At 61.1% G+C, this 56,936-nt stretch carries 54 protein-coding genes and 2 tRNA genes (1 of these 56 running past the window's edge); 30 read left to right on the top strand and 26 right to left on the bottom strand.

What is annotated here, in order from left to right; genetic code table 11:
* The 4 genes from MF4836_RS28750 to MF4836_RS28735 form a co-directional block, all read right to left on the bottom strand.
* Nucleotides 1-301 carry the beginning of a low temperature requirement protein A gene (locus MF4836_RS28750; RefSeq protein WP_078473204.1) on the bottom strand. It extends 890 nt beyond the left edge of the window, so 301 of the gene's 1,191 nt are visible here — the first part of the coding sequence; it begins with the start codon at nt 299-301; its stop codon lies beyond the left edge, outside the window.
* An 81-nt stretch (nt 302-382) separates the two neighbouring features.
* Nucleotides 383-1,303, bottom strand: coding sequence for a LysR substrate-binding domain-containing protein (locus MF4836_RS28745; protein ID WP_078473203.1), 921 nt, complete (start codon nt 1,301-1,303; stop codon nt 383-385).
* Between the two features lie 81 nt (nt 1,304-1,384).
* On the bottom strand, nt 1,385-3,031 hold the full coding sequence (locus tag MF4836_RS28740) for an ankyrin repeat domain-containing protein (protein ID WP_078473202.1): 1,647 nt from the start codon (nt 3,029-3,031) through the stop codon (nt 1,385-1,387).
* Nucleotides 3,032-3,285: 254 nt separating this feature from the next.
* A complete protein-coding gene (locus MF4836_RS28735) occupies nt 3,286-4,089 on the bottom strand; it encodes a phytanoyl-CoA dioxygenase family protein (protein WP_078473201.1) in 804 nt (267 codons plus the stop codon).
* A 247-nt stretch (nt 4,090-4,336) separates the two neighbouring features.
* On the opposite strand from MF4836_RS28735, the gene MF4836_RS28730 reads away from it, so the two are divergent.
* Nucleotides 4,337-5,752: an amino acid permease gene (locus MF4836_RS28730; RefSeq protein ID WP_078473200.1), complete on the top strand. Its 1,416-nt coding sequence runs from the start codon at nt 4,337-4,339 to the stop codon at nt 5,750-5,752.
* Here MF4836_RS28730 and MF4836_RS28725 read toward each other — a convergent pair.
* A complete protein-coding gene (locus tag MF4836_RS28725) occupies nt 5,749-6,645 on the bottom strand; it encodes a LysR family transcriptional regulator (RefSeq protein ID WP_078473199.1) in 897 nt (298 codons plus the stop codon). The genes MF4836_RS28730 and MF4836_RS28725 overlap by 4 nt on opposite strands.
* 404 nt (nt 6,646-7,049) lie before the next feature.
* Here MF4836_RS28725 and MF4836_RS28720 point away from each other — a divergent pair, with 404 nt between their 5' ends.
* From MF4836_RS28720 to MF4836_RS28705, 4 genes are all read left to right on the top strand, one after another.
* Complete coding sequence (locus tag MF4836_RS28720) at nt 7,050-7,655, top strand: fimbrial protein (RefSeq protein ID WP_078473198.1); 606 nt, start codon at nt 7,050-7,052, stop codon at nt 7,653-7,655.
* Between the two features lie 46 nt (nt 7,656-7,701).
* Complete coding sequence (locus MF4836_RS28715) at nt 7,702-8,418, top strand: fimbrial biogenesis chaperone (RefSeq protein ID WP_078473197.1); 717 nt, start codon at nt 7,702-7,704, stop codon at nt 8,416-8,418.
* A gap of 105 nt (nt 8,419-8,523) precedes the next feature.
* Nucleotides 8,524-11,019: a fimbria/pilus outer membrane usher protein gene (locus MF4836_RS28710; RefSeq protein ID WP_078473196.1), complete on the top strand. Its 2,496-nt coding sequence runs from the start codon at nt 8,524-8,526 to the stop codon at nt 11,017-11,019.
* A gap of 97 nt (nt 11,020-11,116) precedes the next feature.
* Entirely contained in the window at nt 11,117-12,127 is a 1,011-nt protein-coding gene (locus MF4836_RS28705) for a fimbrial protein (protein WP_078473195.1), read from the top strand.
* A gap of 152 nt (nt 12,128-12,279) precedes the next feature.
* On the opposite strand, the gene MF4836_RS35230 is transcribed toward MF4836_RS28705, so the two are convergent.
* The 6 genes from MF4836_RS35230 to dapA form a co-directional block, all read right to left on the bottom strand.
* Nucleotides 12,280-13,164 (bottom strand): MrpH family fimbial adhesin, encoded by an 885-nt coding sequence (locus MF4836_RS35230; RefSeq protein WP_153050283.1) that lies wholly within the window; start codon nt 13,162-13,164, stop codon nt 12,280-12,282.
* Nucleotides 13,165-13,698: 534 nt separating this feature from the next.
* Nucleotides 13,699-13,788, bottom strand: a tRNA-Ser gene (locus tag MF4836_RS28700).
* Between the two features lie 83 nt (nt 13,789-13,871).
* Nucleotides 13,872-14,585, bottom strand: coding sequence for a phosphoribosylaminoimidazolesuccinocarboxamide synthase (purC, locus tag MF4836_RS28695; RefSeq protein WP_078473194.1), 714 nt, complete (start codon nt 14,583-14,585; stop codon nt 13,872-13,874).
* 28 nt (nt 14,586-14,613) lie between these two features.
* Nucleotides 14,614-15,372: an MBL fold metallo-hydrolase gene (locus tag MF4836_RS28690; protein ID WP_020300482.1), complete on the bottom strand. Its 759-nt coding sequence runs from the start codon at nt 15,370-15,372 to the stop codon at nt 14,614-14,616.
* 4 nt (nt 15,373-15,376) lie between these two features.
* Nucleotides 15,377-16,492, bottom strand: coding sequence for an outer membrane protein assembly factor BamC (gene bamC / locus MF4836_RS28685; RefSeq protein WP_078473193.1), 1,116 nt, complete (start codon nt 16,490-16,492; stop codon nt 15,377-15,379).
* Nucleotides 16,493-16,509: 17 nt separating this feature from the next.
* Nucleotides 16,510-17,388 carry a 4-hydroxy-tetrahydrodipicolinate synthase gene (gene dapA / locus MF4836_RS28680; RefSeq protein WP_078473192.1) on the bottom strand — a complete coding sequence of 293 codons (879 nt, stop codon included), beginning with the start codon at nt 17,386-17,388 and terminating at the stop codon, nt 16,510-16,512.
* 327 nt (nt 17,389-17,715) lie between these two features.
* On the opposite strand from dapA, the gene MF4836_RS28670 reads away from it, so the two are divergent.
* On the top strand, nt 17,716-18,276 hold the full coding sequence (locus MF4836_RS28670) for a glycine cleavage system protein R (RefSeq protein WP_020300479.1): 561 nt from the start codon (nt 17,716-17,718) through the stop codon (nt 18,274-18,276).
* A 10-nt stretch (nt 18,277-18,286) separates the two neighbouring features.
* A complete protein-coding gene (locus MF4836_RS28665; protein WP_078473191.1) occupies nt 18,287-18,760 on the top strand; it encodes a peroxiredoxin in 474 nt (157 codons plus the stop codon).
* 54 nt (nt 18,761-18,814) lie between these two features.
* Here MF4836_RS28665 and MF4836_RS28660 read toward each other — a convergent pair whose 3' ends face one another.
* Together MF4836_RS28660 and MF4836_RS28655 are read right to left on the bottom strand one after the other, a co-directional pair.
* Entirely contained in the window at nt 18,815-19,885 is a 1,071-nt protein-coding gene (locus MF4836_RS28660; protein ID WP_078473190.1) for an AI-2E family transporter, read from the bottom strand.
* Between the two features lie 41 nt (nt 19,886-19,926).
* Complete coding sequence (locus MF4836_RS28655) at nt 19,927-20,166, bottom strand: sulfurtransferase TusA family protein (RefSeq protein WP_078473189.1); 240 nt, start codon at nt 20,164-20,166, stop codon at nt 19,927-19,929.
* A gap of 97 nt (nt 20,167-20,263) precedes the next feature.
* Here MF4836_RS28655 and MF4836_RS28650 point away from each other — a divergent pair, with 97 nt between their 5' ends.
* Nucleotides 20,264-21,697, top strand: coding sequence for a M48 family metalloprotease (locus MF4836_RS28650; protein ID WP_078473188.1), 1,434 nt, complete (start codon nt 20,264-20,266; stop codon nt 21,695-21,697).
* 76 nt (nt 21,698-21,773) lie between these two features.
* Here the strand turns inward: MF4836_RS28650 and MF4836_RS28645 are convergent, their stop codons facing one another.
* From MF4836_RS28645 to rpoE, 4 genes are all read right to left on the bottom strand, one after another.
* The gene (locus MF4836_RS28645; protein WP_078473187.1) at nt 21,774-23,201 is read right to left on the bottom strand and encodes a DegQ family serine endoprotease; all 1,428 of its coding nucleotides are present in this window, start codon (nt 23,199-23,201) and stop codon (nt 21,774-21,776) included.
* A 247-nt stretch (nt 23,202-23,448) separates the two neighbouring features.
* Nucleotides 23,449-24,408, bottom strand: a complete 960-nt coding sequence (locus tag MF4836_RS28635; RefSeq protein WP_078473185.1) for a MucB/RseB C-terminal domain-containing protein — start codon at nt 24,406-24,408, stop codon at nt 23,449-23,451.
* A gap of 8 nt (nt 24,409-24,416) precedes the next feature.
* Nucleotides 24,417-25,004 carry an anti sigma-E factor RseA C-terminal domain-containing protein gene (locus MF4836_RS28630; RefSeq protein WP_078473184.1) on the bottom strand — a complete coding sequence of 196 codons (588 nt, stop codon included), beginning with the start codon at nt 25,002-25,004 and terminating at the stop codon, nt 24,417-24,419.
* A gap of 31 nt (nt 25,005-25,035) precedes the next feature.
* The gene (gene rpoE, locus MF4836_RS28625) at nt 25,036-25,617 is read right to left on the bottom strand and encodes an RNA polymerase sigma factor RpoE (RefSeq protein ID WP_019692537.1); all 582 of its coding nucleotides are present in this window, start codon (nt 25,615-25,617) and stop codon (nt 25,036-25,038) included.
* Between the two features lie 570 nt (nt 25,618-26,187).
* Here rpoE and nadB point away from each other — a divergent pair.
* Nucleotides 26,188-27,804: an L-aspartate oxidase gene (gene nadB / locus MF4836_RS28620; protein ID WP_078473183.1), complete on the top strand. Its 1,617-nt coding sequence runs from the start codon at nt 26,188-26,190 to the stop codon at nt 27,802-27,804.
* Here the strand turns inward: nadB and MF4836_RS28615 are convergent.
* Nucleotides 27,773-28,225, bottom strand: a complete 453-nt coding sequence (locus MF4836_RS28615) for a protein YgfX (RefSeq protein WP_078473182.1) — start codon at nt 28,223-28,225, stop codon at nt 27,773-27,775. The two genes, nadB and MF4836_RS28615, sit on opposite strands and share 32 nt — an antisense overlap.
* Nucleotides 28,209-28,463 carry an FAD assembly factor SdhE gene (locus MF4836_RS28610; protein WP_017127583.1) on the bottom strand — a complete coding sequence of 85 codons (255 nt, stop codon included), beginning with the start codon at nt 28,461-28,463 and terminating at the stop codon, nt 28,209-28,211. Before MF4836_RS28610 ends, MF4836_RS28615 begins: the two co-directional genes overlap by 17 nt.
* 150 nt (nt 28,464-28,613) lie before the next feature.
* Between MF4836_RS28610 and ygfZ the strand changes: the two genes are divergently transcribed.
* Nucleotides 28,614-29,555 (top strand): CAF17-like 4Fe-4S cluster assembly/insertion protein YgfZ, encoded by a 942-nt coding sequence (gene ygfZ / locus MF4836_RS28605; RefSeq protein WP_078473181.1) that lies wholly within the window; start codon nt 28,614-28,616, stop codon nt 29,553-29,555.
* Nucleotides 29,556-29,592: 37 nt separating this feature from the next.
* Complete coding sequence (locus MF4836_RS28600) at nt 29,593-30,414, top strand: HDOD domain-containing protein (RefSeq protein WP_078473180.1); 822 nt, start codon at nt 29,593-29,595, stop codon at nt 30,412-30,414.
* A gap of 28 nt (nt 30,415-30,442) precedes the next feature.
* Here MF4836_RS28600 and MF4836_RS28595 read toward each other — a convergent pair whose 3' ends face one another.
* Entirely contained in the window at nt 30,443-31,828 is a 1,386-nt protein-coding gene (locus MF4836_RS28595) for a sensor histidine kinase (protein ID WP_078473179.1), read from the bottom strand.
* Nucleotides 31,821-32,492 carry a response regulator gene (locus MF4836_RS28590; RefSeq protein ID WP_020300464.1) on the bottom strand — a complete coding sequence of 224 codons (672 nt, stop codon included), beginning with the start codon at nt 32,490-32,492 and terminating at the stop codon, nt 31,821-31,823. The genes MF4836_RS28595 and MF4836_RS28590 overlap by 8 nt, the downstream gene beginning before the upstream one ends.
* 233 nt (nt 32,493-32,725) lie before the next feature.
* Here MF4836_RS28590 and MF4836_RS28585 point away from each other — a divergent pair, with 233 nt between their 5' ends.
* From MF4836_RS28585 to MF4836_RS28565, 5 genes are all read left to right on the top strand, one after another.
* The gene (locus tag MF4836_RS28585; protein WP_078473178.1) at nt 32,726-34,018 is read left to right on the top strand and encodes an OprD family porin; all 1,293 of its coding nucleotides are present in this window, start codon (nt 32,726-32,728) and stop codon (nt 34,016-34,018) included.
* A 72-nt stretch (nt 34,019-34,090) separates the two neighbouring features.
* Nucleotides 34,091-35,077 (top strand): Bug family tripartite tricarboxylate transporter substrate binding protein, encoded by a 987-nt coding sequence (locus tag MF4836_RS28580; RefSeq protein WP_078473177.1) that lies wholly within the window; start codon nt 34,091-34,093, stop codon nt 35,075-35,077.
* Nucleotides 35,078-35,135: 58 nt separating this feature from the next.
* Nucleotides 35,136-35,594, top strand: coding sequence for a tripartite tricarboxylate transporter TctB family protein (locus tag MF4836_RS28575; protein ID WP_078473176.1), 459 nt, complete (start codon nt 35,136-35,138; stop codon nt 35,592-35,594).
* A 1-nt stretch (nt 35,595) separates the two neighbouring features.
* Nucleotides 35,596-37,110, top strand: a complete 1,515-nt coding sequence (locus tag MF4836_RS28570) for a tripartite tricarboxylate transporter permease (RefSeq protein WP_078473175.1) — start codon at nt 35,596-35,598, stop codon at nt 37,108-37,110.
* A complete protein-coding gene (locus MF4836_RS28565) occupies nt 37,103-38,140 on the top strand; it encodes an AbrB family transcriptional regulator (protein ID WP_078473174.1) in 1,038 nt (345 codons plus the stop codon). The genes MF4836_RS28570 and MF4836_RS28565 overlap by 8 nt, the downstream gene beginning before the upstream one ends.
* Nucleotides 38,141-38,154: 14 nt before the next feature.
* On the opposite strand, the gene ung is transcribed toward MF4836_RS28565, so the two are convergent.
* On the bottom strand, nt 38,155-38,847 hold the full coding sequence (gene ung, locus MF4836_RS28560; RefSeq protein WP_078473173.1) for a uracil-DNA glycosylase: 693 nt from the start codon (nt 38,845-38,847) through the stop codon (nt 38,155-38,157).
* 133 nt (nt 38,848-38,980) lie between these two features.
* Here ung and MF4836_RS28555 point away from each other — a divergent pair, with 133 nt between their 5' ends.
* Nucleotides 38,981-40,093, top strand: coding sequence for an enoyl-CoA hydratase/isomerase family protein (locus tag MF4836_RS28555; protein WP_078473172.1), 1,113 nt, complete (start codon nt 38,981-38,983; stop codon nt 40,091-40,093).
* 62 nt (nt 40,094-40,155) lie between these two features.
* On the opposite strand, the gene MF4836_RS28550 is transcribed toward MF4836_RS28555, so the two are convergent.
* Nucleotides 40,156-40,575, bottom strand: coding sequence for a hypothetical protein (locus tag MF4836_RS28550; protein ID WP_078473171.1), 420 nt, complete (start codon nt 40,573-40,575; stop codon nt 40,156-40,158).
* 260 nt (nt 40,576-40,835) lie between these two features.
* Nucleotides 40,836-41,069 (bottom strand): hypothetical protein, encoded by a 234-nt coding sequence (locus tag MF4836_RS28545; RefSeq protein WP_078473170.1) that lies wholly within the window; start codon nt 41,067-41,069, stop codon nt 40,836-40,838.
* A 236-nt stretch (nt 41,070-41,305) separates the two neighbouring features.
* Here MF4836_RS28545 and MF4836_RS28540 point away from each other — a divergent pair, with 236 nt between their 5' ends.
* The 9 genes from MF4836_RS28540 to MF4836_RS28500 all read left to right on the top strand — a co-directional run bounded on the left by MF4836_RS28540 (nt 41,306) and on the right by MF4836_RS28500 (nt 48,228).
* Entirely contained in the window at nt 41,306-42,793 is a 1,488-nt protein-coding gene (locus MF4836_RS28540; protein WP_078473252.1) for a sensor domain-containing diguanylate cyclase, read from the top strand.
* The gene (locus MF4836_RS28535; RefSeq protein WP_020300453.1) at nt 42,786-43,004 is read left to right on the top strand and encodes a cysteine-rich CWC family protein; all 219 of its coding nucleotides are present in this window, start codon (nt 42,786-42,788) and stop codon (nt 43,002-43,004) included. The genes MF4836_RS28540 and MF4836_RS28535 overlap by 8 nt, the downstream gene beginning before the upstream one ends.
* A gap of 32 nt (nt 43,005-43,036) precedes the next feature.
* A complete protein-coding gene (locus MF4836_RS28530; RefSeq protein WP_078473169.1) occupies nt 43,037-43,729 on the top strand; it encodes a pseudouridine synthase in 693 nt (230 codons plus the stop codon).
* 330 nt (nt 43,730-44,059) lie between these two features.
* Entirely contained in the window at nt 44,060-44,944 is an 885-nt protein-coding gene (locus MF4836_RS28525) for an alpha/beta fold hydrolase (protein ID WP_078473168.1), read from the top strand.
* Nucleotides 44,945-45,109: 165 nt separating this feature from the next.
* A tRNA-Gly gene (locus tag MF4836_RS28520) sits at nt 45,110-45,183 on the top strand.
* Nucleotides 45,184-45,679: 496 nt separating this feature from the next.
* Nucleotides 45,680-46,222, top strand: a complete 543-nt coding sequence (locus MF4836_RS28515) for a hypothetical protein (protein WP_078473167.1) — start codon at nt 45,680-45,682, stop codon at nt 46,220-46,222.
* Between the two features lie 315 nt (nt 46,223-46,537).
* Nucleotides 46,538-46,720 (top strand): type II toxin-antitoxin system HicA family toxin, encoded by a 183-nt coding sequence (locus tag MF4836_RS28510; RefSeq protein ID WP_078473166.1) that lies wholly within the window; start codon nt 46,538-46,540, stop codon nt 46,718-46,720.
* Between the two features lie 34 nt (nt 46,721-46,754).
* Nucleotides 46,755-47,162 carry a type II toxin-antitoxin system HicB family antitoxin gene (locus MF4836_RS28505; protein WP_020300448.1) on the top strand — a complete coding sequence of 136 codons (408 nt, stop codon included), beginning with the start codon at nt 46,755-46,757 and terminating at the stop codon, nt 47,160-47,162.
* 148 nt (nt 47,163-47,310) lie between these two features.
* Nucleotides 47,311-48,228, top strand: coding sequence for an SGNH/GDSL hydrolase family protein (locus tag MF4836_RS28500; protein WP_078473165.1), 918 nt, complete (start codon nt 47,311-47,313; stop codon nt 48,226-48,228).
* A gap of 18 nt (nt 48,229-48,246) precedes the next feature.
* Here MF4836_RS28500 and MF4836_RS28495 read toward each other — a convergent pair whose 3' ends face one another.
* A complete protein-coding gene (locus MF4836_RS28495) occupies nt 48,247-50,025 on the bottom strand; it encodes a sensor domain-containing phosphodiesterase (RefSeq protein ID WP_078473164.1) in 1,779 nt (592 codons plus the stop codon).
* A 491-nt stretch (nt 50,026-50,516) separates the two neighbouring features.
* On the opposite strand from MF4836_RS28495, the gene MF4836_RS28490 reads away from it, so the two are divergent.
* The gene (locus tag MF4836_RS28490) at nt 50,517-52,055 is read left to right on the top strand and encodes a DUF1800 domain-containing protein (protein ID WP_078473163.1); all 1,539 of its coding nucleotides are present in this window, start codon (nt 50,517-50,519) and stop codon (nt 52,053-52,055) included.
* A gap of 33 nt (nt 52,056-52,088) precedes the next feature.
* Complete coding sequence (locus MF4836_RS28485) at nt 52,089-53,285, top strand: DUF1501 domain-containing protein (RefSeq protein WP_078473162.1); 1,197 nt, start codon at nt 52,089-52,091, stop codon at nt 53,283-53,285.
* 78 nt (nt 53,286-53,363) lie between these two features.
* On the opposite strand, the gene MF4836_RS28480 is transcribed toward MF4836_RS28485, so the two are convergent.
* Complete coding sequence (locus tag MF4836_RS28480; protein WP_078473161.1) at nt 53,364-53,705, bottom strand: YXWGXW repeat-containing protein; 342 nt, start codon at nt 53,703-53,705, stop codon at nt 53,364-53,366.
* Between the two features lie 457 nt (nt 53,706-54,162).
* On the opposite strand from MF4836_RS28480, the gene MF4836_RS28475 reads away from it, so the two are divergent.
* On the top strand, nt 54,163-54,543 hold the full coding sequence (locus MF4836_RS28475) for a hypothetical protein (RefSeq protein ID WP_078473160.1): 381 nt from the start codon (nt 54,163-54,165) through the stop codon (nt 54,541-54,543).
* Between the two features lie 176 nt (nt 54,544-54,719).
* Nucleotides 54,720-56,888, top strand: coding sequence for a TonB-dependent receptor (locus MF4836_RS28470; protein WP_078473159.1), 2,169 nt, complete (start codon nt 54,720-54,722; stop codon nt 56,886-56,888).
* Nucleotides 56,889-56,936 lie beyond the last annotated feature (48 nt).

The following is a 56,936-nucleotide window of genomic DNA, read 5'->3' as shown; positions in this document are numbered from 1 at the left end:
GGGGGATCGAAGACGACAGCAGCAGGCCGGCGACCATCAGGCCGAACAGGCCCAGGCGGATCGGCAGTTGCTCCGGGTCGAGCCAGTTGGTGACCCAGGAGGTGAAAATCCACACCCACCATACCGCCACCATCAACAACGCCACCTGCACCGCACCGCCAACGCTCAGGTGCGCCAGCAGCGAATGGGAGAGTTGGGTCACGGCAAAGACGAACACCAGGTCAAAGAACAACTCGACCATGCCGACCTTGCCGCTGTCGAGACTGCCACGGCCACGCAACAGCGAACGGGGTTTGCTCATGGGGATCTCCGCCAGAAATGTGCACCGGTCTTGCATCACAGCAAAGCAGCCGCGCCACGGGCCAGCAAGCCCGCGGCTGAATCAGTGCGCCAGCAGGCCGCGCTCACTCATGAAGGCTTCCAGGCGCGAACGCAGCCAGCGCTCGGCCGGGTCGGTGTCGACATGGCTGAGCCAGACCATGGACAGGTCCAGGGTCGGGGTCTTGAACGGGAACGGCTCATTGAACAGGTGCCCGGAGGCGGCCATGGCGGCGGCGGTGTAGTCCGGCAGGCTGGCCAGCAGGTCGGTCCCGGCCAGCAGTGCCGGCAGCGAACTGTATTGCGGCACCGACAGCACCACATGCCGCTTGCGGCCAATCTCCGCCAGCCACTCATCGGCGTAGCCGCTGACATTGGCCGTGTGCGACACCAGCACATGGGGCCGCGCGCAATATTCATCGAGGGTCAGCGGGGTGCTGCTGGCATCGGCGCGCAACACGCTGGGCTGGATATGCCGCAACAGCTTGCGCTTGGCATTGGCCGGCAAGCCGCGGGTCTGGCTGATGCCTACGGTGATATCGCCGGAAGCCAGGAGGTCGGGGATGCGCCAGTAATCCACGTGCTGCACCACAAACACCACCAGCGGCGCTTCCTGGCGCAAGGCCCGCAGCAGCGGCGGCAACAAGCCGAACTCGACGTCATCGGACAGGCCGATGCGAAAGGTCATGGTGCTGCTGGCAGGGTCGAAATCACGGGTCAGGCTCAGGGCCGACGACAAGGCGTCCAGCGCTGGCGACAAATGGGCAATCAGCTCTTCGGCGCGGGCCGTGGGCTCCATGCGATGACCAACGCGGATAAACAACGGGTCATTGAACATGGCCCGCAGGCGGTTGAGCGCCGAACTGATGGTCGGCTGGCCAAGAAACAGCTTTTCCGCCACCCGCGTGACATTGCGCTCCAGCATCAGGGTCTCGAACACCACCATCAGGTTGATGTCCGCCTTACGCAGCTCATTGCGATTCATCAGCGCTCCCCCAGCCCCAAAAAACACAGGGGCCAGTGTAGGGAGGTCGCGGGATCGGCGTCTACGCACAGTTGCGCGTGGCTATTGCCCCTCGGGGGGATGGGGCTTGAGGCCTTTTTTCTTGAAAAACTCGATCAACCCCGGGTTGCCGATTTCAAGTGCCATGTCCAGCAGGTTGCTGCGCTGCTCCGGGGTGCAGGAGTAGCGACGGGTGGTGGAGGTGTCGCAGTAAGTCTCATCCAGGCGCATGCCGCGTTCGATAAAGATGGGCAAGATATCCCCGGCCGCATCGGGGCGTTCCGGCCGGTACTGGACGCCAACGAACAGCCGGTCCAGCACGTACTCCATCAACTCGCTGCCATGCTCGGGCAGCGGCAGGTGCCGGGCAATGGCCTGCCGGGCGGCGGGATGATCGGTATCCAGCGCCGCGCGAAATGCATCCAGGTCGGGATGGTCGGTGTTGTTGTAGTAGGAAACATCAGCACCGGCGGCCACCAGCAGATCGATGGTCTGCGTATCTGCCCCTTCCGTTATCGCGTAGATCAGCGGGCGCATGGAGCCGTCGTTTCGATATTCGTCGGCCGGTGCGCCCTCATCCAGCAGCCACTTGATGGTCGCCGGCGGGTTATGGGCCTTGATCGCCTCATTCAGCAGCGACGTGCGGAACCCCTCAAGCCCCGGCATATGGGCCAGATGCTTGCGCAAGGCTTGCATGGCCGGCAGCGCGGCCTTGCCCTGGAGCGCCACATGAAAGGCCGTGGTGTCGTCATCGGTGTCGTACACCAGCGGCAAGGCCTCGCCGAACCTGGCCAGCACCTGCTCCACATCCGCCGGGGTCGCGTGCTCCCAGAACCGCTCATTGAGCAGAATCAGCGGGTTATTGAAATCCGAGCTGCTGGTGTAGATGCAGGGGTTGAGGGTCATGTCGGTCGCACCGGGAATATAGGTGCGCTTAGTCTCGGGCCCGGCATCCGGGCTCAGGCTGCGACTGATCGCGGCAATCACCCCGCGCGTGTCGTAGGACGCGTCCAGCTCCCAGCCCTGCCCTTCCTGGGATCGGTCCAGGCGCAGCTTCACCGGCAAGACCTTGCTGGCCGGCCCCTGCCAGGCACTGGAGAGCGCGGCAAAATACGGCTGCGCCAGCCCCACCGGATCCTGCTGGCCACCGCCAGTCGCAGACCAGGCCGGGATCTGCGGCACCTGGCAGGCGAGGTGCACCTCGACCTTGGGCGAATCGCCCGCCGAGCACGCCGCCATGACCTGACTGTCAGTGACCTTGCATTGAACCTGTCGAATCGCCCGGACCTGTGCTTGCGCCAGGGCCTGCAACTGCTTTTCCTGATCGGCAGAAAGCGTGGGGCTGCGGCTGATGGCGCTGCGGGTAAAGTCCCCGAGGTTTTCCAGCGCGGCCCGCAACGCGGCACGTTCGGCCAGGGCCTGCATATTGGCCCGCACCTTTGCCGCATCGGCGTAATGCTGGACCGAACTCAAGCGGGCGAAGCTCGCCGGGTCGTCATTGATAAAGGCCTCGACATACAGCTGCGCCAACACGTCGGGCGATGGCCCGTCGCTGCTCGCTTCAGCGGCCTGGGCCGCAAACGCCTGGGCCAGCAGCACGGCGCAGAGCAGCCTTGTGCGACCCGGGTTCGGCCGGGACAACGGAGCAACAGACGGGCTGATGGAGTTGATGGCGAAGCGGAAACGGGAGCGAAAAGCGAGGCGGAACATCCATTTTTCCTTTGAACGTAAGGCGCGGGCGAACGCTGTGGCGAGGGAGCGACAAGGCACACAATCGTCGAACCGTCGCTGGAGCCAGTGCATACGCGTGCGCAGACAGGCACGCAGTGTGACGGCCTGCTGGCGGAAGAAAAAGCCTTTTTGCCTGCGGGCAGACCCCCTCCCGTTCCAGAGCTGGGCCTAGTGCAAAGTCACCCTGAGAAAAACTCCGGGACCGGCATCAGCTCGGTCCCGGTGCAGGCCTGTCAGCGTTGTTCCCAGACCACCGGAAACCAGTCCTCGCGCATGCGATCGCCATCTTTCAGGTCAATGCCGGGGAACGGTGGCGAGGTGCGCCCGGGGCGCTGGATGTAGCGCACATCGTCGCCCATGAAACGAGTCGAGAACGCTCGGCGGCGACCGTTGCCGATGTTGCCGGCGGCGCCGTGCACGGTGCGAAAATCGAAGACCACGGCGTCGCCAGGCATCAGTTCAGGGGACAGGATCTGGTAGTCGCCGTTGTCCACGTCCGGCATGTCCATGAACCGGCTTTCGCCGGATACCTCATCGGTGGCGCCGTAAAAGTCCTGGTTGCTGGCCCAGCTTTTCGGGCGCACCGGCTTGGGCCAGCGATGGGAGCCCAAGACCACGCTCAAGGTGTTGTGGCGGGTCACCGGGTCCAGGGGGATCCAGTAGCTGGCGGTTTGCAGGCCATCCACGCAGTAATAGGGCAGGTCCTGATGCCAGGGCGTGGCTTTGGAGGTGCCGGGTTCCTTGACCAGGATATGGTCGTGAAACACCTGCACCTGCCGCGACTGCATCAGTTGGCCGGCAATCGCGGCGGCTGGCGAGTTCAGGACAAAGTCCTTGAACGGGGCGATGCGCTGCCAGTTGCAGTAGTCCTCGAAAAAGCGTCCGCGCTCACCATTGCCCACGTTCTCGATGGCGAAGGCACTGGGCTGGGCGAGGTTCTGCTCGAAACCGTCGCGCAGGCGTTCCACCCAGTCGCTGAATACGCCGCGCAATACGATGGCGCCGTCACGTTGAAACTGTTCGATATCCGAGTTCATCCGCCTGCCCTCTCTTGTTGTAATAAATCCCAGTATTGGAGGGCTTAACTTTTGCCGTAAACGATAAATTACTTATTTGTCACTATAGGTACTTTGTATGGCCGGCTTGTTGTCAGGCCCGGCAATTAACCGGTTAATAGCCATGACCTGCCGATTGCCTTGAGATCAATAAAGTGCAGGTCACTTCCTACGCTTCATCACCCGCAGTTAATCGCCAAATAATAAAAACAATCAGGAGTTACTTGGGATGAACGACAAAAGACCTGCAATGCGGCGGGGTTTGAATGCCCGTCACATTCGCTTCATGGCACTGGGCTCGGCCATCGGCACCGGGCTGTTCTACGGCTCCGCATCGGCCATTCAACTGGCCGGGCCTTCGGTATTGCTGGCCTACCTGATCGGCGGCGCCGCCATCTACATGATGATGCGCGCCCTGGGTGAAATGGCGGTGCGCAACCCGGTCTCCGGCTCCTTCGGCCAGTACACCAGCCAGTACCTGGGACGCTTCCCGGGTTTTCTGACCGGCTGGAGTTATGCGTTTTCAATGCTGGTGGTGTGCCTGGCGGACGTTACTGCGTTCGGCGTCTACATGGGGTTCTGGTTTCCCGACACCCCCGCCTGGATCTGGGTGCTGGGCATTGTGTTTTTTATCGGTGCCCTGAACCTGTGCAGCGTCAAGGTGTTTGGCGAGTTGGAGTTCTGGCTGTCGCTGCTGAAGGTCACCGCGATTATCTCGATGATCGTCGCCGGTGCCACAGTGCTGATTTTTGGCATCAAGCTGGGGAATGCCGCTGAACACACCGCGTCCATCAGTAACCTGTGGAGCTATGGCGGCCTGTTCCCCAATGGCCTGAGCGGCATGATCGCGTCGTTCTCGGTGGTCATGTTCGCCTTTGGCGGAGTGGAAATGATCGGCATCACCGCCGGCGAAGCCAAGGACCCGCAGCGGGCGATTCCCCGGGCGATCAACTCGGTGCCGCTGCGTATCCTGCTGTTTTACGTGCTGACCCTGCTGGTCCTGATGTCGCTGTACCCGTGGCCGAAAATCGGCGGCGAGGGCAGCCCCTTCGTGCAGATCTTCAGCGGCCTGGGGATCAGCTCAGCCGCGACCCTGCTGAATATCGTGGTGATCTCGGCGGCGGTATCGGCCATCAACAGCGATATTTTCAGCGCCGGGCGCATGATGTACGGCATGGCCAACAATGGCCAGGCGCCGGCCAGCTTCGCCCGGTTGTCGCGTTTCGGGGTGCCATGGATGACGGTACTGGTGATGTCTGCCGCGTTGCTGCTGGGCGTGCTGCTCAACTACCTGGCGCCGAAAAACCTGTTCCTGATGCTGGCCGCCGTGGTGACGTTTTCGATTGTCTGGGTCTGGCTGATGATCCTGCTGTCCCAGGTCGTGATGCGCCGCCGCATGAGCCCCCAGGACATCGCCGAACTGCAATTCCCGGTGCCGTTCTGGCCCCTGGGCCCGGCCTGCGCGATCGTCTTCATGCTGTTTATCTTCGGCGTGCTGGCCTGGTTCCCGGACACGCGGATGGCGCTCTATGTCGGCATCGCCTGGCTGGCGTTGTTGTCGGTCGGCTACTGGCTGTGCCTGGCGCGCCACGACAAGCTGCTCGGCATACAGCCCAAGGCCAGCGCCTCACGTCTGCAACCCTAGGCGGGAAACTGCTCGGTCGCCCAATCCAGGAACGCCTGCGCCACCCGCGACGCCGGCATCGCACTGGACTGGGCGAGAACCACCGACTGCGGACTGACCGCCTCCACCAGGGGGCGGCAGGCCAAGGGCCGACCGTCATAGCTGCAATCCCCCACCGGGCGGGTACAGGACAGCGCCACCCCATAACCGTGGGCCACCAGCCCGCGCTGCATCTCGAAGGTCTGGGTCAGTTGCTGTGACCTGGGCTGCAGATCGCAGGCCCAGAACAACGACAGGAAATACTCACGGGTCCGGGCGATGTCTTCCAGAATCAGGCACTCGTCGGCCAGGTCCACCAACGACACCTGCTCCTGCTGCGCCAACGGGTGGTCGGCCGGGAGCAGCGCATAAGGCGCCAGCCGCGCCAGCACTCGGGTCTCGATATGCGGGTCGAGCCCGACCTCATAGGTCAGCGCCAGCTCGGCCTTGCCGTCGCTCAGGCGGCGGTTGACCCCGGCCAGATCGGTTTCAAACAGGGTGATGCTGACCTCCGGGTGCAACTGGCGAAACCCCGCCAGCAAGCGCGGGGCAAAGTACGGTCCCAGGTCCTGGAAGCAGATCAGGCTCAACGTCCCGCGCAAGCCGGCCTGCTCATCCTCAACGCCACCCATGGCCCCCGCCTTGCTCAAAATCTCCCGCGCCTGCTCCAGCAGTTTGCGTCCGGCCGGGCTCAAATCAAGGCCGCGGCTGGCCTGACGATGAAACAGCTTTTCACCCAATATCGCTTCCAGCTGCGAAATGGCCAGGGACACCGAGGGTTGGGAAATATGCATGGCCCGAGCGGCGGCGCTGATGCTGCCCTGCTCCGCGGCGGCCACAAAGTATTCGAGCTGGCGGAAGGTAAAACCAATCATCGGCCGGGTATCCCTATTATCGTTTTGCCCGATGATACCCCAGGCCATGTCCGCCCAAAGCAGACTGCTCAAGGCCGACAATCTACCCGGCGCAGCAGTACCTCAAGTCCCAGATCGACAGCCTATTGCTGGCTGCAATTCGCTGTTCCATGACGATAGGCAACACCCATTCAAACAGCATTCGTGGTCTATCCAACTTTCCATAAAAACCCGCTAATTGAACGACCCTTTTAATTAGCGCTTTGCTTTATTCACTTCCTTCAAAACGCCTGCAGCCTGTTGCCGAAAATCAGCTTAGGAAATTTCCTAGAAGAACATACGAAGCGTCCGATGCTCCGCCACAGGAGCGACAGTCAGACTCGCGGCTCTTTCTGCAGACTTTCGAGTTTCGAGGATATAAACCGATGAAGATTACGCACATAAAGTTCCTTTCGTTGATCACGGCCAGCCTGTTGGCAAGTTCCGTCATGGCCAGTGACGGCACCCTCAAGTTCACCGGCGATATTGTCGCTGCTTCATGCGCTATTACCGGCGGCTCCGGTACTTCGGCCGGTACGGAAAATGGCAAGCAGATCATCAACGTACCGATGGGCAAAGTGTCAATGGACTCGCTTGGCTCCGCCAGTGGCGCCAACTCGTCCATTGCAGCGGGCAAGAACATCAACCTCAGCCTCGACTGCGGCAACACCGGTACTGGTTTGACAGGCGTCAAAGTGGCCTTCGACCCAGCCAGTGGCAGCGGTTTTGATAGCAACAATAACGCTCTGCTGGCGCTTGAGCCTGGTGGCGCCAAGGGTGTTGGCATCGGTATCTATGACACCAGCAATAAATTGCTCAACCTGCGGGCTGGCGAGTACTTCACTGCGGCACTGGTAGAAGCTGACGACGGTACCGGCAAGAAGAAATACACCGCGGACCTGAACATTCGTGCCGCTTACGTCAAGAACGGTGGGGAACTGGGAACAGGTGCGGCATCTGCAAACATGCCGTTCACCATCACCTACCAGTAAGCAAGACCTGAGGAGGGCCTGAGCCCTCCTCGCCACAAGGAGTCCTATGACCTTCTTATTTCCTCTTATCCGCCTGGCCCTGCCAGTTGCACTGTTACTGGCCCCGGTGATGTCCCATGGGGCCATCACCCTGGGGGGTACCCGCCTGATCTTTACCGCCCCCAGCAAGGAATCATCCATCCTGGTCAAGAACCAGGGCGCCCAGGACATCATGATCCAATCCTGGATTGATCCGGATGATGTCAGTGAAACGGCGCAAGACCGTGAAATGCCCTTCGCCATCACACCTGCACTCAGCCGCCTGGGTAGCAACAGGCAACAATTGCTGCGGGTGTTTTATTACGGTAAGGGCGCCAATCAGCAGCAGGAGTCGGTGTATTGGCTGAGCGTCCAGGAAATCCCGCCAAAATCGGCGGATGAAAATATTCTGCAAATTGCATTGCGACAAAAGATCAAGGTGTTCTATCGCCCCGTAGGCCTACCAGGCAGTGCCGCTGAAGCGCCTAAACAGTTGCAATGGAAGATCAATGCCAAAGGGCTTGAAGTGACTAACCCCTCCGCGTTTCACGTATCCCTGTCATCCCTGAAGTTGGGCGTTGGCTCCTTAACCTATCGGGTTAAAGAACGCATGATCAAACCGGGGTCGACCGTTACGTTGCCCATCAGCGGATGGCAAGGGACTTTATCTTCTACCGGTACTGTCGAGTTTGAATGTGTCAATGACTATGGTGGGCTGGATAAATTCACGGCTGTTACGCGCTAAAAGTTTTTTCAAAATTACAAACTTCCGAAACTAGCCTTCGACACTCTCACGTCAGTTGATATTAGTAACCCCGGCGAAAGCACTTAAACTCCAGACGGTACACGCATGCTTTTTTTTCAAAAAAAAATAGAACTCTTAGTTCATCCGAGGCGAAAACTATCGCTCTTGGCTGCTATGAGCATGCTCTACTCGGCGGCCGGGTTTTCAATGGAGTTCAACCAGTCCTTTCTTAAAAAGAGAGGCGCGTCCGCAGTCGATTTAAAGTACTTCGAGACCGGCAGCGGGATCATGCCCGGCACTTACAGCGTTGACATCTTGGTCAACCAGGCACTCTGGAAACGCCAGGACATCGTGTTCATTGCAACAGAGGATGCTGAAGTCGCCCCCCAGCTGAGTCTGGGCTTGCTGCGTGACATGGGTGTAGACATACAGCGCCTGGAAAGGGACGCCATTGTGCTCAGCGATTCCCCCGATGACATGACGCTGAACATTACCGCCATTCCCGGCGCATCGACCCACTTCGACCTCAACAATCTGGAACTGCGGCTGAGCATTCCCCAGCTCTACATCTCACGCCGCTCGCAAAGTTACGTCGACGCGTCCCTGTGGGATCAAGGCATCACCGCGTTCTATAGCAACTACCAGAGCAACTTCAGCCGCAATACCACAGCAGGCACTCGCAATGACTACGGCTATGTCGGCTTGCGCAACGGCTTGAATATCGGGGCCTGGCGCCTGCGCAACGACTCCTCCGTCAGCGGCAGCTCCGGAGTGGCGGCACGTTTCAAGAGCAACCGGACCTACATCGAGCGCGACCTGACGCGCCTGCAAGGCAAACTGTCGCTGGGCGAGTTGTACACCGCGGGTGATATTTTCGACAGCGTGCGCTTTCGTGGGGTCCAGGTCGGCTCCGACATCGGCATGTTGCCCGATAACGAAATTGGCTATTCACCTGTCGTGCGCGGCATCGCCGAAACCAATGCCACGGTGGAAGTACGCCAGAATGGCTACCTGATACATTCCTCCTCGGTGTCTCCAGGCGCTTTCGAAATCACCGATATCTACCCCGGCGGTTCCAACGGCGACCTGGAAGTCACCATCATCGAAGCCGATGGCCGCGAGCGCAAATACTCGCAGGCCTATTCCTTCCTGCCGGTGATGATCAGACGCGGCAGCCTGCGCTACAACCTGGCCGCCGGCGAATACCGCAACAACACCCAAGCCTCGCCCAACTTCAGCCAGGGCACGCTGATCTATGGCTTGAGCGAAAACTTCACCGGCTATGGCGGCGTGCTTTCAGCCAACCAGTATCAAGCCGTCAACCTCGGCGTCGGGCTCAACACCGCAATCGGCGGCATGTCGCTGGATGCCACCAACAGCCGCTCGGAAACGCCCTCGGGCAAGAAGGCCGGGCAGAGTGCGCGGTTCCTCTACTCCAAGACCTTCAACCGCACCGACACCACCTTCACCATGGTCGGTTACCGCTACTCCACCGAGGGTTACCGAACCTTCGGCCAGCACGTGGATGCCCTGGAATACATAGACGGCTCACTGCGCGGCCAGCAAAAGAGCCGGCTCGACCTCAACATCAACCAGACCTTGGGCAGGTCCGGCTCGGTATTTGTCAGCGTCGGTGAAACCAGCTACTGGAATGACACAGGGCGCACCCGCCGCTACCAGATGGGCTACAGCTCCAGCCTGTACAAAGCCAACTACAGCCTGGCCGTCTCGCGCACCGAAAATGCCGGCATCGCCGGGCGGCAGAACAGTCAGTTCACCGCATCCATCAGCCTGCCCCTGGGCAGTTCGGCCCGCTCGGCACGACTCTATACCTCTGCGGTGGCATCGCAGCAAGGCGATTCCAGTGTGCAAAGCGGAGTCTCCGGCTACCTCGATGAGCAGAACACGCTCAACTACAACGTCCAGGCCGGCTACAGCCGAGAAAGCGATGCATCCGGATCCTTCGGTGTGGGTTGGGATAACCGCTACAGCAGCTTGAGCGGGACCTATTCACAGTCCAGGGACACCACCCACTACGACCTCGGGGCCAGCGGGGCCGTGGTTGTGCACGGCGGTGGGGTGACGCTGGGCCAGTCTGTTGGTGAAACCTTTGCCCTGGTGGAGGTGCCAGGCGTGGAAGGCGTCGGACTGGACTCTTCATCTTCGGTGGTCACCGACCGTTCGGGCTACGCCATCGCCAACTATGTACAGCCGTATCGGCGCAATTGGCTCAGCGTGGAAACCTCCACCCTGGGCTCGGAAGTGGAATTGGAAAACACTTCACAGCAGGTCGTGCCCCGCCGTGGCGCCATTGTTCACGCGCGTTTTTCCGCCGAGTCCGGACGCCGGGTGCAGTTCGAACTGACGCGGGAGAATGCCGCAAGTATTCCATTTGGCGCCATGGCCCGTGACCAGGACGGTAAAAGCCTTGGGGTGGTGGACAACCTCTCGCGCTTGCTGGCATTCGGTATCAAAGACAGCGGCCAATTGAAAGTTGAATGGAAAGACGGCGCTTGCCTGGCAGATTACACACTGCCGCAAAGAAATAAGGAAAACGCTTATGACCGTATCAAGACGGTCTGCCGCGACCTAAATATGTGAGCGCAAGGCACATCAATTAACGTTTAAAAACCGCTGATGAGACGCTCTTCCTATCAGAGCCCAGCCGAGGTTTTTACTATCAAAACGGATAACTCACATGAAACCAAATACACTCACACTCAGCACCCTTATGAGCTTGCTATTCGTTACTGCAACCCCTAGCGCAGCCAGTTGTTATTGGAGCGCCAGTTACTACAAGAGAGACCCTATAAGCACGGCCACCTGGCACAGCACCTTCAATACTCCGTCCCTTAACCTAACGCTGGCCAAGGTATCTGTGGGCCAAGTGCTTGGCAGTGTCAACATTGAAACAGACAACCTCGACGGCACCGCAATTTGCACCAACGACATACTTAACGTGGGTGCCTATATAAAGCTGACCCACCCCAGGGAAAATGTGCCAGGTTTTAACAATGTGTATGAAAGCGGGATACCTGGGGTGGGCGTAAGATACAAAGCCATTCCCAACATGGGCCAGCTGCCCTTTCAAATGGGACCAGGAAATAACTGGACCTATAGTTTCTTCTTACGAACGCTGGTCGCAGAATTTATTCGAACAGGCTCAAGCATTGGGTCTTCAACCTCAGTCACCTTGGAACCCGATTTTGAAATGGTCCTCGATGGCTGGACAGCACAATCGACAAAAGGAAGCGTTCAGGTAAACGTAAAAAATGAATACTATTTTTCCGGCTGCACATCAACTGCCCCACTCTTGAATGTCCCCATGGGCAAGGCTGCTTTATCCCAACTTAACACTAACCAAGCGCCGATTAAGCACGTTAGTCTGGATATACGCTGCATGGGCTTGAGCCACGAGAAAGCGCCTCCAGTCAAAATCTACTTTGAAGGAAGCAATGCAGGTGCCGGTTTATTGAACTTGGCAGCCCAGGACAAGGGCGCGAAGGGCGTACAACTGGCGCTGGAAAATGACAAAGGCCGGCCTCTGCCTTTCAGTAAAAGCAATGCCTTGACCATGGACTGGGATCACACCGACAGCCAAGGCGAGGTTTATCGACTGCCCATCAAAGCGCGATACGTCAAGTCGGGAGCAAGCATGACCCCTGGGAGGGCGGACGCCGAAATGAGCTATGTGATCGAGTACAACTGAGCGTCTTGAAGTCACTGGGTGTGCTGAATATCGAGAGAGGTTGGTCGTTCTGGCCAGCGCAGCCTTCGACAGCGGCTACAACAGTTCACTGCTCTACGTTGCATCGAACTCGTCTTCACATTTGCTTATGAAACCAGGCGCAAACGGGTGCCTCAAAGGACATTGATTGTCACTACTGTAGAACCGGAAAACGGGCCTGGAGCGACTGTTCCTCTTACTTTTAAAGTCGACGTGATACTGATTGCGGAGCTCAAATTATTGGCAACGGATACAGTGATGCCATCAGTGGCATCCACACCGTTGATCTTCACCTCGGAATAAAGACTGTCATCGCTCCTGAGCATAACCCCATAGGAGTTTGTACGAGTTGCACGAACGATGACTTTGGCAGCCCCACCACAAGTAAGGCTTAACTGAGTCGAAGCTTGAGCGCCGGCCAGAGCGTTGCTCAACAGTGCTCTATGATCGATATTTGTATTGCCACTGATATTACATTTCACCGGCTCCGGTGCCACTACCAGAGGAAAGCAACCGGTAATACTCGACCTCCCTGCCCCATTTGCGGCGCCGGACGACATATATATACAGCGAGCACCGGAGAATGGTGGGAAAACCACTGATACTGTAAACGGGTTGGAGAATCCAAGTGAATCAAGTTGAGACCTCATCTCACCCAGTGTGACTGGAGTCGTCTTGCTGGAATCGAACGGCCCAATGGCAGTGAAAGGATTAAACGCTACTGTTGCTCCCCCAAAAAAAGTGGCACTCAAGCTAAGCCCACATCTGCCCGCCCTGACACAGTTTGAGTTCGTAAGATCTTGAGTTGACCAATTAGAAACCCTGATGACATACGTTGAGCCGCTGATTGATTGCACAGCCAGGTCTATGGCATGGGCTTGGGTCGCTAAAAAAACTAACAACACTATTGAAAGCCCGAAGTCGATTGAAATTTTATGTTTCATTTCGTCCCTATTGAAGTTAACAACTACAAGACCTTCACAATTCAAGACAAAAGCAACAGAGAGCTCTTTCAACAAGTGAACATCGCGCTCTTTTAGCACTGACATCTATTTTATAGATACCGCACCCACATCAAATAGGAAGTTTCCTAGGCGCAAGTAGGACGCTTCCTAGCTATCGCATCACTGCATCAGACAATATGAATCGGGCGAGCGCCGTTTACCCACTGTCGTCATGCCTTTATTTCTATCGGCATTGAGCAGTTACCGGCGAATGAGGCCACAACAAGAGCCCGGCTCACAGCGCAGCAAGGGCAACGCGCCACCAGAAAGAGAGGGGCATACCCCGTCATGCGAGCATCAGCCACTCGGCCGGGTCTTGCGCATGATGACTATGGGTGATTTTCGCCAACCATGAATTGGAGACATGCCGTCTTTACTGAGAAGACAGGCTTAAAACAGCCTACAAGCCTCTACGAGGCGCGCTGGGTGCGACAAGCGGGAATGGGTTCAAAATGAAGGCGATGGATGCCAGAGCAGCAGTACAAACGAGCACTATAAGCAGACACAAAAAAGCCCCGTAACTCATTGAGCTACGGGGCTTTCTAAATATGGCGGAGAGATAGGGATTCGAACCCTAGGTACCGGTGAAGGTACAACGGATTTCGAATCCGTCCCATTCGGCCACTCTGGCATCTCTCCAACGGCGCGCATCATAACAACACTTTTGCCGGAAGCGAACCCCCTAGGCTAAATTTTTCCGTGCTATCAGATGCTTGCGTCGGTTAAAGCGGTACGCCAAGACGGTTGGCGACTTCTTCGTAGGCTTCGATAACGTCACCGAGGCCCTGGCGGAAGCGATCTTTGTCCATCTTCTTCTTGGTGTCCTTGTCCCACAGGCGGCAGCCGTCCGGGCTGAACTCGTCGCCCAGGACGATGGAGCCGTCACGGAACACGCCGAATTCAAGTTTGAAGTCGACCAGCAGCAGGCCGGCATCGTCGAACAGCTTGCTCAGGACTTCGTTGACCTTGAGCGACAGTTCTTTCATGCGCACCAGTTGCTCGGCAGTGCCCCAACCGAATGCCACGACGTGGGATTCGTTGATGAACGGGTCGCCCTTGGCGTCGTCCTTGAGGAACAGTTCGAAGGTGTAAGGATTGAGCTTGATGCCCTCTTCCACGCCCAGGCGCTTGACCAGGCTACCGGCAGCGTAGTTACGCACCACACACTCGACCGGGATCATGTCGAGCTTCTTCACCAGGCACTCGTTGTCGCCCAGCAACTTGTCGAACTGAGTCGGCACGCCGGCCGCTTCGAGTTTTTGCATGATGAAGGCGTTGAACTTGTTGTTCACCATGCCTTTGCGGTCGAGTTGTTCGATGCGCTTGCCGTCGAACGCCGAGGTGTCGTTGCGAAACAGCAGGATCAAGCGGTCGGCGTCGTCGGTCTTGTAAACCGACTTGGCTTTGCCGCGGTAGAGTTCTTCACGTTTTTCCATGATGGGCTCCGCTTGCTAGGTAGGTGGGCTAGGCGATGTGTCGCCAGTCGAGCCCTGAATCTTGATCGGCCAATTGCAGCCAGTCCGGGTCGCACCCGAGGGTGTCGACAAAACATTGCCGGGCCAGCTGCGGCAGGTTGTTCTTGCTGCTCAGATGAGCCAGGACCAGGTGTTGCAGGTCTTGCCAGCCCAACTCGGCCACCAGGTTTGCGGCCTGGTGGTTGTTCAGATGTCCTTCTTGCCCACCGACCCGCTGCTTGAGAAAGGTCGGGTAATGCCCACGTGCGAGCAGGTCACGGCAGTGATTGGCCTCGATCATCAAGGCATCCAGGCCGCTGTAGCCCTCCAGCACGCCGGCGCAATAAGACCCCAGGTCGGTCAGCAGGCCAAAGCGCCGCTGACCGTCACTGAAGACAAATTGCGTAGGTTCCTGGGCGTCGTGGGCGACGGCGATCACGCCGATGCTCAACGCACCGATCTGCAACTGCTCGCCACCGGCCAAAAAGCCCGCGACCTCAACCGGCTTGCGCATCCCGCGCAAGGTACCGCGACTGAGGTAGACCGGTAGATTGTAGCGCCGAGACAGCAAACCCACGCCATGCACGTGGTCGGCATGTTCGTGGGTCACCAGAATCGCACTCAGCTGCGCGGGGTGAACCCCCAGGCGCAGCAGGCGCCGCTCGGTTTCACGCAAGGAGAAACCGCAATCCACCAGCACATAGGTGTCATTGCTGACTATCAGCGTGCCATTCCCTTGGCTACCACTGCCGAGAACGGCAAAACGCATTTGATCAGCCCAGGTTGTCCTGAATCACGCCCAATACTTTGCGCGCCACATCAGCCGGCGCCACAGTGTTGATGTTTTTCTCGACGGTGACCTGGACGTTCTCGCCTACCTTGCTCAGGCGAACCTGATAACGCTCGGCGCGAGCTTCGATTTCTTCCTTGGCCGGCTTGCTGCCGAACAACTTGCCGAAGAAACCTGGCTCGTCGTTTTTCTTCTCGGCTTTTTCGGCGAGGTTGATGTAGTACAGGCCCAGGCTGCGGTTGATGTCTTCAACCCGCCATTCGCCCTGCTCCAGGGCACGGCCGACGCTCGACCAGGCACGGTCCAGGTCTGCGCCCAGGTTCAGCACCGGGTTGCCGCTGCCGTCTTCGCTGAGGCTGACACGGCTTGGGGTATCGAAATCACGCGCAGCCAGCAGGGACACCGAACCGCCCTTCTCGGAAATACGGCTCATGCTGGCGAGCATGTCGTCGACCAGCGCGGCATCCAGACCGGTATTGACCGAACGGTTGGTGAACTCGACGTCAGCCGTGCTGCCGGCAGGACGCTCGGCGCTGACCACGTAGACTTCACTGGTATTGCGTTGCACGCCTGGCTCGATGCGGACCCGCACGCGGGTTTCGCTGTCGGCGCCGACACCGGCGCTGCTCATGCGCTTGGCCACGGAGGCCGAAAGCTCGTCGGAACGCTGCCAGCTAGTACTGAACTCGCCCGTCTGCGGACGCTGCTGATCGAGACGGAAACCGTTGTCCTGGAAGAACTGCACTGCCACGGGCCAGACTTCAGCCGGTGGATGCTGAGCCATGACCCAACGCGAGTCGCCGCTTTTCTGCAGGGTGTAGTCGCCGGCATCGGCCACGGCCGACAACGGCTGTGGACGCGGAACCACGTACTCGCCCTTGACGCTGTCGTCAGCCACGTTGCGCGGGATCGGCAACAGCGGGTCGAGGCGCTTGGCAGTCTTGACGTCAGGTGGCAATTGCATCGGTGCTGTCTGTTGCGCTTCCAGGTAGTCGCTACCACGGTCACGGAAGTAGCCTTCCGGGCCCCAAATCCAACCACAACCGCTGGTGCTGGAGATAATCAAGGCAAGTGCGGAAAGTCCGGCCATTCGCTTCATGCGTAGTACTTCCTCAATTAAACCAATACGCCGGACTGGCGCATGGCCTGCCGCAGCGGTTCGTGACAGGCAGCACTGAGCCAGGTGAGCGGCAGACGGATACCGTCCGGCATCAAGCCCATCTCGTGCAGGGCCCATTTCACGGGGATAGGGTTGGATTCGATAAACAGGGTTTTATTGAGCGGCATCAGCGTCTCGTGGATCGCCCGGGCCTTGACGGCGTCGCCAGCCATGGCCGCGGCGCACAGGTCGCTCATGGCGCGCGGGGCAACGTTGGCGGTCACCGAGATATTGCCCTTGCCACCCAGCAGGATCAGTTCGACGGCAGTGGCGTCATCACCGGAGTACACAAGGAAATCGCTGCTCACACCGGCCAGGATGTCCTTGGCCCGCTGCAGGTCGCCAGTGGCTTCCTTGATCCCGATGATGTTTTTCACGGTCGACAGACGGATCACAGTCTCGGCCTGCATGTCGCAAGCGGTGCGGCCAGGCACGTTGTAGAGGATCTGCGGGATATCGACAGCTTCGGCGATGGTCCGGAAATGCTGATACAAGCCTTCTTGCGTCGGCTTGTTGTAATAAGGCGTGACCAGCAGGCACGCATCGGCGCCGGCGGTTTTCGCATTGGTGGTCAGTTCGATCGCTTCACGCGTCGAGTTGGCGCCTGTGCCGGCGATCACCGGAATACGCCCTGCAACTTGAGCTACCACGCGACGAATCACTTCAATGTGTTCGTTCACGTCCAGGGTGGCCGACTCACCAGTGGTGCCGACCGCCACAATGGCGTTGGTGCCCTCTTGCAGGTGGAAGTCCACCAGTTTGCTCAGGCTGTCCCAGTCGAGACGACCCTGTGCATCCATGGGTGTGACCAGTGCCACCATACTGCCCGCAATCATGCAACCGCTCCTGCCGGAAAAAGAGAGCGGTAATGGTACTGGCGCCAAGATGCTTGCACAAGCGAAGTACTGTGCTTGCGCCATTCCCCTTGGCGATGGTTTTCGCTACCCTTCAGGCTTTGATCGGTACTGATAAGCTTGTACGCCGGGTTCCTGCCTCCCTTTTCAGCATCCGAAGCCCCTGTCCTGCGCGGCTGACCAGTGCTTCCCTCTTTAGTGGAGCTTGTCGCAGCCTGCGGATTCCGGGACTTTGAATACGCATCCGGACGTTTGCCCAGTACGCGAGCCTACGAAAGTATCGACCGCTCATCGCTTTAGGAATGCTGCATGTCCACCCCCACAGTTCGCGAACAATTCCTTGTCATCAGTGCCCTCGGCGCCAACCCCATGGAGCTGACTAACGTCCTGTGCCGCGCCAGCCATGAAAATCGCTGCGCCGTGGTGACCTCGCGCCTGACTCGCCATGGCGAGTGCAGTGCGCTGGTCCTGCAGATTTCCGGCAGCTGGGACGCCCTGGCGCGCCTCGAGACCGGCCTGCCCTCGCTGGCCAAGAAGCATGCCTTCACGGTCAACGTGGTGCGCAGCGCCGCCCTGGAGAACCGTCCCCAGGCCCTGCCCTATGTCGCCTATGTCAGTTCTGCCTACCGTTCGGACATCGTCAACGAGCTGTGCCAGTTCTTCATCGACCATCAGGTCGAGCTGGAGAACCTGACCTGCGATACCTATCAGGCCCCGCAGACCGGCGGCACCATGCTCAATGCCACCTTCACCGTGACCTTGCCGGCCGGGACCCAGATCAGCTGGTTGCGCGACCAGTTCCTGGATTTCGCCGACGCAATGAATCTCGATGCGCTGATTGAACCTTGGCGCCCACAGAACCCAATGTAAGGAAGCTTTCATGGCCGTTGCTATCGACCAGCCCATCGCCGATTTCGAAGCCCCAGCCACCAGCGGGCAGACCGTCAGCCTTGCCGCACTCAAGGGCAAGCAAGTGGTGATCTACTTCTACCCCAAGGACAGCACGCCGGGCTGCACCACCGAAGGCCAGGGCTTTCGTGACCAGTACTCCGCATTCAAGGCCGCCAACACCGAGATTTTCGGTGTCTCCCGCGACAGCCTGAAGTCCCATGAAAACTTCAAGTGCAAGCAGGAGTTTCCCTTCGAGCTGATCAGCGACAAGGACGAAGCCGTCTGCCAGCTGTTCGACGTGATCAAGCTGAAGAAGCTCTATGGCAAAGAGTATCTGGGCGTGGATCGCAGCACGTTCCTGATCGACAAGGACGGTGTACTGCGTCAGGAATGGCGTGGTGTGAAAGTGCCCGGCCATGTCGATGCTGTACTGGCTGCCGCCCAGGCGCTGAACAAGGCCTGAGCTTGAGCACCCGGGGCGGCCATTTGCACCGCCCCGTCATTGACCCCGATCACTTCAAAGCAATGGCGCGACCACCGGCTCCTGCCGTGGCCAGGCATCCAGCACCGCCTTGAACAAGGTGGCCAGCGGGATCGCGAAGAACACCCCCCAGAAGCCCCACAACCCGCCAAACAACAGAACCGCGCAGATAATCGCCACCGGGTGCAGGTTCACCGCCTCGGAGAACAGCAGCGGCACCAGCACGTTGCCATCCAGGGTCTGGATGATGCCGTAGACCGCCATCAGGTAGATGAATTGATCGCTCCACCCCCACTGGAACAGGGCAATCAGCGCCACCGGCACGGTCACCACCACAGCACCGACGTAGGGCACCACCACCGAGACCCCCACCAACAGGGCCAGCAGCGCCGCGTAATTGAGGTCCAGAGCAACAAACGCGATGTAGGTCACGCCGCCGCAGATCACGATCTCGATCACCTTGCCGCGGATGTAGTTGGCGATCTGACGGTTCATTTCCTGGGCCACCCGCGTGATCAGCGCGCGCTCGCGCGGCAGGTAGCCGCGCACCCATTGACCGATCATTGCCCGGTCCTTGAGGAAGAAGAACACCAGGATAGGCACCAGCACCAGGTAGATCATGATGTTGACCAGCAACGGCAAGCTGGACAGGGAAAAGGTCAGCGCCCACTGGCCGAATTTTCCAATCTCGCCCCGCGCCACTTCGATGGCCTGCAGCACCTGCTCATCGGACACCAGATGCGGGTAGCGCTCCGGCAACAACAGCAGCAGCGACTGCCACTTGGCGAGCATGCCCGGCAACTCGTTGAACAGGGTGATCAACTGATGCCAGAGCAAGGGCACCACCACCACGATAAACACCAGCAACAGCCCCATGAACAAGGCAAACACCAGCCCCACCGCCGCGCCGCCCGGCAGCCGCAGGCGCTCCAGGCTGACCACCAGTCCCTGCATCAGGTAAGCCAGGACCATGCCTGCCAGCACCGGCGCCAGCATGCCGCCCAGGGTCAGCACCGCGGTAAAGGCCAGAAACAACAGCACGGCCAGCACCACAGCCTCCTCGTCGGAGAAGTAGCGCTGAATCCAGTCGCGTAACACCTTGAACATCAATGATCCTTAAATAGCAGCACGGCAATTGCGAGAGGCTCTCAGGCCTTTTTCAACCAGTAGCGATAAACCCCGGCTTCGTCTTCTTCACGAAGCAGGGTATGACCGGCCAAACGGGCAAAGGTGCGAAAGTCGCGTTGCGAACCGGCGTCCGTGGCAATCACCTTGAGCACCGCGCCGCTGGCCAGGCGATTGAGTTCCAGCTTGGCCTTGAGCAAGGGCAACGGGCAGTTCAGACCGCTGGCATCCAGCTCGGCGTCATGGGCTACAGCGTCGATCATCGGGGCACTCCGATCATGTGTTTGAGTTGCCTAGAATATCTGGTCGCAGGCCAAGTGTCCGGCTACAGTAGACTCTTTGTCGACTAAGGCTTTGTGCATGACTTTTTTGCGCCCTACCCTGCTGACGCTCGCTTGCCTGCTCGCCTCACCGGGCTTCGCCGACGACCTGCCATCACTCGGTGACGCCAGTTCTGCCATTGTCTCGCCGCAACAGGAATACCAGTTGGGCCGCGCCTGGCTCGCCCTGCTCCGCAGTCAGGTCGCGCAACTCAACGACCCGCAGCTCAAGGACTACGTCGAAACCAGTGTCTATAAACTGGTGGAAACCAGCCAGGTCAATGACCGGCGTCTCGAATTCATTCTGATCGACAGCCCGCAACTCAACGCCTTCGCCGCACCCGGCGGGATCATCGGGGTCAACGGCGGACTGTTCCTCAACGCTCAGACCGAAGGCGAATATGCCTCGGTACTGGCCCACGAATTGGCTCACTTGTCCCAACGCCACTTCGCCCGAGGCGTCGAAGCCCAGCAACGCATGCAAGTGCCGATGATGGCAGCCTTGCTGGCCGGCATCGTGATCGCTGCGGCCGGTGCCGGCGATGCCGGGATCGCCGCCATTGCCGGTACCCAGGCTGCAGCCATTCAGGAGCAGCGGCGCTTCTCCCGGCAGAACGAACAGGAAGCCGACCGCATCGGCATCCTCAACCTGGAGAAGGCCGGCTACGATCCGCGCTCGATGCCGAGCATGTTCGAACGCCTGATGCGCCAGTACCGCTTCGATGCCAAACCGCCGGAATTCCTCCTGACTCACCCGGTCACCGAATCGCGGATCGCCGACACCCGCAACCGCGCCGAGCAGGCCAAGCCCGGCGGCACCGAAGACAGCATGCGCTATCAGCTGATTCGCGCGCGGGTGCAACTGACATACGAAGATTCGCCGGGCCTGGCAGCCAAACGCTTTCGCGCCCAACTCGACGAAAACCCGAAAAACGACGTGGCACGCTATGGCCTGGCCATCGCCCAGATCAAGGGCAGCCAATGGAACGACGCGCGGGAAAACCTCAAGCAGTTGCTGGCCAAATCGCCCAACGACATCACCTATAACCTGGCACAGATCGAGCTGGACATCGCCAACAACCGCTTGCCCGATGCACAAGCCCGGGTCGACCGGATGCTGACCCAATACCCAAACAACTATCCGCTGAATCAGGTTCGGGTCGACCTGCTGCTCAAGCAGAATCGCGCCGCCGACGCCGAAAAAGCCCTCGAAGGCCTGCTCAAGAGCCGCCCCGACGATCCGGACGTCTGGTACATGGTGGCGGAAACTCGCGGCCTGTCCGGCAATACCATCGGCCTGCACCAGGCCCGCGCCGAGTACTTCGCCCTGGTCGGTGACTACCGTCAGGCCATCCAGCAGTTGGACTTCGCCAAACGTCGCGCCGGCAGCAACTTCCCGCTGTCCTCGCGGATCGATGCCCGCCAGCGCGAGTTGATGGACCAGGAGCAAATGGTCAAGGACATGATGCGCTGACGCTTCAAGCGCACACAAAAAAGCCCGCCTCTTTCAAGGCGGGCTTTTTTATGGGGCGGATAACCTTCTCGGCAGGTTATTCAGCCAGTTTGAAGGTGATGAAGCTGGCACGGCCCTGACGCAGGACGCGCATCGACACCGAACGATTCTTCGGCAAGGCCTGGGCAATCTCGGTGAAGTTCTTGGTCGAAGTGATCGCCTGATTGTTCAGGTGAGTGATCACATCGCCCGGCTGCAGGCCGATAAGAGCCGCAGGACCGTCTTGAACTTCCTTGATCACCACGCCGCCCTTGAGGTCGAAGGTCTTCTTCTGCTCATCGGTCAGCTCGGCCACGGCAACGCCCAGACGGTTGCTGCTGCGCTCGACACCGGATTTGGCCAGGGTGCCCAGTTCCTTGTCTTCTTCAGGGATCGCGCCAACGGTCAGCTCGACATTCTTGCGCTTGCCCTCGCGGATCACTTCGAGGTTGGCCTTGGCACCGGCCTTGAGCGCGCCTACCAGATGCGGCAGGTCTGCCGACATGACAATCGGCTGGCCGTTCATGCTGAGGATCACGTCGCCCACTTGCAGGCCGCCCTTGGCTGCCGGACCGTCATCCTGGATCTGTGCCACCAGGGCACCGGCCGGTTTGTCCAGGCCGAAAGACTCAGCCAGGTCTTTATTCACTTCCTGGATCACCACACCCAACCAGCCACGGCTGACCTTGCCACCGCTTTTCAGCTGGTTGGAAACGTCCATTGCCACATCGATCGGGATGGCGAACGACACGCCCATGAAGCCGCCGGAACGGGTGTAGATCTGCGAGTTGATACCCACCACTTCACCCGCCAGGTTAAACAGCGGGCCACCGGAGTTGCCCGGGTTGATTGGCACGTCGGTCTGGATGAACGGCACATAGTTTTCGTTCGGCAGGCTGCGCCCGATGGCGCTGACAATGCCCTGGGTCACGGTGTGGTCGAAACCGAACGGCGAACCGATGGCAACCACCCACTGGCCGGCTTTCAGGTCCTGGGATTTGCCGAGTTTCAGTACGGGCAGATCCTTGCCATCGATTTTCAGCAAGGCCACGTCGGAACGAGGGTCGGTCCCGATCAGCTTGGCTTTGAGTTCGCTGCGATCGGCCAGGCGCACGAGAATTTCGTCGGCATCGGCAATCACGTGGTTGTTGGTGAGGATTTCGCCATCAGACGAGATGATGAAACCCGAACCCAGGGACTGCGCCTCGCGCTGACGATCGCCACGGGGCGAGCGCTGCTGGGGCATACCGCGTTCGAAGAACTCCCGCAGCATCGGCGGCAGGCCTTCAAGATCGGGCATCTGCTGGTTGGACACCTTGCGATCAGGAAGCTTCTGCGTGGTACTGATATTGACCACGGCAGGGGAAGCCTGCTCGACCAGCTGCGTAAAGTCGGGCAGTTCCGCCGCTTGCACGGCAACTGCCTGACCGAGCACAAGCACGGTGGCGAATATGGAGAGGTAAGACTTCAAGCGTGGTATCGACATACGGCTCCCGTTACAACGAGCATGATTAAGCGATATGGAGCAACAAGTAGCGAGCGGCAAGCGCCGGTACTTTTGTTCCGGGAACGACAAACAAGGCCAGAACCGAGGGGCTCTGACCTATAGAAAAAAAACCGGTTTTTTGCAAATGAAATTGCTCACCAAACATTTCATCTTCTCAATTGTGGAGTGGGCATTGCTGACCTCTTGCACAACCAATAAAGGGTCTGGTGAATGCCATGGCAGTCTGTCACTGCTTGGCGTTGGCCGTGTCGGAGCGCATGGATAGCGCAATCCGTTCAGCGGTACCAATAGGGATCTCGCCCACCACGGTGACCATCATCTCGCCTTCCGGAGTGGTCAGGCGCCGAGACACGGCAACGGTCGGGCCAAGCTGGGTGCGGGTATCGGTGACCACGGCGCCATTGAGCGGCTCGAGAAACACCGAGAAACGGGCCAGGCCATCGTCATACATCAGGCTGTTGACCATGGACTTGGTGTCCGGATCCTTGCGCGCGGTGCTGCTGGTCAGCTCGAACCCTGGCGGCAGCCAGTCCGAGTGCCAGACCTGAGCAGCTTTCACCGCTGAAGCCTTGTCGCTGTTGATGACGACAGGGCGGCATTCAGCACTGGGCTGCAGCTCGCTATCCTGCGGCACATCGGCAGTGTCGAGGCGGGTGAACTGGAAGCGCTCGAGCAACTGCCCCTTGTCGTTCAGCAGCAACGACTTGAGCGGCAGCCCGGTCTCGCGATCCAGGTGCAATTCGAAACCATAGCGGTGTTGATCACGGGGAGTCAGCGAAACAATGACCGCCTGACGCCCGGCCACGCGCGACTTGCCGATGACGGCAAGGTCGTACCAATTCTTGAGCTTTTGCGGATCGAGGGCGCGAGCGGCAGAGTCCGGCGCGTCTCCAAGGCCTGCGACCAACTGGCCGCTGACACATTGGGTACGTCCGTCGATGCGCACTACCTCTTGAGCGGATCCATCGAGCTGAACCAACCGCTCGCGGACCTTACCATCCTGGACGCGATGCCAGATGTTATGGGTAGAAAAACTACCGTTACGCTCGTATACAAAGGTGCCCTGAAAGCTTTGCTGCTGCTCCGCTTGCCCAAGACGCTGCAACCAGTCCTGGGCTTCATCGGCATGGGCTGGAACTACAAACCAGCCACTGAGCAGAAGCGTAAGTAGAGGTATGGCGCGCATGATCCTCCTTAGCGGTTTTCCAGGCTTGCTGCACGAGCGTAAGGCAGCGCGCTTTCAGTGCCTTTGAGGGCAGCTTGTTGCGCATGCTGACGCAGGTAGCTTGGCAGGCGCTGATCATGCCATCCTTGCTGGCCTTGCAACACGCCGTTGGCCATAGGACCGGTAGCTTCGGAACTTTCGCTGTAGCCAGCCAGGACCGCAGGGCCCTTGACTTGTGGAACAGCCAGGGTCTGCTGACCCGATTGCTGAGCCAGTTCAACACCAGCAATCTCGTCCTGGTTATACAGGCGAACACCTGCCAGCACGGCCACCGTTACCGAGGCAGCAACGGCCAGGCGGCCCAGGCTGCGCCATGGGCTGCGGGAGGCCTTGGCCGGCACGGCTTCGTCAGCCAGTGCGGCAGAAACGGCCGCAGCAATGTCCAGACGTGGAAGCAGCAGTTCCTTGTGCATGGCTGCCCGAGCGATTTGATAACGAGCCCAGGTTTCACGGGCTTCAACTTCGTCGACGGCATTCAACACCCGACGCAATTCCAGTTCGTCCGCTTCGTTATCCATCACTGCGGACAGCGATTCCTGCAGGGCTTCACGACTCATGGCGGTTCCTCTCTTGGCTGTCGCCGCTGTCTCAGGATTCCTGCAACAACGGCTGCAGGGCTTTATCGATGGCTTCCCGAGCGCGGAAAATCCGGGAGCGCACGGTACCCACCGGACATTGCATGACGCTCGCAATGTCCTCGTAACTCAGACCATCGAATTCACGTAAAGTTAAAGCTGTACGCAAATCTTCTGGAAGTTGCTGGATGGTTCGATGGACAGTGCCTTCGATCTCATCCCGCAGCAGCGCCCGTTCTGGAGACTCAAGGTCCTTGAGGCCATGATCGCCGTCGTAGAACTCCGCATCTTCAGAACTGACATCGCTATCCGGCGGCCGTCGGCCGCGTGAAACCAGATAGTTTTTCGCCGTGTTGATGGCGATACGGTACAGCCACGTATAAAACGCACTGTCACCGCGGAAATTACCAAGTGCACGGTAAGCCTTGATAAAGGCTTCTTGTGCGACATCCTGGGCTTCATGGGTGTCGTGCACGAATCGCACGATCAACCCGAGAATTTTGTGCTGATATTTCAGCACCAGCAGATCGAACGCTCGCTTGTCGCCGCGTTGCACGCGTTCGACCAGCTGCTGATCCTCTTCCTGGGTTAGCATGAACACTCCTCGATAAGCTCGGAGGAAGCTTGCATCACTAATCGATCAGGCTTGCAAACATAGACTCGGGCTTTTCGCAAAAGTTCTCCCCCTCCAAGCAAGTTTCCTGCGGGCTCTGATTTGGCACGCACGAAAAACGCAGCGCGGGCAAGGCCGGCTGCGCGAATAATCCTGTCGTCGATTCCAGCGGCAAGGGCCGTGACTCAAGCCCTGCATGTCGCCGACGCTGTCCCTTCTTTCAGGCAACCTTCTATTGAGTTTGGGCCCTTGGCAAAAGTTCCCAATCTTTATAGCCGTGCAGAACGAACATTGTGTAACCGTGAAGAGAAAAAGGGTGCTACATCTTCGATACAGTCGCCACAGCGGTAAATCGGCCGCAAAACGACCTGGCGAACATGAGCTGCAAATACCCGTCTTCTGGTCACCGTAGTCTCACAATGCCACGAAGGCTCGGCTATTGTGCCGATCCACCCCTCTATATACTAGTGGGCTGTGTGGCCGCCCTGATTTGCCGAACCAGGCATCACTGTGCCATCTCCAATCTGGGTCGCTTTGAGCGGAATACTCCTAATGAGCCAACAGTTTCAACACGATGTTCTGGTGATTGGCAGCGGCGCTGCCGGCCTGAGTCTTGCGCTGACCCTCCCTGCCCATCTGCGCATCGCCGTGCTGAGCAAAGGCAACCTGGCCAATGGTTCGACATTCTGGGCCCAGGGCGGCGTCGCGGCGGTGCTGGACGACACCGACACCGTCGAGTCCCACGTCGAAGACACCCTGAATGCCGGCGGCGGCCTGTGCCATGAAGACGCGGTGCGCTTCACCGTCGAACACAGCCGCGAGGCCATCCAGTGGCTGATCGACCAGGGCGTGCCCTTTACCCGTGACGAGCAGTCCGGCACTGAAGACGGCGGTTTCGAGTTCCATCTGACACGAGAGGGCGGCCACAGCCATAGGCGCATCATCCACGCCGCCGACGCCACCGGCGCGGCCATTTTCAAGACCCTGCTAGCCCAGGCGCGGCTGCGACCGAACATTGAGTTGCAGGAGCAACGGGTCGCCATCGACCTGATCACCGAGAAACGCCTGGGCCTGGAAGGCGATCGTTGCCTGGGGGCCTACGTGCTCAACCGCGGCACCGGCGAGGTCGACACCTACGGCGCACGCTTTGTGATCCTCGCCTCCGGCGGCGCAGCCAAGGTCTATCTGTACACCAGCAACCCGGACGGTGCATGCGGTGACGGCATCGCCATGGCCTGGCGTTCGGGCTGCCGGGTGGCCAATCTGGAGTTCAACCAGTTCCACCCTACTTGCCTGTACCACCCCCAAGCCAAGAGCTTCCTGATCACCGAAGCCCTGCGTGGCGAAGGCGCCCACCTCAAGCTGCCCAATGGCGAACGCTTCATGCAGCGTTTCGACCCACGGGCCGAGCTGGCACCACGGGACATCGTGGCCCGCGCCATCGACCATGAGATGAAGCGCCTGGGCATCGATTGCGTGTACCTGGACATCAGCCACAAGCCGGAAGAGTTCATCAAGACCCACTTCCCGACGGTGTATGAGCGTTGCCTGGAGTTCTCCATCGACATCACCAAGCAGCCGATCCCGGTGGTACCGGCGGCGCATTACACCTGCGGCGGGGTGATGGTCGACCAACAGGGCCGCACCGACGTCCCGGGCCTGTACGCCATCGGCGAAACCAGCTTCACCGGTTTGCACGGTGCCAACCGCATGGCCAGCAACTCGCTGCTGGAGTGTTTTGTCTACGCTCGCTCGGCCGCGGCCGACATTCTTGCGCAATTGCCGCAAATATCAGTCCCTGCTGCCCTGCCCGTATGGGATGCCAGCCAGGTTACGGATTCCGATGAAGACGTGATCATTGCGCATAACTGGGACGAGCTGCGGCGTTTCATGTGGGACTACGTGGGTATCGTGCGCACCAATAAGCGTCTGGCACGGGCCCAGCACCGGGTACGGCTGCTGCTGGACGAGATCGATGAGTTCTACAGCAACTATAAAGTCAGCCGCGACCTGATCGAACTGCGCAACCTGGCCCAGGTCGCCGAGCTGATGATTCTGTCAGCTATGGCGCGCAAGGAAAGCCGCGGCCTGCACTACACCCTCGACTACCCGCAGATGCTGCCCGAGGCGCTGGACACTATTCTGCTGCCGCCCACCTACGCCGACTGAACTTGAGCCGCACCCGCAAACGCCGGTGGATGGCCGGCGCCAGCGCATCACGGGGCACGCAGAGCGAACGCACGCGGCGCTCGCCCCGCAGGCGAAACCGCAACACGACCATCATCGGCAAGGCCAGGCTGTCCGGACGCAATTGCACCGGCTGCCAGCCTCGCGCGCTATTGAATAGCTGCCAGCCTTCGGCATTGCGGCGCAAACCGGTGAACGCGTGGGGGTGACTCAGGAGGATCTGCCGCGGTACGACCCAGCCGGCATGAGCCAGGCAAGCCGCCACTGCAGTGATGCAGGACCAGACGGGAATATCGAGTACCAGCAGCGAGCCCAACGCAATCAGCTGGGCCAGGAGATAAGCCGCCAGCAAGCGCCGAGAGGCACGCCAGCGGCATTCGAAGGGGCTACTTGGGCTGGACACGGTCCAGGATCATGCGAACCATGCGCTGCAATTCCGGGTCTTCAGACTCACTGCGTTCCATGAACCAGCCGAACATGTCCTGATCCTCGCATTCGAGCAGCTTGCGATAGCATTCGCGGTCTACATCATTGAGATGGGCATACACCTCCTTCACGAACGGCACCAGCAACACGTCTAGTTCAAGCATGCCGCGACGGCTGTGCCAGTAGAGGCGATTCAGTTCAACATCTTCGACCATGGAGCGCTCCTCAAATAGAGCGCAAGTATACAGCCCGAAGAAGGCGAGAACAGTCGGCTTTGGTCGGGCACCGCCGACCTTTTGTGAACTACCCATTTCAGGGGCGCCCCCTTATGATGTGCCCCAGACCCTATTACCCTGCGATGACTCATGGCTGATTCCGCTTTTTTCTGCACGCTGTCCCACGAAGGCATCCTCGCCGTACGCGGCCCTGACGCCAGCAAGTTCCTTCAGGGTCAGTTGACCTGCAACCTCAATTACCTCAGTGACACCCAGTCCAGCCTGGGAGCCCGCTGTACGCAAAAAGGCCGCATGCAGTCCAGCTTTCGCATCCTGCTGCAAGGTGACGGGGTGTTGCTGGCCATGGCCCACGAGCTGCTGGAGCCGCAACTGGCGGACCTGAAGAAATACGCAGTGTTTTCCAAAGCCAAACTCAGCGATGAAAGCGCCCAATGGGTGCGTTTCGGCCTGGGCGATGCCGGTGCCGCCCTGCTCAGCCTGGGCCTTGAGCTTGGCGAAGAAGCCGGCAACCTGGTGCGCAACAACGATTTGATCGCGGTGCGGGTCTCCCCCGGGCGCGCCGAATTATGGGCCCCGGCCGATCAGGCCGACACCCTGCGCGGCCAACTGGCGGCGCAACTGCCTGAAGGCAAGCTCAACCAGTGGCTGTTGGGCCAGGTTCGCGCCGGGATCGGCCAGGTCATGCCTGCCACTCGCGAGCTGTTTATCCCGCAGATGCTCAATCTGCAGGCCATCGGCGGCGTCAGCTTCAAGAAAGGCTGCTACACCGGCCAGGAAATCGTCGCGCGCATGCAATACCTGGGCAAGCTCAAGCGCCGCCTGTATCGCCTCTGCCTGCCGGCCGGCGACCTACCTGAACCGGGCACCCCGCTGTTCTCCCCGCCCCATGGCAGTTCCATTGGTGAAGTGGTGATTGCCGCACGGGCCGAGCAACAGATTGAACTATTGGCGGTGCTGCAAGCCGAAGCCGCAGAGGGGGGTGATATCCACCTCGGGACACTTGAAGGGCCAGGCCTGCAACTGCTCGATTTACCGTACCAACTGGACCGTGATCGCGAAATCCAGCGCTGATCGTCAGCACCCCTTGGCAACACCCTAGAGAACAGAAATGAGCAAGCTGGCGGATAAGGTCCAACAGGATTTAGTTGAGGCCATCGATAACGATGACCTGGTTCTGCCAACGTTACCGGAGGTGGCCTTGCAGATTCGCCGGGCCGCTGAAGATCCGGAGATCAGCGTCAGCACCCTGAGCAAAGTGATAGGCCGCGATACGGCGCTCTCGGCGCGCCTGATCAAAGTGGTCAACAGCCCCTTGTTGCGCGCGACCCAGGAAGTCACCGACCTGCACACGGCCATCACCCGCCTGGGCGTCAACTACAGCAGCAACCTGGCCATCGGCCTGGTCATGGAGCAGATTTTCCACGCCCGCTCCGAAGTGGTCGAAAAAAAGATGCGCGATGTCTGGCGCAAAAGCCTGGAAGTCGCCGGTATCAGCTACGCCCTGTGCCGCAGCTACTCTCAGCTCAAGCCGGACCAGGCGGCACTGGGCGGCCTGGTGCACCAGATCGGCGTGCTGCCGATCCTGACCTACGCCGAAGACCACTACGAGCTGCTGGCCGACCCGGTCAGCCTGAACCACGTGATCGAACATATTCATCCGCTGCTGGGCGATAAATTGCTCAAGGTCTGGGATTTCCCGGAAAAACTGGCCCTGGTGCCCGGGCAATACCTGAACCTGCAACGCGACTCGACCAAGCTCGACTATATCGACCTGGTCCAGGTGGCCACCCTGTATTGCCACAAAGGCACCGACCATCCCCTGGCGCGCATCGACGTCTCTGAGGTGCCGGCGTTCAAGAAACTGGGAATCGACCTGGACGATGAAGTGCTGTGCTGCGACCTGGAAGAGTCGCGCTCGCTTCTGTACTGATCCGCTCGGCGACGCTCAGCGCAACAGGCTAGCTCGCAATAAAACTCACCCGCACCTTCAAGCCCCGTTGCGCGCCATCGTGCAGGCTGATCTGTGCCAGGTGTGCGCGGCAGATTTCGCCGACGATCGCCAGGCCCAGCCCGGACCCCGCCACCTGCTGATTACGCCGGTAGAAGCGTTCGAACACCCGATCCCGGTCTTCCAGGGGGATCCCCGGGCCGTCGTCCTCGACTTCCAGTACCCCTGGCGGCGACACACGCAAAATCACATTGCCGCCTGGCGGGGTGTGGGCCAGGGCGTTATCCACCAGGTTGCTCAGCAGTTCATTGAGCAGGCTCGGCTCACCGCGCAGCCACACCGGTTCGTCGGCCTCCAGGGCCAAGGCCACGCCGCGGGCGTGGGCCAGGGGAGCCATGGCCATGCCCAGTTCACGGGCCAGTTGGCTGAGGTCGAGCGACTGCGCACCGCCCTCGGCAATCGCCCGGGCGCCGTTTTCGATGCGCGCCAGGGACAATAGCTGATTGGCCAGGTGGGTCAGGCGGTCAGTGCCCTGGGCCGCGCTTTCCAGAGTGGCGCGCCAGGTCTGCGGGTCCGTGGCCCGCTGGCCCAGTTCCAGCCGCGCCTTGAGCGCCGCCAACGGCGTGCGCAACTCATGGGCAGCATCGGCGATAAACTGCGCCTGGCGCTCGAACTGGCCGCGCAGGCGCTCGGTGAAATGGTTGAGCGCCCGCACCAGAGGCCACAACTCGCGCTGCACCTCCACCAACGGCAAGGGCCGCAAGTCGTCAGGCTGACGCTCCTCGACCGCGCTGCGCAGTCGCTCCAGCGGACGCAGGGCGGCACTCACGGCAAACCACACCAGCACCAGCGCGCCAATCGCCAGCATCCCCAGGCGCAGCAAGGTGTCGGCCATCAGGCTGCGGGCCATGGTTTCACGCGCCTCGTCGGTCTCCGCCACGCGAATTTCCGCCATGCCGTTCATGTTCGGCTCGCTGACCGCCTTGAGCAGGCTGACCACACGCACGTTCTGTCCCAGGTAGGAAGCATCGTAGAACCGCGCCAACGCCGGATAATCATCGGTACGCGGGGTGCCCGGCGGCGGCCCGGGGAGGTTTTCGTAACCGGAGATCAACTGCTGGTGAATGTCGTTGACCTGGTAGTAGATACGTCCGGCGCTGTCGTAGGCAAAGGTGTCCAGGGCCACATAAGGCACATTGGCACTCAGGCTGCCGTCGCGCTGGGACAAACCGGCGGCGATGGTCCGCGCCGAGGCCAGCAGAGTCCGGTCATAGGCGGTGTCGGCGGCCTCGCGCCCGTTCCAGTAGGCACTCAACCCGCTGGCCAGCATCAGCACCACCAACAGCAGCGCCAGGTTCCACAACAACCGCCAACGCAGGCTGCTGGGCTTATGCATCGCGGCTTTCCAGGAGGTAGCCGAGGCCGCGGAAGGTAACGATGGCCACCGCATGCCCATCGAGTTTCTTGCGCAGGCGGTGGACGTAGATTTCGATGGCGTCGGGGCTGGCCTCTTCATCCAGGCCGAACACTTGGGCCGCCAGTTGCTCCTTGCTCATCACCCGTCCCGGACGGGCGATCAGGGCTTCGAGCACCGCCTGCTCGCGGGAGGTCAGGGTCAGCAGCTCATCGCCCAGGGTGAAACGCCGAGTGTCCAGGTCATAGACCAGCACCCCGCAGCGCTGCTGGCGTTCGCCGCCGAGCACGCTGCGCCGCAGCAGGGCCTTGACCCGCGCTTCAAGCTCGGTGAGTTCGAAGGGTTTGGCCAGGTAATCGTCGGCCCCCAGGTTCAGGCCATGGACCCGATCCTTGACGTCGCTGCGCGCAGTCAGCATCAGCACCGGCAGGTTCTTGCCGCGGCTGCGCAGGCGCGCCAGCACCTCGAAACCGTCCATGCGCGGCAGGCCGACATCGAGGATGACTACCGCATACTCCTCGCTGCCCAGGGCCAGGTCCGCTGCCACGCCATCGTGCAGCACATCCACCGTCAGGCCGATGCTTTTCAGCGCCTGGGCGACACTTTCCGCCAGTTGCAGATGGTCTTCGACAAGCAGAACGCGCATGGATTGCTACCTCATTCGGGGAGGGTCGACGCCACTCTTTGGCGCGGAGTTTACAGCCGCAACCGCCGCTGTGAAGCCCGAAAACATTGAAAGTCCGCTGAAAGGTTAGCGAAAGGTTGGCCCATTAGAGTCCTGCCACGGACAGTCCCGACTGCCGTGGCCGTCACGGCCGCTTGCCCGAAAAACGCCTCGAAGCGTTTTCGCCAATAAGAACAATAACGGAGTACCACACGATGCTGTCCATGCAGCCTCAGGCTTGCCCGCCTGTTCGTTTTTCCCTTCTGCGCCAGACCACCCTTGCCAGTGCCGCCGCCCTCGCCGGTTTTTCGCCGCTTGGCCATGCCGCGTTCTTCGAAGACAGCAGCGCCACCCTCGAAACCCGCAACATGTACTTCAACCGCGACTTTCGCGACGGCACCAGCGCCCAGCAATCCAAACGCGACGAATGGGCCCAGGGTTTCATGCTCAACCTGCAATCGGGCTACACCGAGGGCACCGTCGGTTTCGGCGTGGACGCCCTGGGCATGCTCGGCATCAAGCTCGACTCCAGCCCCGACCGCCCCGGTACCGGCCTGCTGCCGACCCACGATGACGGCCGCGCAGCCGACGAATACTCCAAGCTCGGCCTGACCGGCAAGATGAAGATCTCGGCCACCGAGCTGAAAGTCGGCAGCCTGATCCCCGAACTGCCGATACTCAAGCCCAACGATGGACGCATCCTGCCCCAGACCTTTGAAGGCGGCCTGCTGACCTCCAGGGAAATCAAGAACCTGACCTTCACCGGTGGTCGCCTGTCCCGCGCCAAGGACCGTGACGACAGCAACTACGAAAACATCGCCCTCAACAATAAGAACAGCCGCTTCAGCAGCACCGCCGAGGGCAAGCATTTCGATTTCGGCGGCCTGGACTACAAGTTCACCGACAAGATCACCGGCAGCTACCACTTCGCCCAGCTCGGCGAGGTCTACAAACAACACTTCCTCGGCCTGGTGGCGTCGCGCCCCATGGGCCCTGGCACCTTTGCCGCCGACTTGCGCGCTGCCATCAGTGACGACCAGGGCCAGGCCCGTGGCGGCAAGATCGATAACAAATCCCTCAACGGCCTGGTGAGCTATGCCTTGAACGGGCATAAGCTCAGCGCCGGCTACCAGCACATGTCCGGCGACAGCGCCTTCCCTTACGTCGATGGCAGCGATCCCTACCTGGTCAACTTCGTGCAGATCAACGATTTTGCCGGCGCACAGGAGCGCTCCTGGCAAGCACGCTACGACTACGACTTCGGCAAACTCGGGATCCCCGGCCTGAGCTTCATGAGCCGCTACATCAGCGGTGACAACATCGCCCTGAAAAACGGCGACACCGGCAAGGAATGGGAACGCAACACCGAGATCAAGTACGTGGTGCAAAGCGGCACCCTCAAGGACGTCGCGGTGCGCCTGCGCAATGCCACCTACCGCTCCAACTATTCGGCACGGGACGCCGATGAAGTGCGGCTGCTGGTGAGCTACAGCGTGGCCCTCTGGTAACTGGCCGTCAGCTGACACACCAGGGTCGAGGACGGCCCTGGCATACCTACAACAACTCCTGTGGAGACGATCATGGACTTATCACTGCGTAAACTCGCCCTCGCCGCCGGCTGCATGCTGTTCGCCGGCCAACTGCTGGCCGCCGGTGCCGAACCCAAGCGCCCGGAATGCATCGCCCCGGCCTCCCCCGGCGGCGGCTTCGACCTGACCTGCAAGCTGGCGCAAAGCGCGCTGGTCAACGAAAAACTGCTGTCCAAGCCGATGCGCGTGACCTACATGCCCGGCGGCGTCGGCGCAGTGGCCTACAACGCGGTGGTGGCCCAGCGCCCGGCCGATGCCGGGACCCTGGTGGCCTGGTCCAGCGGCTCGCTGCTGAACCTGGCCCAGGGCAAGTTCGGGCGTTTCGATGAAAGCGCAGTGCGCTGGCTGGCGGCCGTCGGCACCAGCTACGGTGCGATCGCGGTCAAAAGCGATTCGCCCTACAAGAACCTCGACGACCTGGTCCAGGCCCTGAAAAAAGACCCGAGCAAAGTGGTGATCGGCTCCGGCGGCACCGTCGGCAGCCAGGACTGGATGCAGACCGCGCTGATCGCCAAGGCCGCCGGGATCAACCCGCGCGACTTGCGCTACGTGGCCCTGGAAGGCGGCGGTGAAATCGCCACCGCCCTGCTCGGCGGGCATATCCAGGTCGGCAGTACCGACATCTCCGACTCCATGCCGCACATTCTCGCCGGCGACATGCGGCTGCTGGCGGTGTTCTCCGACCAGCGCCTGGACGAGCCGGAAATGAAAGACATCCCGACCGCCAAGGAGCAGGGCTACGACATCGTCTGGCCGGTAGTGCGCGGCTTCTACCTGGGGCCAAAAGTCAGCGACGAAGACTACGCCTGGTGGAAAGACGCCTTCGACAAGCTGCTGGCGTCCGAAGAGTTCGCCAAGCTGCGTGACCAGCGCGAGCTGTTCCCGTTCGCCCTGACCGGCCCGGAGCTCGACACCTACGTCAAGAAACAGGTCACCGACTACAAGACCCTGGCCAAAGAGTTCGGCCTGATCCAGTGATCGTCCCGGTCTAGCCGCCCGGCCCTCGCGCATCGAGGGCCGGGCCCAGGAGTTCCCCATGCTCTTACAACGCATTTTTGCCTCGGTGTTGCTGCTGGCCTGTGCCGGCCTGGCACTGATGGCCTGGCCGTACCAGGCGGCTTTTTCCTACGAACCGGTCGGGCCCCGGGCCTTTCCCCTGCTGATGCTGGGGTTGATGAGCCTGGGCCTGATTTACATGTTGTTTCGCCCGCAGCCGACCAAGCACACCGAAGAGGAACCGGCGCTGGACCGCGAAACCCTGATCAAGATCGGCGTCTGCGTGACGCTGTTGATCGTGTTTGCCGGCACCTTCGAACCCCTGGGTTTCATCCTCAGCAGCATGCTGGTGGGCATCCCGATGGCACGTCTGTATGGCGGCCGCTGGTGGCCCAGCGTGGTCATCGTCAGCTTGATGGCCGTGGGCCTGTATCTGTTGTTCGACAAAGCCATGGATGTACCGCTGCCCCTCGGCCTGCTTGAAGTTCTGGAGAACTGATATGGATACTTTCAGCTATTTGGGCCAGGGCTTCGGCGTCGCGCTGAGCCCGTACAACCTGGTGACAGCCCTGTGCGGCACCCTGATCGGCACCGTGGTCGGCCTGCTGCCGGGCCTGGGCCCGATCAACGGTGTGGCGCTGCTGATCCCGATTGCGTTCGCCCTCGGCCTGCCACCGGAGTCGGCGCTGATTCTGCTGGCAGCGGTGTACCTGGGCTGCGAGTACGGCGGCCGGATCAGCTCGATCCTGCTCAACATCCCGGGTGAAGCCTCCACCGTGATGACCACACTCGACGGCTACCCCATGGCCCGCAAGGGCCTGGCGGGCGTGGCGTTGTCACTGTCGGCCTGGAGTTCGTTCATCGGCGCCTTTATCGCCACCTGCGGCATGGTGCTGTTTGCCCCCCTGCTGGCGAAATGGGCGATCGCCTTCGGCCCGGCGGAATATTTCGTGCTGATGGTGTTCGCGATTGTCTGCCTGGGCGGCATGGCCGGTGATCGGCCGCTGAAAACCTTTATCGCCGCGCTGATCGGCCTGTTCCTGTCCAGTGTCGGCATCGATGCCAACAGCGGCGTTTACCGCTTCACCGGCGACAACATCCACCTCACCGATGGCATTCAGTTCGTGGTGCTGGTGCTGGGTCTGTTCTCCATCAGCGAGATCCTGTTGCTGCTGGAGAAAACCCACCGTGGCCAGGAAGCGGTCAAGGCCACCGGGCGCATGATGTTCAACGTCAAGGAGGCCTCTGCGGTGTTCGTGGTCAACATCCGCTGCGGCCTGCTGGGTTTCATCATGGGCGTGCTGCCGGGTGCCGGCGCGACCCTGGCCAGTGCCGTGGCCTACATGACCGAAAAACGCATCGCCGGCGCCAAAGGCACCTTCGGCCAAGGCGACATGCGCGGCCTGGCGGCGCCGGAAACCGCCATCGGCGCTTCGGCCTGCGGCGCCCTGGTGCCGATGCTGACCCTCGGCGTGCCGGGCTCGGGCACCACCGCGGTGATGATTGGCGCGCTGTCGCTGTACAACATCACCCCCGGCCCGCTGCTGTTCCAGCAACAACCGGATATCGTCTGGGGCCTGATCGCCTCGCTGTTTATCGCCAACATCATGCTGGTGATCCTCAATATCCCGATGATCCGCATCTTCACCCGCATCCTTGCCGTGCCGAACTGGGCACTGGTGCCGGTGATCGCGATCATCACCGGGATCGGCGTCTACGCGGTGCACGCCACCACCTTCGACCTGTTCCTGATGGTGGGCATCGGTATCTTCGGCTACATCCTGCGCAAGCTGGACTTCCCGCTGTCGCCGGTACTGCTGGGCTTTATCCTCGGCGGCCTGATGGAGCAGAACCTGCGCCGGGCGCTGTCGATTTCCAACGGTGCGCTGGAAATCCTCTGGTCGAGCCCGATCACCCTGGGCGTGTGGATTCTCACGGCCGTGATGCTGCTGATGCCGATCCTGCGCATCTGGCGCAAGCGTTCCGTGCAGCGCCGTGCCGTGGCCGATGTCTGAGGTCAGCTTCAAACAGTGGTGGGGAACCCCACTGGTCGGGCTGGTGGGGGGTTACCTCGCCAGCCAGATCGGCTGGCCGCTGCCGTGGATGGTCGGCTCGTTGCTGGCGATCATCCTGGTGCGCTGCCTGACGCCCTGGCAACTGGCGGAAATCCCCGGCGGCCGCAAATGCGGGCAATGGGTGGTGGGCATCGGCATCGGCCTGCACTTCACCCCGGTGGTGATGGAGCAGGTGATGAGCCACTTCGGCCTGATCTTCTTCGGCGCGCTGGTCACCAGCCTGTCGGCAGTGGTGGGTGTGTGGTTGATGCGACGTACCGGGGAAGACCGGGCCACGGCGTTCTTCTCCAGCATGCCGGGCGGCTCCGGGGAGATGGTCAACCTGGGGGCGCGCAATGGCGCGGTGCTCAGTCGCGTCGCGGCCGGGCAAAGCCTGCGGGTGCTGGCGGTGGTGCTGTGCGTGCCGGCGGCCTTCAAGTACCTGCTCGGCGAGGGTGTGCCGCAGGCGCATCCGGCGACGGTCGATTGGCCATGGCTGGCGTTACTGTTTCCGGCGGGCGCCCTGCTCGCCTGGATCTGGCAGCGCCTGCGCCAGCCCAACCCCTGGCTGTTCGGCCCGCTGCTGGTGGCGGCCACCGTGAGTATCAGCTGGAACCTGCACGTCGGTCTGCCCGACGGTGCCAGCCAGATGGGCCAATGGCTGATCGGCAGCGGCCTGGGCTGTCACTTCAATCGCCAGTTCTTTCGGCGCGCGCCCTCGTTCCTGGGCCGCACCCTGCTGGGCACGGCACTGACCATGCTCATCGCCAGCCTTGCGGCATTGGGCCTGAGCGCCCTGACCCACCTGGACCTGCGCTCACTGACGTTGGGCATGATGCCCGGTGGTATCGCGGAAATGAGCCTGACGGCCGAGACCCTGCAACTGTCGGTGCCCTTGGTGACGGCGATGCAGGTGATGCGCTTGCTGTTTGTGCTGTTTCTGGCAGAGCCTTTGTTCCGGCACTGGAACAAAGACCCGGACCTCGACTGACCGGCAACCCAGGCTTACAAGGGCGGCAGGCGCCACTCGATGGGGGTCTCGCCATTTTGCTCGAGGTATTTGTTGGTACGGCTGAAGTGCCCGCAACCGATAAACCCGCGATAGGCCGACAGCGGTGATGGGTGCACCGAGGTCAGCACCAGGTGCTTGGTGGCGTCGATCAGTTTCTGCTTGCCCTGGGCATGGGCGCCCCACAGCAGGAACACCAGGTGCGGCTGGTGTTCGCTGACCACTTCGATGATCCGATCGGTAAAGAACTGCCAGCCCTTGCCCGCATGGGCGTTGGCGTTGGCGCGCTCCACGGTCATGGTGGTGTTGAGCATCAGCACGCCCTGCTCGGCCCAGCTTTGCAGGTAGCCGTGGTTGGGAATGTCGATGTTCAGGTCGCGCTTGAGCTCTTTATAGATGTTCACCAGCGACGGTGGCGCGGGAATCCCCGGTTGCACCGAGAAGCACAGGCCGTGGGCCTGGCCCGGGCCGTGGTACGGGTCCTGGCCGAGGATCACCACCTTGACCTCGTCCAGCGGGGTGGAATTGAGCGCGTTGAAAATCATCGGGCCCGGCGGATAGATTTCCTTGCCGGCGGCGTGTTCCTGGCGCAGGAACTCGCGCAGCTGGGCCATGTACGGCTGTTCGAATTCGGCACGCAGCGCCTCCTTCCAGCTCGGTTCGAGTTTGATACGGTCGTCGGAGGTCATGGGGGTACCCGCAGAAAAACAATGGGCGCACCCTAGGAAAGCCGTCCGGGCTTGTCAATTGGTCTGACGCAGAACCAGCACTTTCTCAGGACTGGGATCATACTCAACCTTCAATTTTCTGATCGAGGTCACGATGAATCTGCACTTCGAAGAGCTGACCGGCACGGATGGCGCGCGCATTGGCATCGCCAGCCTGGATGCCGAAAAGTCCCTGAATGCCCTGTCCCTGCCGATGATCCAGGCCCTGGGCGAACGCCTCGATGCCTGGGCCAAGGACCCGCAAATCGTCTGTGTGCTGCTGCGCGGCAACGGCGCCAAGGCGTTTTGCGCCGGCGGCGAAGTGCGCAGCCTGGCCCAGGCCTGCCTGGCGCACCCGGGCGAAGTCCCAGCCCTGGCCGGGCAGTTTTTTGCCGAGGAATACCGCCTCGACTACCGCCTGCACACCTACCCCAAGCCGCTGATCTGCTGGGGCCATGGTTATGTGCTGGGCGGCGGCATGGGCCTGTTGCAGGGCGCAAGCATCCGCATTGTCACCCCGAGCAGCCGCCTGGCCATGCCGGAAATCAGCATCGGCCTGTACCCGGACGTGGGCGCCAGCTGGTTCCTCTCGCGACTGCCAGGCAAGCTCGGCCTGTTTCTGGGTCTGACGGGTGCCCATATGAACGCCCGGGATGCCCTCGATCTTGACCTCGCCGACCGCTTCCTGCTGGACGAACAGCAAGAAGAACTGGTCGAAGGCCTGCTGCAATTGAACTGGCAGGAGCAGACGCCCATGCAGCTCAACAGCCTGCTCAAGGCCCTGCAACAGGAGGCCGTGGCCCAGTTGCCCGAGGCCCAGTGGCTGCCGCGCCGGCCGCAGATCGACCAATGGCTGGATGTCAGCGATGTACGCTGCGCCTGGCGCGCCATCAGCCAACCGCGCGAGCACAGTGACAGCCTGTTCAGCCGCGCGGCCAAGACCCTGAGCGAGGGCTGCCCGCTGACTGCGCACCTGGTCTGGGAACAGATTCGGCGGGCGCGCCATCTGTCCCTGGCCCAGGTGTTTCAGATGGAGTACACCCTGAGCCTGAACTGCTGCCGGCACCCGGAGTTCAGCGAAGGGGTAAGAGCACGGTTGATCGACAAGGACCAGAAGCCGCATTGGCATTGGCCGGACATCAATACGGTGCCCGATGCCGTGGTCGAGGCGCATTTTCACAAGGCCTGGGAGGGCCGGCACCCGCTGGCGGACCTGTCGGACTACTAACCCCGGCACGACCGGCAGGCAAAAAAAAGCGGCGCTCAATGCGCCGCTTTTTCATTGTCGGTTCAGCGGTTGTGGCCGCCTCGGCCGTCGTCGCCGCGATCATGGTTTCCACGGTCATGATCACCACGCCCACCGCGGTTATCGCGCCCGCCATGGCCGCCGTCGCCCCAGTTCTGACGGTTATGGCCGTCCCAGCCACCGTTCGGATAAGGCCGGTACGCTGCTCGTGGCGGGGCCTGGTAATAGCGTGGGGCCGGCTGGTAATAGCGCGGCGACGCCTGGTAGTACCTGGGCGCAGGTTGGTAGTAACGCGGCGCGGAATAGCTGCGGCCCGACGAGTAGTAGCCACCACCGGAGTAGTAGGCCGGCGCCGGCGTGCTGTAGACCTCGGAACTGTAGTAGCTGGAACCTCCGTCGTAATAGGGAACGCACGCAGAAAGAGTCAAACCCAGGAACGCAGTGAGTAGAAGTCGACGATACATGGCGGCCTCCTGGACCGCGAAAGAGCCATGCCAGCGACGCTGGCCGGCGGCAGTCAAATAATGTTCTGACTGACGAAGCATCTGACCGCGAAAACAGAATCTGGTGCGACACATGCAATACATTGATACAAGTCACCCAGGCGTTTCAGCGGACCATAAAAAAAGCGGCGCCTGATAGCACAACGCCGCTACTTTCAAGGAGCAGTCTGATCGCGACCGGCGTCCATTCAGGCCATGACCGCACTGACGATTCTTGTGACCTAATGGTGCCCGCGGCGGTATCCGCCGTAATAGTGCGGGCCGTATCCCCCGTAGTACGGGTGGTAATAACGTGGGCCGTAATAGCCGCCATAGTCATACGGGGAGTAACCGTAGTAATAAGGCGCCGGCACCCTGTACACGTCCGTGCGGTAATAGCCCGGCCCGGCGTAGTACGGCACGCACGCAGACAGGCTCGATCCGAGCACAATGGCAAACAGCATTCGACGCAACATGGCGGCCTCCTGGACCGCGGGAAGCCACACCAGCGACGCTGGGCGGCGTCAGTCGAAACAGCCGGGCTGACACTGTTTAAGACCGTAAAAATTCGACCCGGTGCCCAGTGGCCCCAGGTCTCCGACAAGTGGATTTGCGCTGCGCAAAAGGGCCTGGGCCCCGCCAATAAATGACGCAGTTATTTCCGGGCAGTGCCACTAGAATGCGTGCACCGGTCATCGCCAACGGAATCGTCATGCCGCTCCGCTCGCCGCTGTATTCACAACGCTCGTTGATCATCACGCTGATTGTCTTGCTCGGGTGCGGTTTCCTCGCCACATCCTTCTTGAGCTATTACGCCTCGCGCACCTCGATCCGCGACAACATCGTCAATACCGAGCTGCCGCTGACATCCGACACCGTGTACTCGGAGATTCAGAAAGACCTGGTACGGCCAATCCTGATTTCCTCGATGATGGCCCGCGACACCTTCATGCGGGACTGGGTGGTGGCCGGCGAACATGACCCGGGGCAGATGACCCGCTACCTCAACGAGGTCATGACCCACTACGGCGCCTACACCGCGTTCTTCGTGTCCAACAGCACCCTGACCTATTACCAGGCCAAGGGCGTGCTGAAGAAGATCAAGACCGACGAACCCCGCGACGCCTGGTACTTTCGCGTGCGTGATATGACGACCCCGTACGAGATCAACGTCGACCCGGACCTGGCCAACCAGGACAGCCTGACCTTCTTCATCAATTACAAGGTCCACGACTACCAGGACAACTTCATCGGCGCGGCCGGCGTCGGCCTGACCGTCGACGCGGTGATCAAGCTCATCGACAAGTACCAGCAGCGCTATCAGCGCAGTGTGTATTTCGTCGACACCTTTGGCCGCATCGTCCTGACCGGGGCTGACGGCGGCCCTCAAGGGGCCCGGGCCGGGCAGTCGCTGCACGACCTGGAAAGCATGAAAGAACTGCAGGCCAAGCTGCCCAAACCCCACAGTGGCAGCTACGAATACCTGGCCCAGGGCCAGGGGCACTTTCTCAATGTGCGGTTTATTCCCGAGCTGAACTGGTACTTGTTCGTCGACAAGCGCGAGGACGGCGCCCTCAGCGAAATCCGCCAGTCGCTGTACCTCAACCTGCTGATCTGCCTGCTGGTGACCCTGGTGGTGGCAGCCCTGCTGAGCCGGGTCGTCGGTCGCTACCAGCGGCGGATCGAAACCCAGGCCACCCTCGACAGCCTGACCGGCCTGCCGAACCGGCGCGGCTTCGACCTGCTGGCGGCCCAGGCCATCCAGGAAGCCCAGCGCGAGCCCAAGCCGCTGAGCGCGCTGCTGCTGGACCTGGACCGCTTCAAGCACCTCAACGACAACTACGGGCACATGGCCGGCGATCAGGTCCTGCGCGGTTTCGCCCGGGATCTGGAGAGCTGCCTGCGTCAATCCGATATCATCTGCCGCTGGGGCGGTGAAGAGTTCATCGTGTTGCTCAAGGACACCGACAGCGAGACCGCCCTGAAAATCGCCGAGAAGATCCGCCTGCTGATCGAACAGCGGCGCTACACCTATGAACACCATGAGTTGCAGCTGACGGTCAGCATCGGCCTGACCACCCTGCACACCGACGACACACTGCATGGCCTGCTGTCGCGCGCCGACCAGGCGATGTACCGGGCCAAACACACTGGCCGCAACCGAACCTGCGTGGAAATGCCTGACCCCAACCATGAATAAACCAGAACTCTGCCCGGCCTGCGGCGCCCGCAACGACTGCAGCCTGGCCGACCCACGCAGCGCGACCAAGGCCTGCTGGTGCTACGGCGTCAGCATCGACCCGGCGGTGCTCCAGGCCCTGCCGCCGGAGCTGCGCAATCTGTCCTGCCTGTGCCCGCGCTGTGCCCAGGTCGAAGCCCAGTTGCAAGCAGCCGCCCGGCCTATCGAGTAAAATGCCCGCCCCTTGCCGACCTGCACCTGTCCATGCGCCTTGATCGATTCCTCAGTAACCTGCCGCGCTTCAACCGCCAACAGGTACGCCTGCTGCTGGTGCAAAAACGCATCAGGATCGACGGGCTGACGATCAGCGATCCCCATGCACAGGTGCGAGAGTTCAGCCGCGTGGAACTGGATGACGAGTTGCTCCAGGCCGGGACCCCACCGCGCTATTTCATGCTGCACAAACCTGCGGGCTGCGTCAGTGCCACCCGCGATCCGGAGCACCGTACCGTGCTCGATCTGCTGGATGAACCGGACAAGGAACACCTGCACATCGCCGGGCGCCTGGACTACAACACCACGGGGTTGTTGCTGATCACCAACGACGGCAGCTGGTCCCGCCGCCTGACCCAGCCGCAGACCAAACTGCCAAAGGTCTATTACGTCGAGACCGAACAGGAACTCGGCCCCGAGTACATCAGCACCTTTGCCCAGGGCCTGTATTTCGCCTTCGAAGACCTCACCACCCAGCCCGCCGAATTGCTGATCCTCGGCCCGCGCCGTGCACGCCTGGCGATCGTCGAAGGGCGCTATCACCAGGTCAAGCGCATGTTCGGCCACTTCAACAACAAAGTCCTGCGCCTGCACCGCGAACGCATGGGGCCGCTGGTTCTGGACGACGCGCTTGCCCCCGGCCAGTACCGGGCGCTGACCGAGGCCGAAATCAACCAGGTCTGAGCACTGCTCCCGGGCCTGAATGACCATTGGGCAGAACGTGTCGAACAATTTACCGGCGGCACTTGCGGGTTCGTCCTCGGCCTGCTTGAATCAGACCGTCGGCCAAAATGTGACCGATGAGTCACCACCATACTTCTAAGAAACCTTTTGCCGGCAGTGAGCCCTCAGGCTCCGCCTTCCCACCGGCAGATGCCCGCCTATAACAACACCCGTCGACCTGCCTTACCGGATCGACATGGGCCCCCTAAGATTCCCAGGCGTATGCCTACCTGTCACAAATCACGTGCAAGCTCTATTGCGCGCATACCCGCTTGCCAGGAGTCTTATGACATGAGGCCAGAAATCGCTGTGCTGGATATACAGGGTCAGTATCGGGTTTACACGGAGTTCTATCGCGCAGACGCCGCAGAAAAGACCATCATTTTGGTCAACGGCTCGATGGCCACTACTGCGTCGTTTGCCCAAACGGTGAAAAACCTGCACCCGCAATTCAATGTGGTGCTCTACGACCAGCCCTATGCCGGTCGCTCCAAGGCCCACAACCGCCATGAAAAAATGCTCACCAAGGAAGCCGAAGGGCAGATCCTGCTGGAGCTGATCGACCACTTTGCCGCCGAGCACGTGATGTCCTTTTCCTGGGGTGGAGCCGCCACCCTGGTGGCCCTGGCGCACCGCCCACGGCGCATCGAAAAGGCCGTGATCAGTTCGTTCTCGCCGGTGATCAACGAACCGATGCGCGACTACCTCGAACGCGGTGTCGATTACCTCGGCAGCCGCGACGGTCATCGGGTCGGGCACCTGGTCAACGACACCATCGGCAAGCACCTGCCATCACTGTTCAAGCGCTTCAACTACCGGCACGTCAGCACCCTGGCCGAACACGAATACGGGCAGATGCATTTTCATATCAGCCACGTGCTCAACAGCGATCGCCTGTGCTACCTCAAGGCGGCAAAAGCCATCGACGTGCCGGTGCTGTTCATGAACGGCGAGTGGGACGAGTACACCGCGGCCAGTGATGCCAAGCTCTTCGCCAACCACGTGCAGCACTCAAGCTTCAGCACCATCCAGGCCACCGGGCACTTCCTCGACATGGAGCATAAAGCTGCCTGCCGAGACAGCCGCCAGGCACTCATGGGCTTCCTCAAGCCTTCTCAGCACGAAAGCCGTGCGCGCTATCACTACGTACAGGACCACCATGCACTGGCGATCTGAAACAGCGTCATCGCAGGCAAGCCCCCACTCCTGAGCCGCTCACCGCCGCCCCAGGAGCCGGCTTGCCCGCGATAGACTGCTCGCTGGCATTTCACGCAAATGCAGGTTCTGCAAAGAAAAACTTCAAATCCGTTGCCACATCTGGTACAAAGTCAGCCGTTCCGAGCGGGTGTCGTATAATGGCATTACTCCAGCTTCCCAAGCTGATAACGAGGGTTCGATTCCCTTCACCCGCTCCACTTCTCTTCTAACTCGCTGCTCCCCTGAAATCTGCCGGGTACAGAGCGAGACCGTCACGCAGCCCTGCTCAGGGTTCATCCACGTGACGCAACATAACCACCACTGCTGTTCGAACGCGGCCTGAGTCTTTCGCCTCTCAGTCGCAAGCCATGCACTGCGCGCCTAAAACGGCTCGGGGCATTTGAATTGCAACCCATGAATGTTCATATCCGTGATTGCTTCACCGATGGCGGCAACGCTCGGGCTAGGGCGTGGGCGCGCCGTTTACTGGCGACGCATAGCAGCAACCCCAAGGCCTGAACCCATCGCTTCAAGAAAACTGATTGCACGTGGAGGGCTGATGAACTGGGAGGTCTGGATCGACCCGCCGGATTTCGACCATTTTGTGCGCCTGGATCGATTGCTGTCCTGCCATCCACGCGTTGTAATAGCGCTCGCCAAAACGGCCGAGCGACCACGCTAGCCGTCTGATTTCCCCCCACCTCAGGACACGCAATGAACACAGCTCGTCTTTCCATTCAAAACTACGTGCTGGCAAAGGATGGCAATCGTCCGTACCTGCTCAACTCGGCCTTTATGCCCCAGGCCGTACTGGACATGGTGGTGAAAACAGGTTCGATTTCATTCCCGCCCCATGTCGAAGGCCTGGAGGGCATTGCCGAGGTGCTGGTCAGCCGCTTCGGCCAGACGTTCGAGAACGTCTACACCTTCTGCCTGGGCCGCCCGCCCCAGGCCGATGCCGAGACCTTCGACTGCACCTGGCTGGTGGGCATGTCCGACAAGAGCACCGGGCAGGTGCGGGTTGGCTGCGGCCTGTATCAGTGGCGCTTCCACGGGCAATCGAAACGCGTCGAGCACCTGACCATCACCATCGAACACATGGAAACCCTGCCCGCTAGCGACCTGCCGGCCGTGATGGATTGGTTGTCGGACCTCAACTACCCCTGGAGCAACCCGGAAGAACTGGCGCGCTCCGCCCCCAGCCTCGATGCGCTGAAGCCGGTGCTCCGGTACGTACTGGATGGCGAGGCCAGCTGATAACAGCGCCCGCCATCGGTCATGAGTCAGCCAGCACCGCGCAGTGAAAAACGCGGCCCTGGCTGATCTGTCCCAACTCCCCGCCTCCTCCAGCGGCTGCACCTGAACCGGTCGGCCGCTTCGCGCCTTGAGCCGCCGTGACCCACGCCCCTGTCCATGGCGCCCGCCATGAAGGATTCGGCAATACAGCCAGCAGCCGTCCCCGCCGGGAGTTGCCTACCCTTGAACTGCCCGCTGCAAGGCGCAGTGGTTATGGTGTTGATCATTAATATTTTGTGGGTACAGTAACCACCACTCACACCACAAGGAGGTGCTGTGAACAGTCGGTATCTGATCGGTCAGATCGTTGCGGATGGCGGGTACCTGGTGCGTATTCGAGGCAGCCACCATCACTTCAGGCACCCGAGCAAACCCGGGGTGGTGACGATCCCTCATCCGAAAAAGGACCTGCTGAAAAAGACCGCCATCAGTATTTTGAAACAGGCGCTGCTGATGTGATTCCAGCCAGCAGCGCCTAGGGAGGACCTGACTCATGCTGTACCCGATTGCGATCTCCAGCGGTGATGAGCAACACGCCTGGGGCGTGGAAGTACCGGATATTCCCGGCTGTTTTTCGGCCGGCGATGACCTGGACGATGCCATGGCCATGGCCCGCGAAGCCATCGAAGGCCACTTCGAGATCCTCGCCGAAACCGGCGCCGCCATACCGGTGGCGAACAAGGTCACCCTGCATGCCAGCAACCCGCAGTACGCCGGTTGTACCTGGGCGCTGATCGATATCGATGTACACAAATACCTGGGCAAGGCCCAGAAGCTCAACATCACCCTGCCCGGCTACCTGCTGAACCGCATCGACGACTATGTATTGCATCACCCCGAGGAAAAAAGCCGCTCGGGGTTCCTGGCTTCTGCCGCGCTCAAGGTGTTGCAGCAGGCTTGAGCACTCGGCACGCCGGCGGACCGCCACCGGACCGTGTCGCCGCCGGATACTTCCCGGCGAGCACAACTACGCCCAGGTCGTAACCAGCGCAGGGGCGGGGGCAGAACCTTCTACGATAAAACCTCGCCTCCTACCGTAGACCTCGCCCATGCGCCCTTCCCTGCTCGCCCCCTTGCTTGTCCTCTCGCTGGCCGCCGGCAGTTGCCTGGCCAGCCCCCGGTTCGATCACCTCTACGCCTTCGGTGACAGCTATTCCGATAACGGTGCCAGCGACCAACTGACCCGGGAGATGCTGGCGCAGCAGGTCAAGGACGCCCAGCGCCTGCCCGGTGATCTGTACTGGAAGGGGCGCTGGAGCAATGGCCCGACCGCTGTGGAAGTGCTGGCCCAGGAGCTTGATCTGGCCCTGAGTGACTTCGCCGTCGGCGGCGCAAAAAGTGGCCACAACAACTACTACGCCTGGATGACGCCCTACCGCGACACCGGTGTTTCCGGGCAGATCGATGCCTACCTGACCAGCGCCAAGGGCGGCAAGGCTGATCCCCAGGCGCTGTACTTCATCTTTATTTCCGCCAACGACTTCTTCGAATACGCCGACTTCGCCCACAAGGAACCTGTCGCCGATCTGGCCGCCAGCAGCATCGACAATATCCGCAGTGCCGTCGGCCGCTTGGCCAAGGCCGGGGCCAGGCATTTTATGGTGGTGGGCAGCACCGACCTGAGCCATGGCCCGGCGGTGGTCGCTGGCGGCCAGGCCGAGCAGGCCCGAACCTATCAGCAGCTGTTGCAACAACAATTGCCCGGCCGGCTGGTTGCCGATGGCAAGCAATGGGGAGTCGATATCACCTACTTCGACCACATCGCCTTCAGCGACCGGTTACGCCGCAATGCGGCGGCAGAAGGCCTGAGCCAGCTCGATCAACCGTGCCAGCCGACCTACCCGCAAGTGCAAACCGCATGCAGCCGGCCAGATGCCTATTTCTATTGGGATGAATGGCACCCGACCCGCAAGGTCCATGCCCTGGCCGGTAAGGCCATGGCCAAGGCGCTGGGCCAGGCCCAATAAGCGCCCCGGCAGCAGCCCTTAAAAGCCCCGGCCCAGGGGGAAACGATCAGCCCCGCTCCAGGCCAGGAACCGCTCCTGTTGCATCGGCCGGGCGAGAAAATAGCCCTGGGCCTCGTCGCAGCCAAATGAACGCAACATCTGCAGGCATTTGAAGCTTTCGATGCCTTCGGCCACGGTGCGGTAACCCAGTTCGCGGGCCAGGCTGATCACCGAACGGGTGATTTTCTGGTGCTGCACGTTGCTTTCGATGTCGGTGACCATGGACTTATCGAGCTTCACCACATTGGCCGGGATCTGATGCAAATAGGCGAAGTTGCTGTAACCGGAGCCGAAGTCATCGATGGCCACGTCCATGCCCAACTCACGAATCTTGGTCAGTTGCGCCAGCACCCGCGGGTTGGAGCGCAGCCAGGCGCCTTCGGTAATTTCCACCTCAAGCCGCTGCGGGTCGATGCCGTGGCGTTCACAGGCATGCCTGAGGACTTCGGCGATGTCCTGGTCTTCAAAGTCCTTGGGCGACAGGTTGATCGACAGCTTGCTGACCTGGGTCAGGCTCCAGCACTGCAACTTGCTCAACACCGCATCGATCACCCAATGGGTGACGCGGTGGATCAGCGCGTTGCGCTCCATCACCGGAATGAACTCGGCCGGCGAGATCAGGCCGAGGCGCGGATGCTCCCAGCGGATCAGCGCCTCGGCACTGACCTGCGCCCCATCAGGCAGGGCAAAGCGCGGCTGGAACATCAGGTAGATCTGGCCCGTCTCCAGGGCTTCGTTGATGTCCGACGCCAGGTTGAATGCCCGGCGATACGCCTGGTCGCGCACCACATCGTAGTGGGCCCAGCACGTACGGCGCATGTTCGCCAGTTCCAGGGCGAACATGGCCTTGCGCAACGCATCCTGGACCGATGGCGAGTCGATACCGAATTCCACCGTGCCGGCACAGACGCCTGGCACGATCGGCAGATCCAGCTTCGGCGGCCGTCGCCGCAAGCGGCTGACCAGGGCATCGAGAAACTGATCGAGGCTCGCTGTACCCGCCGGCAGCAGGAAACCGAAGCGCTTGACCGACACGTGATAAATCCGCACGTGACGCCCCAGGTAGTTCTGCAACTGCTGCGCCACGAAACGAACGATGGTCTCGAACGGCGACATGCCCATCGCCAGGGTCAACTCGTGGGCCAGGGCCATGTCCACCGCATCGATCAGCACCAGCACGCGTTTTTCGCCGGGATGCTGCTCGACCAGGTCCAGCAGGTCACTATGGAACTGCTCGCGATTGGGCAGGCCGGTCACCGGGTCAAGGCGGCGCAGGCGCTGGCGCAGCTCGATCTGCTCCATCACCATCGAGGCCAGGTCACGCAGTTGCTGACGCTCGGCAGCGTTGAGCTGCTGTGGCGACTTGTCGATTACGCATAAACTGCCAATCGCATGCCCCGAGGACGTCAGCAACGGCGCGCCGGCATAGAAGCGAATGCCCGGCTCCTCGGTGACCAGCGGGTTATTGAAAAAACGCACATCGCGGTAGGCGTTCTCCACCTCGAACACCTCCCGCGCATTCACCGTGTAAGCGCAGAACGACTGTTCGATCGGGGTCTCATCGACCGTGAACCCCACCCGTGACTTGAACCACTGCCGGTCACGGTCCACCAGGGTAATCAGGGCCATGGGCACCTTGAAATACTCGGCGGCCATACGGCAGATCCGATCAAAATTCTCGCAACGGGCAGTGTCCAGCAATTCCAGAGCATAGAGAGCAGCCAGCCGCTGCTCCTCGGCCAGAGCCTTATCGGGCATACAAGCGCTTGGACAGGGATAAGCGGATTTTCACGACAAAAACCTATCTCGCAGGGGTGCCAGGTTGGCACTGGGAAAGGGGAGCAATAGTGTTGCGGTAATGGCATTGCGATACTAGCCGACAGGATGCCGCAGTCACCTAAGCTTGCCAATTCCGTCCGTCGGACCGACGGTCTTTTTCCGCCCCTGGGGCACAGGCCTGAAACACAGGTTCCAGACCCTTCGCCAGAGCCCGGGCCGGCTGAAAAGTCCTTGGCGCAACACCGTCAAAACCGGCAACGCCTTGAAAACCGTGCCCTGCATCAAACAAGCCGTATTTCAATCTGGCGCCTGACGCTTATGGAGCAACCAATCACCCGCCTTGCCGAGGCGTTACTCAAGCCCCGGTACGCACGTAAATAAATAGTCGATCTTCAGCAACGCGTCAGCCCGGGAGGTAGACACTGAACGGGCGGGTGTCGATGTCTTCTCCAGCCTGGGAACGGCCTACTATGCATGTGCCATTACTGATCAAGCAGGCCCTGAGCCGGACGGCCTGCCTGCTGCTGATACTCCCCACCCTGGCCCTGGCCAGCCAGCCTGCGGCCCTGAGCGCGGACGATATTGCCTGGCTGCGGCGCGACGGTTTCGACCTCGACGCCGCCAACCTCAAACGCTTGCACAGCCTCGGGCGCCAGGGCCTGCTGGAGGCCCAGTTGGCCGACCGGATCAACGACCCGCTGCCGGCCCCGATCAATGATCTGCTGCGCAGCTACCCGGCGTTGACCACCCCGGCGGCGGAGCTGTTGCAAAACTACAAGGAGCGTCAGGAGCAGCTCAAGGCCCTGCCCGATGGCGACGCCAAAATCGCAGCCCGGAAGGCCGACCAGCAGCAGGCCAATGCCCTGGCCGAGCAGGCGCGCGCTGGCGTGCTGCTGCACGCGATCTATGGCCCCAACCAGCTCAAGGAGCAGTTGGTGGTGTTCTGGCTCAACCACTTCAGCGTCTTCCAGGGCAAGGGCCAGGTGCGGATCCTCAGTGCCGATTACGTCGAAAACGCCATTCGCCCCCACGCCCTGGGGCGCTTCCAGGACCTGCTGCTGGCCACCCTGAAAAGCCCGGCCATGCTGCAATACCTCGACAACGCACAAAACGCCAAGGGCAAGGTCAATGAAAACTACGCCCGCGAACTGATGGAGCTGCACACCCTGGGCGTCGGCGCCGGCTACAGCCAGCAGGACGTCCAGCAACTGGCGCTGATTCTTACCGGTGCCGGCCTGACTCCGCTGGACGGTCGGCCGCAAAATTTTCCGCCACGGCTGCAAGCGCTGCGGGTGCAACAAGGCCTGTTTCAATTCAACCCGCGACGCCATGACTTCAGCGACAAGCTGCTGCTGGGACAACCGGTCAAGGGCCGCGGTTTCGACGAGATCACCCAGGCCGTGGAACTGATCACACGCCAGCCTGCCTGCGCGCGTTTTATCTCCCAGCGCCTGGCCGAATACTTCGTCGCCGACAGCCCACCGCCCGCGTTGGTGGCACGCATGGCCAAGACCTTTGAAGACAGCGACGGCGATATCGCCCAGGTAATGCGCACCCTGTTTCAGGCCCCCGAACTGCTGCACAGCGCCGGTGGCAAGTTCAAGGATCCGCAGCAATTCGTGATCTCCGCCGTACGTCTGGCCTACGACGGCAAACCTCTGGCCAATGCCCGGCCTTTGATCAACTGGCTCAACCAGTTGGGCCAACCGCTGTTCGGTCGGGTCACGCCCGATGGCTGGCCCCTGGTTGCCAGCGCCTGGTCGAGTTCCGGGCAGATGTCCAAGCGCTTCGAGATCGCCCGCGCCATCGGCCGAGGCGACAACAAGTTGTTCACCGCCGAAGGCAGCACAGTCGCCGGGCCCGGTTTCCCGCTGATCACCACCCCGTTGTTCTACGAGGCGATGGCGCCGCGCCTTTCCCGGGCAACCCGCGATGCCCTGGACAAGGCCGTCTCGCCGCAGGAATGGAACACCTTCCTGCTGTCCTCGCCCGACTTCAACAATCGTTGACTGCCAGCCGATCAGACCTGATCAGGAGCCGCCATGAACCGTCGAGAATTGCTGCTGGCCGCTATCGCCAGCGCCACCCTGCCAAGCCTGTCGTTTTCCGCCCGATTATTTGCCGCTCCCGCCAGCACGCCGCGCCTGCTGGTGGTGTTTCTCCGGGGCGGCTACGACTGCAACAACCTGCTGGTGCCTTACGCCAGCGACTTTTATTACGAGTCTCGGCCCAGCCTGGCGATTGCCCGCCCGGACCCCGCCAACCCCGACAGCGCCATTGCCCTGGACGGCCACTGGGGCCTGAACCCGGTGCTGCGCGACTCGCTCTACCCACTGTGGCAACGCAAGCAATTGGCCTTCGTGCCCTTTGCCGGCACCGACGATCTGTCCCGCAGCCATTTCGAAACCCAGGACAACATCGAATCCGGCGAACCGACCCGGCAACGCGGTGGCTACGACTCGGGTTTTCTCGGCCGCCTGGCACGACTGATGCCGGACAGCGCGCCCATCGCCTTCACCGATGCAATGCCCCTGAGTTTCCAGGGCGCCAGGGACACTCCCAACCTGTCACTGCGCGGCGTGTCGAAGCCGGCCTTTGACGATCGCCAGGCGGCGATTCTTTCGGCCATGTACAAAGACACGCCTTATGCCGCTTCGGCCGCCGATGGCCTGGAACTGAGGCAGAAAGTCTCTCGGGAGTTGCAGGCCGAGATGCTCGCGGCCAATCGCGGCGCGGCCAATGCCCAGGACTTCGCCACCCAGACCCGTCGTATGGCCAGCCTGATGCGCGATCAATACCGATTGGGTTTCGTCGATGTCGGCGGCTGGGACACCCACGTCAACCAGGGCAGTACCCGGGGCCCGCTGGCCAGCAACCTGGCCAACCTCGGCCAGGGCCTGGCAGCTTTTGCCGACGCCCTCGGGCCGCACTGGCAGCAGACCACGGTGGTGGTGGTTTCCGAGTTTGGGCGGACCTTCCGCGAAAACGGCGCCAAGGGCACTGATCACGGGCACGGCACGGTGTACTGGGTGCTCGGCGGGCATGTGCGTGGTGGGCGGATCGCCGGTGAGCAAGTCGCGGTCAACCCGCAAAGCCTCCTGCAAAACCGCGATTACCCAGTGCTCAACAACTACCGCGACCTGCTCGGCGGCGTGCTGGCGGGGACCTGGGGGCTGTCTGCGGCCCAGGTGCAAACGGTATTCCCGGGAGCCCGGCCCAACGCCCTGCAACTGGTCTGAGGCGAGCCTGTCGCCCGGTGCGCAGGCACAAAAAAAGCGATCCCGGGATCGCCTTTTTTGCTCACGCCCAACCTGGGCTCAGTTGACCCAGGCCCCGACCCGCAGATGCCAGCCATCGTTGCGCTGTTCCCAATGCGGGTGCACATAGCGATAGCCGGCGCGTACCGGTTCCCAGTGACCATGCACGGCGACGTAGCGCCGACCGTCCCAATGCCAGTAGCCGCGCGACCAGACGTAACCCGGGCGGCCCATGGGTTCGACCTCGACGATGCGCTCCGGCGGCGGCTGTGGCGCCACCACTTCGACGTACTGGGTCGGCGGCGGACGCTCGACCACCCGCCGCTCATGCACCACCCGCTCCTGGACACACCCGGAGGCCATCACGACCACCGCCAGCAAAGCTGCGTAACGTAACACCATGCTGCCTCCTCGGCGCCAATGGCCAAGACTTCTGTGTAACAACGCCCCCTTGTTTCCACCCTGCTCCTGCCGGGTATAAATCTTGTAACAGCTGCGAACTGTCTGATTGCTGAACCTGATGCCGACAGACACCCCGGCCGCTGAAAGTGAGGCGCACGGGCAGGTGCATCCGATTAGCGGCCAAACAACCCCGCGCAGACACTTGGTAACGAACTCGCCGCTTCCAGCCATTTAAAATTGGCATAATTTTTGCTATGGTCCGCCATCGCAATTCAGCCACGGCGCGCTCGCCCGAGAGAACGCCCTTCCAGGTGTGGCCAGCTTGATGCCGCACCTGATACCGCTGCCTGATTGAGTGCCTCTCCCTGCCAACCGCTCGACCCAACATCGACGAGGCAGGGGTACAAACCGGGTGGGCCCTCCCAGGCAGGAGCACTGATGAGGTGATCCGATCAATATGAGCAGTACCGCACACATCTATAGCGCTGGATGGATCCTGGTGTTTCTGGCGGGGTTCCTGTCCCTGGCCATTCAGGTTTACCTGGCCTGCTTCAAGCTCGACGAAATGCTCGCCCACCTCAGCCGCTGCCGCGCGGTACTGGTGCGCAAACCACTTCTGGGCAACGACCCCCTCAGCCGTTATTTCATGCTGACCTGCATTGGCAGCCTGTTCGCCCTGCCCCACACCTTCCTGCGCAATGGCGGCCTCAACGTCAAGGACTACAAGCGCTTCCCCCTGGGGCTCAAGTACCTGATCACCAGCTTTCAACTGCTGGCCGTGATCGCCGGCCTGACCTGGCTGGCCCTGTGGCGCATGGGCCATTACCTGGTGCCCTGATCCCCCACCAAAGGCACGTTGATGGACCTGGATCGAGCGCCAGCCACGCGCCACTGGTTGGCCAAGAGTGCGCAGAATCATTTACAGATTCATGGCTGGCACTGATCAGATTCGTCTGATTGTTTGGCCCCTAAGTGCAGATGAGAATCGCTTCCAAATAAATGGAGGCACTCTGAATGTCCAAGCAAACCCGCTCGCAAACCTGGCGCCTGTGGTCCACCTCGTTGGGGCTGATGGCCGCCAGCCAGGTCGGTGTCGCAGCCGAAGCCAACGAATCGATCTCAGGCAAGAAACGCTCCTCGCCGGCACTGACCCTGGAGGCGACCGATGTGGTAGGCGAGCACCGTGAAGGCTACAAGCGCGATAGCGCCAGCTCGCCGAAATTCACCGCGCCACTGCGTGAGACCCCTAGGTCGATCACCATCATTACCGAAACCCTGATGCAGGACCGTGCCGTGACCTCCCTGGCCGACGCCCTGCGCACCACACCGGGCATTACCTTCGGCGCCGGTGAGGGCGGTACGCCACTGGGGGACCGCCCCTTCATTCGAGGTTATGAGGCCAGCACCGACATCATGATCGACGGCATTCGTGACGTCGGCCGCATGACCCACGAAGTCTTTAATATCGAGCAGGTCGAGATCCTCAAGGGCCCGGGCTCGGCCTACTCCGGACGCGGCTCGACCGGCGGCAGCATCAACCTGGTAAGCAAGACCGCCCAACAGGGAGACTTCATCGCCGGCAGCCTCAAGCTCGGCACCGACCAACTGCGCCGCAGCACCCTCGACATCAACCAATACCTGCCTGAGCAGAACATGGCGCTGCGCCTGAACGCGATGAAGCACGAAGCCGACACCCCGGGCCGCGACCATGTCGAAGTCAGCCGCTGGGGCATCGCCCCCACCTTCTCCTTCGGCCTCAATACCGACACCCGCGGCACCCTCAGCTACTACCACATGCAGAGCGATGACATGCCCGACCTGGGCCACCCGTTTTCGCCAAGCCGCAACAAGCCGGCCAAGGTCGACCGCGACAACTTCTACGGCTTCACCGGCCGCGATTTCCGCAAGACCTCAAGCGACCAGGGCAGCCTGCAACTGGAGCACGATTTCAACGAACACCTGACCCTGCGCAACACCACCCGTGGCGGGCGCGGCATGCAGGACTACATCATGACCCGGCCCTTTATCGACACCCCGGCCCAGGAACAAAGCAACCAGGTGATGCTCGCCTCCCGCGCGCGCAATGTGGTCAACACCTCACTGATCAACCAGACCGATGTCTTCGGCAAGTTCCAGACCGGTGCCATCGGCCATAGCTACAGCGCCGGGGTCGAGTTCTCCCGCGAGCGTATCGACAACAAGGCGCGCTATGGCTCGGTGCGCAACCCGGACAAAGGCAACCTTGCAGACCCCGACACGCATGCCCGCTATACCCCGGTGCCGGCCGGCGACGGCAGCCATACGGTGGTCAAGCACAACAACCGCGCACTCTATGCCATGGACACCCTGGCCCTGCACGAGCAGTGGGACCTGAACCTGGGGCTGCGCTACGACAACTACCACGCGCGTAATGCCACACAGAGCAACCGCGCCAACCTGTGGAGTTATCAGGCCGGCCTGGTGTTCAAGCCAGTGCACTACGCCAGCATCTACCTGAGCTACGGCACCTCGTTCAACCCGTCCGGGGAAACCGCCGGGCAATCTGGCGGTGCCGACGGCCCTGCCGGGGGTGGCTTGAAAGCCCAGAACCTGGATCCGGAAAAAAGCCGCAGCCTGGAACTGGGAACCAAGTGGGACCTGCTCGATGAAAAACTGTCGCTGACCGCCGCCGTGTTCAAGACCGAGAAAACCAACGCCCGCTCCTACGACGCAGTCACCGGTGAAGTGGCCCTGACCGGCAATAACGAGGTGCAAGGCTTTGAAGTCGGCGCTACCGGGCACCTGAGCGAACGCTGGGAAGTGATGGCCGGCTACACCTACCTCGACGCAAAAACCACCCGATACGCTGATTCCACGGCGAACTTCGACGGCAACCGCTCCAAGTTCATCGCCCCCAACAGCGCCAGCCTGTGGAGTACCTACATGCTCACCGAGCGCTGGAAGGTCGGCGGCGGCGCCACCTACATGGACAAGCGTTATGTGGACGACGCCAACCTCAAGAGCCTGGATGCCTACTGGCGTTACGACGCCATGGTCGCGTACCGGGTGAACAAGAACCTCGACCTGCAATTCAACGTGCTGAACCTGACCGACGAAACCCTCTACGACGCCTCCCACGTCGGCATCTTCGCCACCGTGGCACCCGGTCGTTCGGCGGAAATGACCGCTAACCTGCGGTTCTGAAACCCCACTGTTGCCTCGCAACCTGTAGCCGCTGCCGCAGGTTCGGGC

It is taken from the genome of Pseudomonas sp. MF4836 (genome assembly GCF_002018875.1).
In the GTDB taxonomy this organism is placed as follows: domain Bacteria; phylum Pseudomonadota; class Gammaproteobacteria; order Pseudomonadales; family Pseudomonadaceae; genus Aquipseudomonas.
Note: the sequence above shows the minus strand (reverse complement) of the source record. Positions and strands in the feature narration are given on the sequence as shown.

Coding starts and splice junctions, on each gene's coding strand:
- MF4836_RS28745 (WP_078473203.1), bottom strand. CDS start 1,303: ATGAATCGCAATGAGCTGCGTAAGGCGGACATCAACCTGATGGTGGTG.
- MF4836_RS28740 (WP_078473202.1), bottom strand. CDS start 3,031: ATGTTCCGCCTCGCTTTTCGCTCCCGTTTCCGCTTCGCCATCAACTCC.
- MF4836_RS28735 (WP_078473201.1), bottom strand. CDS start 4,089: ATGAACTCGGATATCGAACAGTTTCAACGTGACGGCGCCATCGTATTG.
- MF4836_RS28730 (WP_078473200.1), top strand. CDS start 4,337: ATGAACGACAAAAGACCTGCAATGCGGCGGGGTTTGAATGCCCGTCAC.
- MF4836_RS28725 (WP_078473199.1), bottom strand. CDS start 6,645: ATGATTGGTTTTACCTTCCGCCAGCTCGAATACTTTGTGGCCGCCGCG.
- MF4836_RS28720 (WP_078473198.1), top strand. CDS start 7,050: ATGAAGATTACGCACATAAAGTTCCTTTCGTTGATCACGGCCAGCCTG.
- MF4836_RS28715 (WP_078473197.1), top strand. CDS start 7,702: ATGACCTTCTTATTTCCTCTTATCCGCCTGGCCCTGCCAGTTGCACTG.
- MF4836_RS28710 (WP_078473196.1), top strand. CDS start 8,524: ATGCTTTTTTTTCAAAAAAAAATAGAACTCTTAGTTCATCCGAGGCGA.
- MF4836_RS28705 (WP_078473195.1), top strand. CDS start 11,117: ATGAAACCAAATACACTCACACTCAGCACCCTTATGAGCTTGCTATTC.
- purC (WP_078473194.1), bottom strand. CDS start 14,585: ATGGAAAAACGTGAAGAACTCTACCGCGGCAAAGCCAAGTCGGTTTAC.
- MF4836_RS28690 (WP_020300482.1), bottom strand. CDS start 15,372: ATGCGTTTTGCCGTTCTCGGCAGTGGTAGCCAAGGGAATGGCACGCTG.
- bamC (WP_078473193.1), bottom strand. CDS start 16,492: ATGAAGCGAATGGCCGGACTTTCCGCACTTGCCTTGATTATCTCCAGC.
- dapA (WP_078473192.1), bottom strand. CDS start 17,388: ATGATTGCGGGCAGTATGGTGGCACTGGTCACACCCATGGATGCACAG.
- MF4836_RS28670 (WP_020300479.1), top strand. CDS start 17,716: ATGTCCACCCCCACAGTTCGCGAACAATTCCTTGTCATCAGTGCCCTC.
- MF4836_RS28665 (WP_078473191.1), top strand. CDS start 18,287: ATGGCCGTTGCTATCGACCAGCCCATCGCCGATTTCGAAGCCCCAGCC.
- MF4836_RS28660 (WP_078473190.1), bottom strand. CDS start 19,885: ATGTTCAAGGTGTTACGCGACTGGATTCAGCGCTACTTCTCCGACGAG.
- MF4836_RS28655 (WP_078473189.1), bottom strand. CDS start 20,166: ATGATCGACGCTGTAGCCCATGACGCCGAGCTGGATGCCAGCGGTCTG.
- MF4836_RS28650 (WP_078473188.1), top strand. CDS start 20,264: ATGACTTTTTTGCGCCCTACCCTGCTGACGCTCGCTTGCCTGCTCGCC.
- MF4836_RS28645 (WP_078473187.1), bottom strand. CDS start 23,201: ATGTCGATACCACGCTTGAAGTCTTACCTCTCCATATTCGCCACCGTG.
- MF4836_RS28635 (WP_078473185.1), bottom strand. CDS start 24,408: ATGCGCGCCATACCTCTACTTACGCTTCTGCTCAGTGGCTGGTTTGTA.
- MF4836_RS28630 (WP_078473184.1), bottom strand. CDS start 25,004: ATGAGTCGTGAAGCCCTGCAGGAATCGCTGTCCGCAGTGATGGATAAC.
- rpoE (WP_019692537.1), bottom strand. CDS start 25,617: ATGCTAACCCAGGAAGAGGATCAGCAGCTGGTCGAACGCGTGCAACGC.
- nadB (WP_078473183.1), top strand. CDS start 26,188: ATGAGCCAACAGTTTCAACACGATGTTCTGGTGATTGGCAGCGGCGCT.
- MF4836_RS28610 (WP_017127583.1), bottom strand. CDS start 28,463: ATGGTCGAAGATGTTGAACTGAATCGCCTCTACTGGCACAGCCGTCGC.
- ygfZ (WP_078473181.1), top strand. CDS start 28,614: ATGGCTGATTCCGCTTTTTTCTGCACGCTGTCCCACGAAGGCATCCTC.
- MF4836_RS28600 (WP_078473180.1), top strand. CDS start 29,593: ATGAGCAAGCTGGCGGATAAGGTCCAACAGGATTTAGTTGAGGCCATC.
- MF4836_RS28595 (WP_078473179.1), bottom strand. CDS start 31,828: ATGCATAAGCCCAGCAGCCTGCGTTGGCGGTTGTTGTGGAACCTGGCG.
- MF4836_RS28590 (WP_020300464.1), bottom strand. CDS start 32,492: ATGCGCGTTCTGCTTGTCGAAGACCATCTGCAACTGGCGGAAAGTGTC.
- MF4836_RS28585 (WP_078473178.1), top strand. CDS start 32,726: ATGCTGTCCATGCAGCCTCAGGCTTGCCCGCCTGTTCGTTTTTCCCTT.
- MF4836_RS28580 (WP_078473177.1), top strand. CDS start 34,091: ATGGACTTATCACTGCGTAAACTCGCCCTCGCCGCCGGCTGCATGCTG.
- MF4836_RS28575 (WP_078473176.1), top strand. CDS start 35,136: ATGCTCTTACAACGCATTTTTGCCTCGGTGTTGCTGCTGGCCTGTGCC.
- MF4836_RS28570 (WP_078473175.1), top strand. CDS start 35,596: ATGGATACTTTCAGCTATTTGGGCCAGGGCTTCGGCGTCGCGCTGAGC.
- MF4836_RS28565 (WP_078473174.1), top strand. CDS start 37,103: ATGTCTGAGGTCAGCTTCAAACAGTGGTGGGGAACCCCACTGGTCGGG.
- ung (WP_078473173.1), bottom strand. CDS start 38,847: ATGACCTCCGACGACCGTATCAAACTCGAACCGAGCTGGAAGGAGGCG.
- MF4836_RS28555 (WP_078473172.1), top strand. CDS start 38,981: ATGAATCTGCACTTCGAAGAGCTGACCGGCACGGATGGCGCGCGCATT.
- MF4836_RS28550 (WP_078473171.1), bottom strand. CDS start 40,575: ATGTATCGTCGACTTCTACTCACTGCGTTCCTGGGTTTGACTCTTTCT.
- MF4836_RS28545 (WP_078473170.1), bottom strand. CDS start 41,069: ATGTTGCGTCGAATGCTGTTTGCCATTGTGCTCGGATCGAGCCTGTCT.
- MF4836_RS28540 (WP_078473252.1), top strand. CDS start 41,306: ATGCCGCTCCGCTCGCCGCTGTATTCACAACGCTCGTTGATCATCACG.
- MF4836_RS28535 (WP_020300453.1), top strand. CDS start 42,786: ATGAATAAACCAGAACTCTGCCCGGCCTGCGGCGCCCGCAACGACTGC.
- MF4836_RS28530 (WP_078473169.1), top strand. CDS start 43,037: ATGCGCCTTGATCGATTCCTCAGTAACCTGCCGCGCTTCAACCGCCAA.
- MF4836_RS28525 (WP_078473168.1), top strand. CDS start 44,060: ATGAGGCCAGAAATCGCTGTGCTGGATATACAGGGTCAGTATCGGGTT.
- MF4836_RS28515 (WP_078473167.1), top strand. CDS start 45,680: ATGAACACAGCTCGTCTTTCCATTCAAAACTACGTGCTGGCAAAGGAT.
- MF4836_RS28505 (WP_020300448.1), top strand. CDS start 46,755: ATGCTGTACCCGATTGCGATCTCCAGCGGTGATGAGCAACACGCCTGG.
- MF4836_RS28500 (WP_078473165.1), top strand. CDS start 47,311: ATGCGCCCTTCCCTGCTCGCCCCCTTGCTTGTCCTCTCGCTGGCCGCC.
- MF4836_RS28495 (WP_078473164.1), bottom strand. CDS start 50,025: ATGCCCGATAAGGCTCTGGCCGAGGAGCAGCGGCTGGCTGCTCTCTAT.
- MF4836_RS28490 (WP_078473163.1), top strand. CDS start 50,517: ATGCATGTGCCATTACTGATCAAGCAGGCCCTGAGCCGGACGGCCTGC.
- MF4836_RS28485 (WP_078473162.1), top strand. CDS start 52,089: ATGAACCGTCGAGAATTGCTGCTGGCCGCTATCGCCAGCGCCACCCTG.
- MF4836_RS28480 (WP_078473161.1), bottom strand. CDS start 53,705: ATGGTGTTACGTTACGCAGCTTTGCTGGCGGTGGTCGTGATGGCCTCC.
- MF4836_RS28475 (WP_078473160.1), top strand. CDS start 54,163: ATGAGCAGTACCGCACACATCTATAGCGCTGGATGGATCCTGGTGTTT.
- MF4836_RS28470 (WP_078473159.1), top strand. CDS start 54,720: ATGTCCAAGCAAACCCGCTCGCAAACCTGGCGCCTGTGGTCCACCTCG.